This is a genomic window from Streptomyces sp. NPDC001604, from assembly GCF_042893475.1.
Taxonomy (GTDB): Bacteria; Actinomycetota; Actinomycetes; order Streptomycetales; family Streptomycetaceae; genus Streptomyces.
Genome location: NZ_JBIAUY010000021.1, coordinates 115,071 through 170,964 on the forward strand (window position 1 = coordinate 115,071; position 55,894 = coordinate 170,964).

Here is a 55,894-nt window from a genome sequence, read left to right on the forward strand (position 1 = left end):
TGGTGCCCCGTCATCGCATGCCGGACGGTGATTGGTATCCCTGGCGTGCGTTGAGCGAGCGTCAGAAGCGGTGCGCCGTGGGCATCAAGCCATCGATGCCGCGCGAGGCACAGGCCCGGCCAGACGCCGGGCAAGCCATTGGGACCCGTCGCTCACGGCTCGTGTGCCGTGAGCGACGGGCCTGTTCAGCCGAGGGTGGCCGCGGCCTTCGCCGTCCGGGCCTCGGCCGACAGCAGCGGCGCGAGGAAGTCGCGGATGGCGTCCTGGATCTCGGCGGCGCGCGGAATCGCACCGGAGAGCACGAACGTGGTGTGGATCAGACCGTCGAGGCGCCGGCAGACGGTGGGTACACCGGCTTCCGTCAGCGCTCGCGCGTAGTCCTCCCCCTCGTCGCGCAGCGGATCGATCTCCATGGTGATCACCAGTGCGGGCGGCAGGTTCGACAGGTCCCGCGCCCGTGCTGGAGCAGCCCACGGGGAGGTCACGTTGGCAGGGTCGCCGAGATACCAGGCCGCCATGCGGGCGCCCAGCTCAGTGGAGATGATCGGGCCGCGCGCGAAGGTCTTGCGGGACTCGGTGTCGGCGGTGAAATCGGCGGGCGGAGTGACGAGGACCTGGGCGGCAAGGCGCGGTCCGCCCTCGTCCCGGGCGCGGAGCGCGGCCACTGCGGCCAGGTTCGCACCGGCGCTCTCGCCACCGACGGCGATCCGCTCCGGGTCGCCGCCGTACTCGGCGATGTTCTCCGCCGCCCAGCGCAGCGCCGCCATCGTGTCGTCGACCGCCGCCGGGAACGGGTGCTCGGGGGCGAGCCGGTAGTCCGGGGACACGACGAGAGCGCCGAGGCGCCGGGCGAGGGACGCGCAGGGCTCGTCGTACGCATCGAGACTGCCCGCGATCCAGCCGCCGCCATGGAGGAAGACGACCACGGGCAGCGGGCCCTCGACCGGCGGCCGGTACAGGCGCACCGTCCGCTCACCACCGTCCGTCGGGTACTGGGTGTCGGTGATGCCGACATCCTCGGGAACCGGCAGCTGCAGGTGCTTGAAGGTCTCGATGGCGCCTCGGATCTCCTCCAGGGAGGACTCCTCGAGCGGCTTGGCGCCCATGTTCATCTGGCCGGCGAGGAGGAAGACCGCCGCACCGTCGATTTTGATCGTGTTCGGCAGGGCTCGCTCGTCCCCGTCGAGCGAGAAGCCGGCGTACTCGGTCGCCTGGACCTCGGCGCAGATGGCGCGGTACATCGGCGCGCCGGTGAACAGGGAGATCGGCCTCCGCGGCTTGCCCGGAATGTTGTCGCCCATGTACCAGGTGACCGCCTTGGGGAACAGGGTCGCCTCGGCGACCTCCAGGACCAGGTCGTTGTACCGGTCCTCGGCCGCAGCCGTCACCTCGGCCGTCCGGTGCCCGTGCGCGTCCGTATAGGCGATGAGGTCGGCGATGAAGTCGACACTGTCCTCGATGGCGGTCGGGTTGTTGAAGAGGGCCGCCGCGCTCTGCGGACCGTTGACGTGGAACAGGTTCGGGAAGCCGTGGTTGGCCATTCCGACGTACGCGCGCTGCCCGTCCGCCCAGTGGTCGGTCAGTTTCAGGCCGTCGCGGCCCACCACGCCCATCCGCATCAGGGCGCCCGCGCCCACGTCAAAGCCCGTGGCGAGCACGATCACGTCGAACTCGTACTCCTCGGCCGTGGTGGCGATGCCCTTCTCGGTGATCCGCTCGATCGCGGTCGTCCGGGCGTCGACGAGACGCACGTGCGGCAAGTTGAACGTCTCGAAGTAGTTCGTCTCGAACGTGGCGCGCTTGGCACCGTACGGGTGCCCCTTCGGAGTCAGCAGTTCCGCGGTCTTCGGGTCCTTGACCCGCTCCCGGATCCGGTCCCGGATGTAGTCCGCCGCCGTCTCGTTGGCGGCCGGATTGAAGGTCAGGTCGAAGTAGGTGGACGCGAGCATCCGGAAGCCGCCGCCGTTGTAGTACGTGTCGTACGTCTTACGGCGTTCCTCGGGGCTGTCTGCCATCGCGGAGCGCGTGGCGCGCGGGAACGCGGCGCCTGCCAGGCTGTTGCGCGACTCCTCCCGCAGCCTCGGGTAGTCGGCGACGACCTGCTCGAACTCCTCATCGGTGAGCGGACGGTTCCCAAGGGGACAGGCGAAGTTCGCGGTCCGCTGGAACACGGTCAGTTCGGCGACCTGCGGGGCGATCGTCTGGATGACCTGGATACCGGTCGAGCCGGTGCCGATCACGGCGACACGCTTGCCCGCCAGATCGACGCCGTCGGCCGGCCACCGGCTGGTGTGGACGACCGTGCCTCGGAACGTCTCCTGGCCCGGGAAGTCGTTCGGCTTGTTCACCGAGAAGGCGCCGGCCGCGTTGATGAAGAACCGCGCGATGGTGACGCCGCCGTCGTCCGTACCGACAACCCAGCGCTGAGCGGCTTCGTCCCAGACCGCAGACGTGACGCGCGTGCTGAACCGGTAGCTGCGGCGCAGGTCGAACCGGTCGGCCACATGCTCCAGGTAGGCCAGGATCTCCGGCTGCGCGGCGTACCGCTCTTTCCAGCGCCACTCACGCTGCAGGTCCTCGTCGAAGGAGAAGGAGTAGAAGATGCTCTCGAAGTCGCAGCGCGCGCCGGGGTACCGGTTCCAGTGCCAGACGCCGCCCGGTCCCGAGGCCGCCTCGAAGGACTGAACCGACAGGCCCTGCTGGTTGCGGAGGCGGTGGGTGGCGTAGAGGCCGGAGAAGCCGGCACCCACGACGACTGCGTCGACATGTGTTTCGGTCATGTACCGACTCTGAGTTCGGCACGTTGCGAGGGCTACGGGTAGGGATACCTGATGGCATACCTGATCCCCTACCTGTCTTCTGCCGGGTCGGTCGGCTTCGGCGACCCGGTTCAGATGCGAAACCGCTGGTGAATGGGGTGAACAGCCGGATTCGCGAGACTTCGGCGATCTTCTGCAACTGATTGCATAACATCCTCCGGGGTCATACAACTGCTCACATGTCGCAGCACGACGCAGCGGCAGGAGCCCTGCCGATGTCCCGCTGCCGGGTGCCAAGATGACCACAGAGGCTGAGGCGGAGCAGCACGCGCTCGTCACCGAGACGGTGCACCGCGAGGGTGGCCGGATCGCGATGCAGATCCTGCACACCGGCCGATATGCCCATCACCCCGACCTGGTCGCCCCAGCGCCCGCCAGGCGCCGATCAACAATTATGTGCCGCAGGCGCTCACCGATGATGAGATCGAGGAGACGATCGAGGCGTTCGTCCTGGCGGCTGCGCTCACCGGGGCAGCCGGCTATGACGGCGTCGAGATCATGGGATCCGAGGGCTACCTGATCAACGAGTTCATCGCCCCGGCGCCCAACCACCGCACCGACCGTTGGGGCGGCAGCTACGAGAACCGGGTTCGCTTCCCCCTGGAGATCGTCCGCCGCGTACGCGAACGTGTCAGCCCCGACTTCATCCTCATCTATCGCCTGTCCATGCTCGATCTCGTCCCCGACGGCAGCACCCTGGACGAGGTGGTCACGCTCGCCAAGGCGGTCGAGGCGGCCGGCGCCACGATCATCAATACCGGGATCGGCTGGCACGAGGCACGCGTCCCCACCATCGCGACCTCAGTACCCCGCGGCGCGTACTCGTGGATCACCGAGCGCCTGAAGGGATCCGTTTTTGTCCCCCTGGTGCCCAGCAACCGCATCAACACCCGGAGATCGCGGCGGAGTTGCTGGCGGAAGGCCGAGCAGACATGGTCTCGATGGCCCTTCCGTTCCTCGCCGACCCCCACTTCGTCGCCAAGGCACGCGCCGGACGCCCAGACACGATCAACACCTGCATCGGCTGCAACCAGGCCTGCCTGGACCACAGCTTCAGCGGAAAGATCACCTCCTGTCTGGTCAACCCGCGAGCTTGCCGCGAGACAGAGCTGGTGCTGTCCCCGACGCGCCGCCGCAAGCGCCTGGCCGTGGTCGGGGCAGGTCCGGCCGGGCCGGCGGTGTCGGTCACGGCCGCCCAACGCGGCCACGACGTCACGTTGTTCGACGCCGACGACAAGATCGGCGGCCAGCTCAACATCGCCCGGCGGATCCCGGCCAAGCGGCCGTCTGGCCCTGACCGACCGCTATTACCTGGAGTGCATGAACTACCAGTCCCGACACGGCGCCGAGCCCACCCCCGAACGACTCTCCACCCACCTCGCCGCCCAGGGACTCCTCGGACGCGGCGGCAATCCCATCAGCCCCTCAAACCTGCGCCGACACTTCCTCTTCGACCGGGCGGCGGTCGCCGCGGCCGTCTCGTTTGGACCGTGGCGAAGGGGAGCACCGTCGATGACCAACCCGCGACGTGGCCTTCGTGCCCACCCGCACGGTGAGCCGATGCCTGCCTCCGCAACGCGGCGGCTTTGTCACATGTCACAGCAGGTTCCGCCGGAATTCAGCGGTGGGTGAGCAGCCGTCTTCAGCCGTCCACGACCGATCTGGGGACACACATGCGGCGTTAAAGCAAATTGAGTAAGCCGAGCCAAACGCATATCCGCATTCCCCCAGGTCATCCATATTCCCCTCCCGTAGGTGATGATCAAGCCAAGTAAGTCAAGACTTACTTTTGAATAATTTCGACCGCATAGTGGTGGCTCGAGCCGAGAGGAGCCCCCTGTTGTCGCAGGTCAACGACCTCGCTGTGCGTCAGGTCGAATTGGAACGAGCTCATGTGTCCGCCTTGTACGAACTGCTCGCCGAGCGGCTCTCCGAGGCGCGGGCGCGCCGGGCGGATGTACTCACGGCTCCGGCCGAGAGTGCCGGTGAGGTATATGAGCGAGAGGTCGCCGCTGCACGTCTGGCCAAGGAGATCGGTCGGCTTGAGGGCGCCGAGAATGGGCTGGTTTTTGGCCGCATTGACTGGACGGACGGCACCGCTCTGCGTATCGGCCGGATCGGACTGCAGACGGAGGCCGACGACCTGCCCCTGCTCGTGGACTGGCGTGCGACCGCGGCGCGGCCTTTCTACGAGGCGACGCCGGTTCACCCGATGAACCTGCGGCGGCGTCGGCATCTGCGCCTGGAGGATCGCACGGTGGTCGCAGTGAGCGACGAACTGCTGGACGACTCCGCCCCGACTGCCGAAGACGTAGTGGGCGACGGCCCGTTGACCGACGCTCTTTCGGCACGGCGTACGGGCCGGATGCAAGCGGCAGTCGCGACGCTGCAGGCCGAGCAGGACGAGATCGTTCGCTCCGCGCACCGCGGGGTGACGGTGGTACAAGGCGGGCCCGGCACGGGGAAGACGGTGGTCGCCCTGCACCGGGCAGCGTATGTCCTGTACGCGTTCCCGCGCGCCGCGGAGCAGGGTGTTCTGGTGGTCGGGCCGAACTCGCGGTTTCTCGACTACATCTCCCAGGTCCTGCCCTCGCTCGGCGAGAACGACGTCGTCCTGGCGACCTGCCAGGAACTGGCCGGAGTGTTCCCGGACGCGGTGGAGCCGTTCGATGCGGCGCGTATCAAGGGCAGCTCCGTCCTCGCCGACGCTCTGGCCTCTCTGCTGCGCGTCCACCAGGCTCCGGACGGCGACTTCGCTGTGCGGGTCGGAGAGGATGTGGTTCACCTCTCGGGCGAGAGAGTCGCCGTGGCACGCGACGCCGCCGTGGCGACCGGGCTGGGGCACAACCCCGCACGCCAGGTGTTCAAGGAGCTCCTGGTCGACGCCGTCACCGATGCGCTGGAACGCAATATGGGCGACCTCCTGGAGCAGATCGATGCCGAGGTCGCCCAGCTGACGGGCAGGAACCTCGACCGGTTCACAGCGGCCGACCTGCGCCACGGCCACGACGGCGCGCCCGCCCCGGGACCGGCCGACGAGTTCGACGCGGACGCCGTCCGGGCCGATCTCCTCGACGACGCCGCCGTCGACCGAGCAGTGGAGGCGCTGTGGCCGCGGCTGGTACCCGGCGACCTCGTGAGGGCTCTCCTGACGGACCCTGCCTCTCTCGCCGAGCATCTGCCCCGGCTGACCGCGGACGAGCGGTCAGGTCTGCTGCGCAGTCCGGACGCCCCGTGGACGGATGCCGACGTACCACTGCTGGACGAGGCGGCGAGCCTGATCGACGGGCCGCCGGAGCGGACGTATGGGCACGTCGTCGTCGACGAGGCACAGGAGTTGACCGCCATGCAGTGGCGGATGATCGTGCGCCGCTGCCCGGCACGGGCGATGACGCTCGTGGGCGACTTCGCCCAGGCCGGCCCGGTCGCGACAGCACGCGATTGGAAGGAGGCATTGAGTCCGCATGTCGGCCTGCGGTTCAACCTCCACAACCTGACCGTCAGTTACCGCACCACCCAGGAAGTCCTGGACAGTGTGCGCGACCTGCTCGCGCGGATCGCTCCGGACCAGACGCCGACACGGTCGCTGCGACGTGGTGAGGCTCCGCGCACCCTGACCGCACCTTTGGACGGGCTGGTCGCCACCGTCGCCCAGGAGATTCGTGCCCAGCACACCGCCCACCCGGGAGAACTGGTCGGGGTGATCTGCGCGGACACGAGGGTGGACGAACTGACGGCCGCGGGCATCGCGCAGCTCGCACGCGTCGTGCCGGCGTCCCAAGCGCGCGGTCTGGAGTTCGACGGGGTCGTCGTCATGAGCCCCGCGGAGATCATCACAGCCCGCCCCGGCGGGGAAAGGGACCTGTACGTAGCCCTGACCCGGGCCACCAAGAGGCTCTGCACGATCACCGCCCAGCCCGCCTGACGTATCACCGTCCGCTTCCTATCGCGCATGCGCCACAGACATGCGCAGGCACCGTAAGCATCAAGACAGAGAAGGTGGCATGGCAAAGGACTACGACGCCCCACGCAATGACGGCGTCATCGACAACCTCGAGGAGCTCAACGCCCGGAGCACACCCACATCCGCTCCCGCCATCGACATCGATGAGTTCGAGGCCGCCGAGGGCCTCGAACTGCCCGGCGCCGACCTCTCCAGCGAGCAACTGGCCATCCCGGTACTTCCGCCGCTGGACGACGAATTCGTCTGTACGGCCTGCTTCCTCGTGTACCACCGCAGCCAACTTGCCAGCGGAAACAGCACTCTCCGCATCTGCCGTGACTGCGACCACACCTGACATCACGCCGACTACGACAATGCCCCACGACCCGTCCCGGCATCGCCATGTGCTCCTGCCGGCACCGGCCGTGATCCCTTCGCAGTGGACCACGGCGTAGGTGAGGACGAGCGGCGCGCTACCGGTGAGAGACCTCTCTCGAGCCGGAGCGCGGTTCCCACTGTCCGCCCCATCGCTGTGAACAAGCTGGCAGCAAGAGCCCCCAGCATCGCGGTAACCGCCATGGGCGTGACCACGGGCGCCCGTGACGGGGTGATCTGGTCGCGTCCGCTGCGGGCGGGATTGGCGGCGACGGCGATCAGTTCGGTGCGGATGGTGGCGCCGCGGGCCTTCGCGTGGCGAGCCGAGGCCAGTGCACCCAGTGCTCGGGTGAGCGTGTGGGCGGTGACCGCGAGCAAGACCTGCTCAACGACGGCGTGGCCGCGGTGGTCGGACTCGGCGCGGAGGAGTGGGAACGGGCTGTCGATGAACAGCGCGTGATACCGGTAGGTGGCGAACAGCTCGCCCTGGCCCTGCGCGGCGGCCTTGCGTTTGAGCCGCTTCGCCCGCCGCACGCTCATGCTGCCTTCGGTGCGGTGTGCGGCCTTGGAGTCGAACGCGGTGTAGGGCACTTCGGCGATCTCGGGTCGGAAATCCAGGTGTCGGTGGGATCGTCGTAGGTGGCGTTGGCGTAGTTGATCGCGGTCCATGCGTCGTCAGCGATGCCGGTGATCGCCTGTTCGGCCTTGGGACCCATCCGCACGGTGACCGAGAAGTACTCCCCGTTGCGGCGGCACGCGGCCAGCGGCGTGGACACAGTGGCGGCCAGCACACGTTCAGCCTGCGCAGCAGCGGCTTCGACGCGATCTTGCCGTGCCCGAACGCCGCGCGCTGCTTCGTGCCGCCCAACACCCGCCGTTGCAACGAGTCGACATCGATATACGCCCGGCGCGGCCGCGCCGGGCAGCAGGGGCGCCGCTCCGCCAGCTCGGCCAGCACCCGGCGATGCACCGCGACGAGCTGGCGCACGTTGCCGTGAACCAACGCCCGGAGAACGGCCAGGCGGTCGCTCACACCTCCGTTGGATGCGCAGCTATCCCCAACTGCTGCATCATGCTGCTTGATCGCGGATGTGCTGTATCAGGTTGCTGTTTACCTCTCAGGGTCAGGTAGTCAGGGACGGCATGACCACCGAGTCCAGATAGTGGAGCAGGAACGCCCGGTCCGGTGGCCGGTTGGCCACCAGTGGCCGGGCCACCAAGGCACCGATCAATACGTACGGCACGTACTGCAGTGCCGGGCAGTCCGCTCGTACCTCACCCCGAGCCACCGCTCGCCGGAGGATCGCCGCGAGGCCGGCGGGGTCGGGGTCGACGATCAGGTTCTGCAGGGCCCGCATGAGGTCGGGGTGGGTGTGGACGGCGTGCATCAGGCCGCGGACCAGGGCGGCTTCTCTGCGGAGCTGCTCGTCGTCCAGCTGTTCGATCACCGCGCGCAGGTCGCCTTCGAGGGAACCTGTGTCGATGTCGCCGACGACCTTGCCCTTGGTCCGGCGCAGTGCCTCGGCGACCAGTTCCGGCTTGCCCGACCACTGGCGGTAGAGCGTGGCCTTGCTGCAATGGGTGCGGATCGCCACCGCGTCCATGGTCAGGGCCTCGTAACCGACCTCGCGGAGGAGGTCGAGGACGGCGGCGAAGAGCTCCTCCTCGCGTTCCGGGGCGATGCGGCTGCGGCGCGTGCGTGGCGTGGTGGCCTGGTCCGTCGCTGTCATCCGAGGCACCTCGTTCGAGCTTCGAGCGAAACGGTTTCGCACGTGTTCACGGTAACCTAGGCTGCGGTGAATACGAAACCGTTTCGGTCGCATAATAGGGGCACGGGTCCTGAGCCGTGGGTCGTCTCGGGATGAGGGGAGAGCCAGTCATGGCAGCCATCGCGTCGCCGGTCCCGGCCGAACCCGGCCCCGCCAAACCGGGCCGCCCCCGCGACACCACCGCCGACGACCGCATCCTCCGCGCCGTCGTCGACGAACTCTCCGACCATGGTGTCGCTGGCTTCCGGATCAACAACGTCGCCGCCCGCGCCAAGGTCGCCAAGCGCACCCTCTACAGCCGTTGGACCGAGCGGGACGAGCTCATCATCGCGGGGCTCAACACCCTCGCCCTCGACCTCGTCCCGCCCCGCACCGGCAGTCTCGTCGGTGACCTCAACGCCCTCTACGACGACATCGCCGACGCCCTCGACAGCCCACGCTGGCTCATCGCCGCCCGCTGCTCCTTCGAGCTGCCCGACCATCCCGAGCTGTACGCGAGATTCCAGCGCGACTGCATCGACAAGCCCCTCGCCGTCGTCGAGGACGTCCTCCGGGACGCGCAACTCCGCGGTGAACTGCGCGCCGGCATCGACCGTTCCGTGGCCGCCGAGACCTTCACCGGTTCCATCGCGGGGTACAGCTCGCACATTGCCCGGCTCCGCGGGGTCAGTGCGTACGGTGTCCGCGAGCAGTTCCTCGACATGTTCCTGCACGGGCTGTGCGCCCACGACCCCCGCGAATGAGCTTCCGGACCACCGCGGAGGCCGAACTTGACCCCCCACCCCGACAGCCACGCGCCGGACGTGTCACGCCACTCCTCCATCAGGTCGAGCTGGGGAGGTGTTCCGTGAGGAGCCCTGCTCCGTCCACCGACGGACTCGATGCAAGCACCTCCGAGGTCCTCGCCGAGATCGCGGAGAAGGCCGCCGCAGGAAGCGACTCAAAGCCCGCCCTTCCAGGTCGGTCAGGAACTTCTCGCCGTCGCGCATCACTCCGGCGAGCACCCGTACGGTGGTCTCGCCGCGGCTCCGGAGCCCACCTCGATGACGCCCTGCCGTCCGGCAGTACGGCGTCGGCCGTGGTGTTCGGAGGGACGACGGCCTCCACGGTGGGTTCACGCCCGGATAGCGCCCAGGACACCTCGGCGGTGCCGTACGGCGTGCACAGACGTGCTCCGGCCTGGGTGACACCGCCACCCGGAGGGGGACCGATCCGCAGGCGGCGGTATCCGAGCGTGGCGGAAGCCAGGCCGGCCGCCGTACGGTGACGCGGCCCCGCACGCACTTCAGCGGGCGAGCAGCCCGCGGAGAACCACCCTTTCCACAGCTGCGACGAGTTCCGTCACATGGGAGGCGTCAGCGCGGAGTCGGTCCGCGCGCCAGGAGAGGCCGAGAACGCCGTTCATGGCAGCCCACAGAGCGGTGGCGGTGGTGACGGGGTCGAGGTCGGCGGCGAGCGAGCCGTCGGCCACCCCGTCGGCCAGGGCGGCGGCGAGTTTGGCGTTCTGCTCGTCGACGAGCGCGGCGACCCGTTCCAGGGCCGCGGGTTCGTCCGGCGGCTCGGCCAGCAGGCGGAACTGGTGCGGGCGCTCGGCGGCGAAGCGGACGTACGCGGCCGAGGCGGCCCTGATGCGTTCCACGGGGGTGCCCGGGGCAGCGTAGGCGTCGTCCATGTAGGTCCGGTTGTCCTCGAGTGCCCGCTCGGCAACCGCGATGAGAACGGCCGCGCGGCCGCCTACCCGGTTGTACACCGTCTGCACGGCGACATCCGCGCGTTCGGCGATGCCTTCCAAGGTGACCGCCTCGGGGCCTCCGGAGGCCAGCAGTTCCTCGGCGGCGTCGACGATGGCCGCACGGGTTGCGGCGGCCCGACGTGTCGTGCGTGTGACCTTGGTTGTCATGGTCTTCGCTACTTTACGAGGTGCCCGAACGGCCGACCCCTGGGCCGCTTCCTTCAGCCTGGAATTCAGCGGGAACCGGCCTGGTGGCGCTCATGCGCCGCCGGGTCGTGCCAGCCTGACGCCGAGGCGAGGCCGAGGGCGCGTTGGACCGTCTGAGGGCGGAAGCCGACACGTTCGAGTACCGGCCGGAACAGACCGGGAGCGTTCGCGGTCAGGGTGAGGGACCGGGGGACGACGACGCGGTCAGCGCGGCGCTCGATGCCGCGGACGATGCCGGCGATGACCTTCTCCAGCAGCACCATCTTCCAAATCCCCTTGGAGTTGCCGCTCCAGAGGGCGTGCCCGGCCGGGTCCGCGGTCACGTCGTCCATCATCGGAGTGCGGAAGAACGTGGGGTGGGCGCTGCCGACACCGACCCCCAGGTGGCGAACCTCCAGGCGAAGGCTGTCGCACATCGCCCACACGCCGGCCTTGCTCGCGGTGTAGGAGACCTGGAGCGGCGAGTGCACGAAGGCGGCCATGGAGGAGATCGCGAGGAGATAGCCGCGTTCGGCCTCGACGTGGGGCAGAGCCGCCCGGAAGGTGCGCCAGACGCCGTTGAGGTTGATGTCGATCACCCGCTCGTAGGCGGCAGGGTCAATCGTCGCCAGGGGGGCTATGGTGTCGATGCCCGCGCCGGCGACGGCGACATCAAGGCGCCCGAAGTGCGCGGCGGCCTCGTCCATGGCCGCCTGCAGTCCGGCGAGATCACGGACGTCCACGGCCCAGCCCCGGGCGACTGTGTCGCCCCCCAGTTTCTCCGCCTGGGCCTGGGCCGCCTCGGCGTCGAGGTCGAGCAGTGCGAGGTTGGCACCCCGTTCGCGCAGGGCGTTGGCCAGGGCGATGCCGAGGCCGCCGGTGGAACCGGTGAGGGCTACGGTGCGCCCCGCCAGGTCGTAACGGGTCATGACGGCCTACCTCGGTGAGTTGGTCTGCGGGGACTTGCCTGCGGGGTCGGCGGATTCCTCGAGTCGGCGCAGGAGTCGGCGCAGTTCGGGGTGACGTTCGGCGATGAGATCGGTGACGGGGTTGAGGACGCCGCGCAGGGCCGAAAACGGTACCCATCTGCGGGGGACCATGACACGGGCCGACCGGTTCTCGATGCCGCGGACGACGGCGTCCGCGACGCGCGTGGGGGCGATGGCCTTGCCGAGCAGGGACGGGAAGGCGATCTCACGCATGCGGGTGGTGATGTCGTGGCTTCCGAATGCTGCTCCAGCGATGGGCGTGTGGACCCAGCCGGGGTAGAGCACCCCGGCGCTGGCGCCGTGGATGCCGAGTTCGGCGCGCAGGGCGCGGCCGAACTGCTCGACGCCGGCCTTCGACATGGCGTAGGGGGCGTTGGTCATGCCGTTGAAGTAGGCGTACACCGAAGCGGTGACCAGGACGTGCCCGCGCGCCGCGATAACGTGCGGCAGTGCGGCGCGAACGGTGCGCCAGACGCCCAGCAGGTCCACTTCGACGACGCGCTCGAACATGGCCGGGTCGATGGTGGCGATCGTCGCCGGCGGATCGGCCGCGATCCCCGCGTTGGCGAAGACGACATCCAGGCCGCCGAACCGGTCGACCGTACGGCCCACCGCGTCGGCCAGTGCGGCGCGATCGGTGACATCCACCGACAGCGCCAGTGTCCGGTCGCCGCCGAGCTCGCGGGCGAGGGCCGATGTGGCGTCGATGCCCCGGTCGGCGAGGACCACGTTGGCTCCGCGCGAGTGCAGCGTGCGGGCGGTGGCCGTACCGATGCCTCCGGCGGCGCCGGTGATGAAGACGGTCTTCCCCGCAATCGGGTAGGTGGGCATCTCGTACCTCTTTCAGAGTGTCGTGGGTCCCGGGGCTTCACCAGGTGCGGAGCCGATGGGGACGTGCCGCGCCAGGAAGGCGAGCTGGTCCGTGACAACGCGTTCGAAGGGCTCGCCGAGGTAGATGTCGAAGTGGCCGTCGGGGTAGAGGCGGATCTCGCCGCGCGGCGCCCTGCGGGCATGGCGCAGGGTCGGCCGCGCGGGGGCCACGCTGTCGTGCTCGCATACGCAGAACAGCACCGGGCATGCGATCTTCGCGGTCCGGCGGCCCGGCCGGTAGCGAAGGATGTCCAGGGCGAACCGCGCCGCAACCTGGTTGGAGAAGAGCGCGTCGTCGGGCACGAGGGCCAGGTAGCCGGGCTCGGCGTCCGCAGCGGTCATCAACGCGGCGGATCCGGGCGGCCCCGCCGTCGCGACCATGACGGGAGGGCGCCCAAGGCGGGCGCCGACCACGTCACGGACCGCGCGGGCCATCACCTTCACCGAGGTGTCCGGGCGCATCGCCAGGGCAGAGGCGACACCGTCGGTGAACAGGCCCTGGGCGATGACGGCGGCGACGGCCGGGTCCTGGGCGGCTGTCGCCAGGACATGGCCGCCGCCGAAAGAGGTGCCCCACAGCACCACGCGCCGGGGATCGGTCTCCGGCCGGGAGCGCGCGTACGCCACGGCGGCCCGCCAGTCCTGGAGCTGTCGTCTGATGCTCAGGAGCTGTCGCGGCTGACCGCCGCTGGCCCCGAAGTGCCGGTAGTCGAACACCAGGCACGCGTAGCCGGCAGCGGCGAAACGCTCGGCGTAGGCGTCCAGCCGCATCTCGCGGACCCCACCGAGACCGTGTGCCATGACCACCACGGGACGCCGACCCCCGCCCTCGGGCAGGTACAGCCAGGCGTGACACTCGTCCGGCCCCGAAGGAAACGTCACATTCAATCGGTCGGTCATCGGACCTCCGTAACAACCGCTCACCTTGTTGGGATCGCGAAAAGTTGGAACCACTTCCAACATTAGAAGTTAATCCAACATTTCGGGGCTGTAAAGCAAATCGACGGCAACGAACCCGTCACGTCTCCACTGGGCTCTGGAGCCACGCTCTGCCCTTCGCGGAGGATGTGCCGGCCTGTGGGGCGATCACCGATCGAGGGCGCGGAGTACTGCACGCGGGCCGCGCCCCTCATGGCAGGTGTGTTGTTGCCCCCTGCGCCTTCAGCGGTTCTTTGGGCGCGGCTTCCCGTCGAAGGAAACCGTGATCCTCGACATCTGGGAGCAGACGAACGCCCGTCTCATGGAGCTGATCGAGACCGTGGGCAACCTGAGGCCGAGGTGCCGCCGATGCCGAGGCCGTCGTGACCCGGTGTCGCGTATACGGGGGGCCTCTTCCCCGCCCCGGCTCCGGTGATCGAGCAGCCCGAGACCCTCATGGCGACCGTCAACCTCCACACGGTCGTCCGGGAGGACCATCTCGCGGACACACTGCGTGTGCGGTACCCGGAACTCGATGAGATGGACGCCAAGGTGTGGAGTTCCGCCCCCTTACGGCCTCCGTTACACGGAAGCCGCCCAGGACGTCTTCGACCGGCTTTCCGCACTGACGTCAAGGAGCTCGTCGCATCGCACCACAGCAGGCTCCCGTCACCCCGGCGGCATCGCCTGGCGCCTCGGCTCCGGGCTCAGCCCTCTGCCCAGTGGCGGTCGAGGGGCTCGTTCAAAATCTGCAGGGCGTGCTCGCGCAGCCGAGCCAGATCCTCCGCCGTGCCCTGAGGAAGAGCCGCCCAGTGGTGATGGGCCGCGCGCAGGGCCGTGCCGACGGCGCCGACGGCGAGGAAGGGGCGCAGGTCGATGTCCGGGTCGACACCCTCGCGCTCGGCGAGCTTGCGCGCGAGACGGTCCTCGATCGAAAGGGCACGCTGGTAGTGGGCGGCCAGCAGCGGCGGGGAATACTCCAGCAGCCACACGATGCGCGTCCACAGCTCCCCAGTGCTGTCGTCCGCCTGCATCAGCTGCTCTACGACGGTACGGGCCGCATTGGCCAACGCGGTGACCGGCGGCTCCTCGGCCGGGCGTGCCTCCAGGGCGGGAAAGATAGCCTCGTCCACCTCGGTGATCAGGGCCAGGGCGACCTCGTCCTTGGTGGCGAAGTAGCGGAAGAAGGTGCGGGGAGCGACCTCGGCGGCTTCGGCGATCTCGGCGACGGTGGTCTCGTCGTAACCGCGTTCCACGAACAGGGTCACGGCGGTCGAGATGATCGCATACCGGGTGCGCATCTTCTTGCGCTCCCGCAGACCGGGCTTCGCCGCAGTCGTCATATCGTCCTGCCTCCGCTCTTTCCGCGGGAAGTCTGCCACAGGTCACAAGGAGAGGCCGGGGCCCGCCGTCCCCACGAGGGCCCCGGCCGGACGGGGAGCGCCAGAAGAAGACCCGCCCGGCGCCGCTCAGACCGGGCGGTGCGCTCCCCGCGTCTAGGGGCGGGCCGCTAAACCCGCCTGGCAGGACGTCAGATGTGCACTGCCGTGCCTTCGACCTTGCGGCCCTGCTTGGTCAGCAGACCGATCGCAGCGCCCACGAGGGCGACGACGCCGGCGACGACGAACGCGAGACTCATGCCGTCCATGAAGGCGTGGTGCGTGATGTCCGTGATGACCTCGGCGACGGGCGCCGGGGTCTTGGGGGCGACCGGGGCGACGCCGACGGAGACCGCCTCCTTGGCCTGGGCGAGCTGCTCGCCGCGGAGCGGGGGCAGGTGGGCGTCCGACCAGCGTTCGGTGAAGACGTCGTTGACCTTGGCGGTCATCACCGCGCCCAGGACCGCGGTGCCGAGGGTTCCGCCGACCTGCATGGCGGTGGACTGCAGACCGCCGGCCACACCGGCCAGCTCGACCTCGGCGTGGCCGACGATGACCTCGGTGGCGCCGACCATGATCGGGGCCAGGCCGAGGCCCAGCATGCCGAACCACACCAGGGTGTCGTTGGCGCCCGAACCGGTGTCGAGGCCGCCGAGACCGAACAGGGCTCCGGCCGTCACGAGCATGCCGACGACGATCGGCGGCCGTGGACCGAACCGGTTGATGAGCACACCGGCCAGCGGTGAGCCGACAACCATCAGGCCCGTCAGGGGGAGCATCCGCACGCCGGCGTCGACGGCGCTCATGCCGTGCACGTTCTGCAGGTAGAAGGTCATGTAGAACATGGCGCCGAACAGGCAGAACGCCAGCATGACTATCAGTACGGTGCCCGCCGACAAGGGCAGGGAGCGGAACAGGCGCAGCGGCAGAAGCGGCTCCTTCGTGCGGCTCTCACGCAGCACGAACAGCAGGCCCACGACCAGGGTGGCGCCAAAGAAGCCAAGGGTCTTCGCGTCGCCCCACCCGTAGTCGGGGGCCTTGATCAGGGCCCACACCAGCAGGAACAGGGCACCGGACAGCAGCACGATCCCAGGGACGTCGAAGGACTTGGAGTCCTGGTCTCGCTCGGTGTCCTTCAGGAACAGCAGACCCATAGCGACGGCGACGATGCCGACAGGCACGTTGATGTAGAAGCAGGACTCCCAGTTGACGTGCTCGACCAGCAGACCGCCGACGATCGGGCCGGCCGCGGTGGACGCGGCGACCACCGCGCCCCAGATGCCGATCGCGGAGTTCAGCTTCTCGGGCGGGAACGTGGCGCGGACGATGCCGAGCGCGGTCGGCTGGAGCATCGCGCCGAACAAACCCTGCACCACGCGCAGGCCGATCATGACCTTGATGTCAGTGGTCAGGCCGATGCCGACGGAGGAGGCGACAAAGCCGACCGCGCCCATCAGGAAGATCCTCGTGTGGCCGAAGCGGTCGCCGAGCTTGCCGACGGTGATCAGGCTGACCGCGAGGGCCAGCAGGTAGGCGTTGGTCACCCACTGGATGTCGGACAGTGAGGCGTCCAGGTCCTTCTGGATGGCCGGGCTGGCGATGGCGACGATCGTCCCGTCCAGCGCGACGAGCATCACGCCGAGCGCGACGGCCAGCAGCGACAGCCACGGATGGCCGCGCAGTCGGCGAATGCCCGGGGCGGCTGGGGCCGGCTTCTGGACGGAAGCCTCGGCAAGGGTGGGCTTGCTCACGGTGAGGGGTCTCCTGAACTCACGGTTCGATCGGATGAGCTCAGCTTATGGCACTAAGTGCCATGTGGCATTCGAGTGCCAAGTTAATTCGGAGTGACATATGGCATGTGATGCCGTCAGGGTGGGAGGCTCGGCGGCTGCACAGCGAGGTCGGCGAGCAGCTCCGCGGCCCGGCAGCGGCATACCCAGCTCCCGTGCGTCTGCCTCATCGATGGCGCCGACGCACAGGACTACGGCGGTCCGGTCATCGATGCGGGCCCTCGTGAAGCGTGGACGGCGCAGACGTCCGCCGCGAAGCTCTCGGCACACCACTCCTACCTGCGGAAACGCGGTTCTGAGGCGTGCCGTCCGAACAAGATCCCACGCATGCGAACCCCATCCCGGCGCCGTTCAGCGCCCTCAGCCGGGCCGAGCCCCGCCCCCTCCTGGCCGCTGCGCCTCGTACGCGAGCGGCGGTGGGTCGACCCCTGGCGGCCTTGAGCGGACGTCCCGGGGCGTCGGCTGGCTGCAACGAGGTCGGCCGCTATCGACCCCGCGGTCGGCTTTCACGCGCATGAGTCCGGCGGGACGCCATGGCCCCGACGTACGCGAGGGGCAGACGCAGGGCCCACACCAGCTGCGGGATGTCGAACTTGGCGTCGTGGGTGAGGACAAGCCTGGTGAGCGGCTCTTGGTGCCGTTTTTCCAGGGCCTTCGACGGCGGGCACGGGGCCGGGTCTCCCACTGCGGCCAACCCGTTGGCCGCTCCACGATCGTCTCGATCAACGACCACTGAGCATGTGAGAGCACCTGACACTTGCGGCACGAAACTGCAGGCCAAGCACGGCAACGTGCTTGGCATCGTCGACCAGTCGGCCGCGATCGGGGCCTTCCGCTGGCCGTCGCCCACCATGGACTGCCAGGTCGCCTATCTGCAGTGCCTGACGATACGGCGGATCGCCGACCTCTATCCCGGCGAGGCCAACACCGGCGCCGGTCCACCCACTTCTGGAACAGCACGACGCAGAGCCCCGGAGCCACCGAGAACCTGGTGGCCCAACATGCCGTGGCACCGCAGTACGGGAGCATCCAGCGCGGCACGACGGTCGCCTTCGCCAGCCCCGCGGGCAACACGACCACGCACGGCGCCGGCTTCGTCGGCATCCGCAGCGCTTTCGGGGAGTACCAACTGGCCTTGCCACGATGGCCTGTTGGGCGGGGCGAACTTCTACGACCACGGGCCCGTGCGGCCGGGGATCGTACGCATGGCGGGCCGTACGGGCGGCGGGCTGCCGTCGGCTTGGGCCTTCAGCGACGAGTGGTGCAACCTTCGTCCCCGCCCCGTCGAAGGTGCGTGTCCTGGCCGAGTTCGACGGGAGCACCCTCGCCCAGGGTGTGGCAGGCAACTACCACCACCCCGGGCACGGGTCGGGCCATCCGGTCACCTGGTGCCCAGTCCTACGACGGAGGCCGCGCCTGGCTCACCCGGCAGCGGCAGGCTGCGGGGCGGGGGCGGGGGCCGGCGTGTGCGTGAGGTCGTAGGCGCTCTCCGCGTGCAGGTGGACGTCGACGCCCTCCCGCTCCGCCTCGGGGCGGACCCGCAGGCCCATCGTCTTGTCGAGCGCCTTGGCGATGAGCCAGGTGATGGCGAAGGAGTAGGCGAGTACGGCGAAGGCGCCGACGGCCTGCTTGCCGAGGAGGGAGAGACCGCCACCGTACAGGAGGCCGTCGACGCCGTTGGGGGCGTCCGACGTGGCGAGGACGCCGACCAGGAGGGTGCCGGTGACGCCTCCGACGAGGTGGATGCCGACGACGTCGAGGGAGTCGTCGTAGCCGAACTTGTACTTGAGGCCGACGGCGAGGGCGCACACTCCGCCGCCGATGGCGCCGAGGACGAGCGCGCCGACCGGGGAGACTGCGCCGCAGGACGGGGTGATGGCGACGAGTCCGGCGATCGCGCCGGACGCGGCGCCGAGGCTGGTGGGGTGGCCGTCGCGGAGTTTCTCGACGAGGAGCCAGCCGAGCATCGCGGAGCAGGTGGCGGTGAAGGTGTTCAGCACGACGACCGAGGCGGCGTTCGAGGACGTCAGGGCGGAGCCGCCGTTGAAGCCGAACCAGCCGAACCAGAGCAGGCCCGCGCCGAGCATCACCAGGGGGAGGTTGTGGGGCCGTTCCTGGGCGCCCTCCTTGCGCCAGCCGATGCGCTTGCCGAGGACGAGGATCACGGCGAGGGCGGCGGCGCCGGAGTTGATGTGGACGGCCGTGCCGCCGGCGAAGTCGATGGCGCCGAGCTTGTTGACGATCCAGCCGCCGGTCACGTTCTTGCCGTCGAAGGCGAACACCCAGTGCGCGACCGGCAGATAGACGAGGGTGACCCAGATACCGGTGAAGGCCATCCAGGCGCCGAACTTGATGCGGTCCGAGATGGCGCCGCAGATCAGGGCGGCGGTGAGAGCCGCGAACAGGGCCTGGAAGGCGACGAAGACGGAGAGCGGGATGACGGCCTTCGGGTCGTCCTTCATGACGCCGCCGAGGCCGAAGTACTCGGTGACGTCCCCGAGGATCCCGGCGCCGCCGATCGAGTCGCCGAAGGAGGCCGAGTAGCCGTAGACGACCCAGATGCAGCCGACGAGGGCCACGGCCCCGAAGGTCATCATGATCATGTTGAGGACGCTCTTGGCGGCAACCATGCCGCCGTAGAAGAGCGCGAGGCCGGGCACCATCAGACAGACCAGTGCCGTGCTCGCGAGCATCCAAGCGGTACTTCCGGTGTCCATGCGCACACTCCGCGGAGAGGTCCAGCTACAGGAGACTTCGTTTCACCGCAGTAGACCGAAGGTGCGTTACAGGACACGCTCATGGCCGATTAAAGCCGGGTTTCAGTGCTGCGGGCTGTCCCCGAAGGCCGTCACCGTCAGGAAGCGGATCGGCAACTCCACCAGCCGCTCCGGGCCGTGCGGGGCCTCGCCGTCGAACTGGAGGGCGTCGCCGGGGCGCAGCGTGTAGCGGGACTTGCCGTGCCCGTAGACCATCTCGCCCTCCAGCATGTAGAGGAGCTCGGTGCCGGCGTGCTGGAAGAGCGGGAAGACCTCGCTCTGTTCGGTGAGCGTGACCAGCAGGGCGTCCATCCGCTTGTGCGCGCCGCGCAGCGAGCCGAGCTGGGCGTACTCGTGGCCGACCTTGGTGCCGCGCCGGACGATCCGGGCGCCGTGCCCGGCGGGGACGAAGACGGCCTCGCGTTCGTCGTCCATGCCGCGGAAAAGGGCGGTGACCGGGACGTCGAGACCGCGCGCGAGCCGGGAGAGGGTGGTGAGGCTGCACGCGGTCTGGGCGTTCTCGATCTTCGACAGCATGGCCTTGGAGATGCCGACCCGCTGTGCCATCTCGCCGACCGACAGCCCGGCCGCCTGCCGGTACTCGCGGGCCCGGACCGCGATGATGCGCTCCAGGGCCTTGTCGTCGAGGTCCGCCGCGGGTTCCGGTTGATCGGTCACCGCCGCATCCTACGCGGTGGGCTTCAGGCGGAAGCGGTCGTGGGGCTCGGCACGGCCGGTGGCGAGATCGGCGGCCATCGCGCCGATGAGCGGGGTGAACTTGGCGCCCTGGCCGGAGCACGGGGAGACGATGACCAGCGGGCCGTGCCGGTCGAGGACGAAGTCGTCCTTCGGGGCGGTGGTGTACAGACAGGTCGCCTCCGCGACCGGATCGGGGTCGAGGCCGGGCAGCCGGTCGCGGACGAAGTCGCTCACGCGGGTGCGCGATGACGGGTCGACGACACCCGTGCGGGTACTGGCGGTGGTGCGGGTGCCCCGGTCGTGCTCGGCGACCTTCACGGCGGGCAGCGGGCCGCCGTCGCCGCCCGACGGCAGACCGTACGTCTGCATCATGTCGTCCTTGAAGACCAGCGTCGGCCACACCACCGAGGGGTCGCGCTGACGGAAGTGGAAGACCTGCTGCTGGGTCACCTTCAACAGCGGCAGCGGGACCGGCAGTCCAAGCTCGGGCAGCCAGGCTCCGGCGGCGATCACCACGGTGTCGGCGGTCAGTTCACGGCCGTCGTCCATGCGCAGGAGCACCTTCCCCCCCACCTCGAAGCCGGTCACCCGCACCCCGATCCACGCGTCCGCCCCGTGCTCGATGGCCCTGCGCAGACACGCCGCGACCGTCTCGTCGGCGTCGATCACCCCGGCGCCCGGGTGGTGGAGGACCGGTCCGTCGAAGCGGACGTACGGCCAGCGCTCCGACGCGTCCTCGGCGGAGAGGACTTCGTGCGCCACTCCGGCCTCGCCGAGCACCCGTCCCAGGCCCTTCGGGTCACGTCCCGCCCCGAAGTCGAGTCCACCGGTCATGCGCAGCAAGGGAGTCGAGCTGTCGCGCTCCAGCTCGCGCCACTCCTCGTATGCCTGCCCGGTCAAGTCCACGTAGAGCTTCTCGCCGTAGGCCCGTCGGAAGATCCGCGAGCTGCCGTGCGAACTCCCCCGCTTGTGGCCGATGTCGTACGCCTCGATCAGCGTGACCTCGTGGCCGCGGCGGGCCAGTTGCCAGGCGGTGGCCGCACCCATCAGACCGGCACCCACGACTGCGATCACAGGCCCTCCCCGGGGATCCAGTTCGTGCCCGCGAGCGGGACACGGGCCATGGCGGCGGACTCGATCGTCAGCGCCACCAGGTCCTCGGGCTCAAGATTCAGCAGGTGCCCCTTGCCGCAGGCGCGGGCGAGGGTCTGCGCCTCCATGGTCATCACCCGCAGGAAGTTGGCGAGCCGGCGACCGGCGTCGACGGGGTCGAGGCGGGCGGCGAGTTCCTCGTCCTGGGTGGAGATGCCGGCCGGGTCGCGGCCATCCTGGTAGTCGTCGAAGTAACCTGCGGCGGAGCCGAGTTCGCGGTACTCGGCGTCGTACTTCGGGTGGTTGTCCCCGAGCGCGATCAGTGCCGCCGTGCCAATGGCGACCGCGTCCGCGCCGAGCGCGAGGGCCTTGGCCATGTCGGCGCCGCCCCGGATGCCGCCGGAAACGATCAGCTGGACTTCGCGGTGCACGCCCAACTCCTGCAAGGCGCGCACGGCTTGGGGCAGCGCGGCGAGGGTGGGGATGCCGACGTGCTCGATGAAGACGTCCTGGGTGGCGGCCGTGCCGCCCTGCATACCGTCGACGACCACGACGTCCGCGCCCGCATGCACGGCGAGCTTCACGTCGTAGTACGTCCGGGTCGCGCCGACCTTCACATAGATCGGCTTCTCCCAGTCGGTGATCTCGCGCAGCTCCAGGATCTTGATGGCGAGGTCGTCGGGGCCCGTCCAGTCGGGGTGGCGGCAGGCGCTGCGCTGGTCGACACCGACAGGCAACGTCCGCATCCCCGCGACCCGTTCGGTGATCTTCTGGCCAAGCAGCATGCCCCCGCCGCCGGGCTTGGCGCCCTGGCCGAGGACGACCTCGATGGCGTCGGCCGCCCGCAGGTCGTCGGGGTTCATGCCGTAGCGCGACGGCAGATACTGATAGACGAGGTGCTTGGAGTGGCCGCGTTCCTCGGGCGTCATACCGCCGTCACCGGTGGTCGTGGACGTGCCCACCTCGCTGGCCCCGCGCCCGAGGGCCTCCTTGGCCTGGGCGGACAGAGCACCGAAGCTCATGCCGGCGATGGTGACGGGGGTCGCGAGCCGCAGAGGGTTCTTGGCGTGCCGGGTACCGAGCACGACGTCTGTGTCACAGCGCTCGCGGTAACCCTCCAGCGGATACCGGGACATGGAGGCGCCGAGCAGCAACAGATCATCGAAGTGCGGAAGCCTCCGCTTCGCGCCCCAGCCACGGATGTCGTAGATGCCGGTCTCGGCGGCGCGCTGGATGGCATGAATGGTGGCGCGGTCGAAGGTCGCCGACTCACGCAGACCGTGGGATGCGGTGTCCATGGTTGTTCGAACTCCCTCAGAACGACTAGTACGACGCCGTGTTGTCGACCTTGAAGTGGTACAGCTCGCGGGCCGAACCGTAACGGCGGAAGTCCGCCGGGTCCTCGTCCCGCTCAGCCGCTTTCAGCAGTTCGGCGAGTTCCGCTAGGTGTTCGGGACGCATCTCCTTCTCTACGCAGTCGGCACCGAGAGACTTGACCGTGCCGCGGACGTAGAGGCGTGCCTCGTACAACGAGTCGCCGAGGGCGTCGCCCGCGTCGCCGCAGACCACCAACCGCCCGGCCTGCCCCATGAACGCGCTCATGTGGCCGACGTTGCCGCCGACGACGATGTCCACGCCCTTCATGGAGATGCCGCAGCGGGCGGAGGCGTCTCCGTCGATCACCAGGAGGCCGCCGTGGGCGGTGGCCCCGGCCGACTGGGACGCGTTGCCGCGCACGCGCACCGTGCCGGACATCATGTTCTCGGCGACTCCGGTGCCCGCGTTGCCGTGGACGGTCACCGTGGCGCGCTGGTTCATGCCGGCGCAGTAGTAGCCGACGTGCCCCTCGATGTCGACGGCGAGATCGTCCCGGATGCCGCAGGCCACAGCGTGCGCGCCGCGCGGGTTGAGGACACGCCAGGACGTGACCTCGGGGTCGTGCAGGGCCTGGTTGAGCTCCCGTACCGGGGTCTCGGCCAGGTCGATCAGCGTCGCCATACGTACACCTCTTCCGGCTCGGGTTCGAAGATGCGGGCGTTCTCGATGCCGGGGAGGACGTCCAGCGCCCGGTACTCGGAGGCCATCGCCACCCACGCGTCGGTCTCGGCGATCAGGGCCGGCTTGCACGCGATGGCGTCGCGGACGACCGCGAAGGAGTCGCCGGTGGACACCAGCAGCGTGTAGAAACCGTCGAACCGCTCGCACAGCAGCCGCAGCGCCTTCTCCAGGTCGGCGCCCTGTGCCAACTGATGGGCGACGAAGCGGGCGCCGACCTCGGAGTCGTTCTCGCTGACGAACTCAACGCCCTGGGCGCGCAGTTCACGGCGGATGGTGGCGTGGTTGGCGAAGGAGCCGTTGTGCACCAGGCACTGTCCGGGACCGACGGAGAAGGGGTGGGCGCCTTCGGGCGTCACGGCCGACTCGGTGGCCATGCGCGTGTGCCCCACCCCCTGCCAGCCGGTGACGAACGCGAGCCCGAAGGACTGCGCCAACTCCACCGGATTTCCAGTGCCCTTGAGCACAGCCATATCCATACCGGACCCGATGACGGTGGCGTGCGGCAGCGCATCGGCCACCGTGGCGAGCACGTCCGTGTCCGCGTGCACGACCGTCGTCGCGTCGGCCTGGACGGCGACAGCACCCGGCAGCGCGGCCTCCGCCTCGGCGGGGGTGACCCCGAGCAGGGAGACGACCTCGCGTCCCGGCGGGGACAACCGCGGGTCGCCGTAGACCGCGACACCCGCCGAGTCGGGGCCACGCTCGACGACCTGACCCAGCATGGCGGCCAGCAGCTCGCCCAGCCGGGGTTCGAGTGAGGGCTCCCGAAGATGGAGCCCCACGATTCCGCACATCTCAAGTCCCTTCGGAATGCGGCCGGAAGACGGAGGCGGTCAGAAGGCGGTCAGATAACGGTCGAGCTCCCAGGGGCCGACCGTGGCGTGCCAGTCGAAGAACTCCTCGCGCTTGAGGTCGGCGAAGTACCGGCTCACCCCGGTCCCGGCCGCGTCCAGGGCGCCGCTGATCACCTCGTCGGCCTGGAGAGCCTCGACGGCGTGCAGCAGGGTGGGCGGGAGTTCAGGGCCCTTGCCCGCCGCGCCCGGTTCGCCCGGGTCGAGGCCGCGCTCGATGCCGTCGAGACCGGCGGCGAGGGCGGCGGCAGCGGCGAGGTAAGGGTTGGCGGCGCCGTCTCCGCCGCGCAGCTCGATGCGGTTGCCGTCGGGGACGCGGACGAAGTGGGTGCGGTCGTTGCCGCCGTAACTCGCAACGCGTGGCGACCAGGTGGCGCCAGAGCGGGTGGAGACCGCGCCGGTGCGCTTGTAGGAGTTGACCGTCGGTGCGATGACGGCCTGCAGCGCCCGCGCGTGCTCGACGATGCCCGCGACGAAGGAGTAGGCGAGCGGGGACAGGCCGAGTCCGCGCTCGTCGGTGGTGGCGGGGAACGTGGGTTCCTCGCCCCGCCACAGCGACATGTGCAGGTGCATGCCCGTGCCGGTGCGGTCGGTGAACGGCTTCGGCATGAACGTGGCAGTCATGCCCCGCTGTTCGGCCAGCACCGACACCAGATACCGCATGGTGATGACCCGATCGGCCGTGGTGAGGGCGTCGGCGTGTTTGAAGTTCTGCTCGAACTGGCCGTTGCCGTCCTCGTGGTCATTGGCGTAGTTGCCCCAGCCGAGGGAGTTCATGGCGCTGGAGACGGAGGTGAGGTGGTCGTACATACGGGTCAGCCCGCGGGCGTCGTAACAGGGTTGGGCGGCGTTGTCCTTGGCGTCGGCGACGCTGAGTACGCCGTGCTCGTCCCGGTTGACGAGGAAGTACTCGACCTCGGCACCGACGGACATCGACAGTCCCTGCTCCGCGGCCCGCTCCAGCAGCCTGCGCAGGATGACGCGCGGGGCGTAGGGCCAGGGTTCGCCCTCCACGTACGGGTCGCAGTGGACGAGGGCGAGGCCGGGCTTGACGAAGGGGACGGGCGTGTACGAGCGGGCGTCGGGCCGGGCGATGACGTCGGGGTCGCTGGGCTGCTGGCCGAGCGCACCGGCCGCGTACCCGGCGAACCCGACGCCCTCGTCGCGGAGTTCCTCGACGGCCTGGGCCGGGACGAGCTTGGCGCACGGCTTGCCGGTCAGGTCGACGAAGACCGCTAGAACGAACTCGGTGTTGTCGGCATGAACCAGCTCCGCGAGATCGGGATCGGTCCGCACGGGTTCCTCCCTGCCCAGTAGAAGATGTTTCCTGTAGTGAACCGCTGTTGCATACGAGTAGACGGTGTCGGTATTACAGGACGATTTCCGCTGGGCAAGGTCTCCGTTAGCCGACGCACTCGGCCGCAGCGCACGGGCCAACCGCGTACCGGGTGCGGGAGCGGCCTGCTGGTGATGATGTGGCGCAGCAGTTCGGGACTCCAGCCGCTCTCCAGCATCACGGTCACCACCCGACCCTGGTCAGTCAGCGCCTTGCCGTCAGCAGGAACTCGGGGCGGCTGTTTGCGATGTCGAGCAGCAGGCGGATCCCGGGATGCAGCTCGTCGGCAGCCGGTGCGAGCGGCGGGTCAGCCGACGTCGGCTCATCTACTGGTGGAAAACCCGGCTCCGGATGCGACCTGCACGACTGCACATCCGGCTGGTCGGTGATGACGTACACGACCCCGCCGAGGGTGCCGTCGTCTTGGCGGGTGCGTACTCGCACCACAAAGCCGTGGTGTTCAAGCTCTTTGAGGCCGCTCTTGACCGCCCCCTCGCCGTCGCGGCTGTGGCGTGCCAGGTCGGCGACGGTGATGCGCCAGCCGTCGCGGTGCGTGCTGATCAGCCCGAACAGTCCCTTCGCCTCCACGTCAGCCGGGGGTCGCGGAAGAGACGGCCAGGCTGGTCAGGAGCAGCAACCTGCCGGCCGGACGCAGCGCTACCGCGGGGGGGGCACCGCACAGGGCGAGGCAGGAATCGCCACCAGCAGCGCCGGCACCGACGACGAGGCTGTCCTCGTTCCGTTCGCGCAGCAGCCCAGGATGGCTCACCGCCCTCACCGCGACGTACTACATAGAGCGCCACCGCCTTCCAGCACCGGACGCGCCAGGACGCACCACTGGAGGGCTCGCTTCCGCTGCAAGTTTAGGAGCGGTTCGGTGTTTTCGCTGGTCAGCAGTCCTCTTCAGGCGTCGTCGGCTCATCCGCCCAGGTAGCGCAGCACCGCCGGCACCCGCCGGTTCGCGTCCGGCGAGACCGCGAGGCTCAGCACGACCCACGGACGAGCCGCCCCCGTACAGGCTCCCGCATGAGCCCAATGTCCCGTCCGCCCGCCGGCTAGGCGACGGACGGCGTCCCGTGCGCGTGGAACGACTCGATGGTCTTCAGGCCCCAGGCCTGCCCCTTCTTGCGCTCGTCCTCGGTCCAGGTGATCAGCGGCCAGTCGGGCGCGAGGACGAGGCGGGTGAGAAGGCACAACTCGATGCGGTTGCCGCCCGGCTCGTAGACATTCAGGAAGTCTTCGGCCGGGTGAGGTTCACCAGGCCCATGGCCCGGTCGATTGTGATCTCGATGACCACGCGCTCCGGATCCGGAGCCGGAGTCCGCCCGTAACGGTCGGCGTAGCGGGTCACGGCGTCGTCCACCGCTTCCGCGTCTGTCAGCACTTCGGCCGTGCCTTCCAAGGTGGCCCAGCGGCCACCGTCGACCTGGCAGACGGCCACGCGGGCTTCGCCGGGGCGGGACGCCTGGATGTTGGCGACCTTCTTACTTGATTTGCGTGTGATAACCCGGGCGACTCCGTTGTTCGCGTCGAGCGTCACGCCCACGGGCACTACATGTGGACTTCCGTCGGGGCGAAGCGTGGTCAGCGTGCACAAGTGGTACTCGCTCCAGAACGCTGAGTGTTCAGGGGTCTGGCTGAATATCTCGCTAGGCATACCCAGGAGCGTAACGCGGAGTGATGTACAGATTCGCGCAGAAGTGACCCCTTACACACACCTGCCTGAGCCTGAGGTGGCGTCATATTGCACCGATAGATGCTCAATATGCAGATTGAGATCCCTCTAGGTATCTCGAAAAGATAACGGAAGTGCTCGTCGTGAGGCGCGGCGGTGGTCAATATGAACGCAAGTGAATCAGCAGCTCACGACCATGATCAAAAGATGAAATTGTCGGTTTGTGGGGTTTTGTTGAGGGCGGCCACCTCCCGTCGTCTGCCATCTGGGATGTAGCAATCCGGCCTTGATCTCATCTGAACTTCACGTAGGGTCCGAGATTGTTCTTGCAAGGGCTTCCTATCGGTGGCTTAGCTGTTCGCGTTAGCGATCCAGTGAGTCCGCAGAAGCCCTCGCGTGTTCCTCGCGGCTCGATCTCTGAGGCAGGCGTGCGTCCTTCGGCGCTGGTCTCGGCGCCGACGCCACCCCCATATGCGGTCCGAGGGCCAGAACATCGTTGACCCGTGGTGGCTGGCGCCTGGCCCCGAGCAAGGGCCCCGATCGGCCGGTACGAAGGGATTGCTCAAATGTCTGCGGAAGAGAGTCGTCGCTCTTCGCAACCTACGGTGCCTGCCCGGGAGAGGGTGGCACGCCGGAGGCTCGGGCGCTGGCGGATGGCTGAGAGGCGGACCGTGGAGCGCGACCTCCACCGTCGGCTGCGGCAGGAACTGCGCACGCTCGGCATCCACCCACCTCTGGACGTGGAGGAACTGGTCAAGGCGCTCAGCGAGAGGCGCGGGCGCCCGATCGTCCTGCGACCTTTCCCGCTGGGGAAGCCGGGGCCCTCCGGGTTGTGGATCGATACGCCGCAGATGGACGTCATCCTCTACCAGCAGGAGACGACCCGGCTCCACCAGCGACAGATCATCCTCCACGAGATCCTCCACATCCTTGTCGCCGAGTGGGAGGAGGACCAGGCCAAGGCGCCGGAGGAGTCACCTGACGACTTCGTTGAGGGCTGGGCGTCCCTCATCCCAGTGCTCGACCCCAAGCTGATCCGACGGGTCGCCCGCCGCTGCTCGTACGAAGACCGGGAGGAGTGCTCGGTCGAACTCGCGGCCACGATCATCCTGGAGTGGTCATCGGTGCTCGATGAACTGCCCCCGCTGTCGGAAGACCCTGAGGTACGTCGGGTCCAGTCCGCTCTGGGCGACCGGCGAGGGTGGCTGTAGTCCGTGAGCGAGACCCTCCTGCTGATCATCGCGGCCGCGGTCATCTGGCGGCTCTATCTGTGGTCGCGCGCCCCGCACGACGCTCCGACCCGGTCGGTCGCCTTGTCGCTGCTGTGCGCGGGTCTGTCCTATCCCGTGGCCATGCCCGGGGGAGCAACCGGCATCGACACCGTGGCCGGGCACGGCGCGGCAAAGCTGGCGCAGAACGTCCTGCTGCTGGGGACGGTCTACTTCCTGATGTGCTTCTACCTGTACTCGGCCGACGGGCAGGCAGCACGCCGTCGCGCCCGGTGGGAGGCCCTGGTCGTGTCGGTGGTCGCGACGGCGATCATGCTGGCGGCGGTGAGCGTGCCGCACGAGGCCCTCGCCGGCTCGTTCAGCACGGCGGACATGACGATCCCGCAGGTCGCCTTCTTCTACGCCGGCGCCGGCCTGTATCTGATGTACGCCCTCGGTGCTGCCGGACGGTGGTCCGCCCGCTATGCCCGCATGTCAGGTCGCCCCCACGCGACGGGGCTGTGGATGACCGCGATCGGCCTCGGCGCGATGGCGGTGGCCTGCGCCGTCCGTGCGGTCTTCGTCGCCGTGCGATGGACCGGCGGCGCCGTTCCGGACCGGCTCATGAACAGTGTTGCGGCCGGGCTGGTGGTGTCGAGTCTGCTCTTCGTCACAGGCGTCACCTATTCGGGGGTCCGTGCCAGGATCACGGCGATGCGCCTGTGGTTGCGCCGACGGCGGGATCACCGTCGGCTGACGCCGCTGTGGCAACTGCTGATCGAGGTCTACCCGGGGAACGAACTGCGTCCGGCCTCCAGCGGGCTGTGGGACCGGTGGCGGGCGCATGGCGTGCACCGCCGTTACCACCGGCGGATAGTGGAATGCCGGGACGGCCTGGTCGACATCAGCCCGTATCTGGTGGACGAGGACGATGACGCCGACCTGCTCCGCCTGGAGCCGGCGGAACTGGCGAGCCGGCTGCGGCGTGCCGCAGTCACGATCCGGCAGGGCTCTCCTGCCCCGGGACAGGCAGTGCCGCTCGCGGTGCCGAAGGAGGACGACCGGGACGCGGACGTACGACAGCTGATCGCGGTGTCGGAAGCGCTCCGGCTGACCGCATGACTGTGGAAGAACGAGGGAGAAGTAACGAGATGCTGATCACCGCCAGCCGGGTCCTGACCGGCTCCGGGACATACCTGGAGGACGGCGCGGTCCTCGTCGAGGGCGACACGATCGCCGCAGTCGGACCGCGCGCACAACTCGTTGACCGTGTCGGCGCGGACGTGAAGCACCTGGCGTTTCCCAACGCGACGGTCGTGCCCGGACTGATCGACGCCCACGTGCATCTCGTATTTGACGGCGGCAGTGACCCAGTGGCCACCCTCGCCGAGTCGAGCGACGAGACACTGCTGGAGGACATGCGCCGACGCGCGGAGCAGCTCCTGCGCAGCGGGGTCACGACGGTCCGGGACCTGGGAGACCGAAATGGCCTGGCGCTTCGCCTGGCCGAGGAGGTCTGCAAGGGAGGCACGTCCGGCCCCCGCATCGTGTCTGCGGGTACACCGGCCACCCCTCCAGGAGGGCACTGCCACTTCCTGGGAGGCGAGGTCTCCGGCGTGGACCAGGTCCGAGATCTCGTACGACGCAACCTGGCGGCAGGCGCTGGCGTGATCAAGGCCATGGTGACCGGAGGCGGTCTGACCAAGGACGGGCCGAAGAGCTGGGAGAGCCAGTTCACCCCGGAAGAGCTGCGGGCCTTGGTGGACGAGGCCCACAAGGTCGGTGTGCCGGTGGCCGCGCACGCGCACGGTGCGGACGGCATCGCCGCGGCCGTGGAAGCGGGTGTGGACACGATCGAGCACTGCACGTGGATGACGGGCGACGGCTTCGACCTCCGGCAGGACGTCCTGAAGAGAATCGTCGACGACGGCATCGCAGTCTGCCCGGCTGTGAGCCCTCACTGGCAGATGCTCCCTCGCTTCTTTGGCGAGGAGCGGGCGGCGGCCATGTTCGATCTGGTCCGGCAGATGGCGGAAGCCGGCGCCAGGCTCATCGCCGGAACCGACGCGGGTGTCCAACGCGCGGGGTTCGACGGGCTGGTGCCGGCCCTGTCGTTCTACGCGCACCTGGGCCTGCCGAGCAGCAAGATCATTGACATGGCGACTGCTGACGCGGCCGACGCGCTGGGCCTGGGTGAGACGACAGGCCGGATCGCCCCGGGATTCCGAGCAGACCTGTTGGTGATCGAAGGGGATCCGCTCGAAAACCTCGACGCGCTACGAGCGATTCGCGCCGTTGTCGCTGGCGGCCAGCACCACGAACCGTAGAGAACCGACCCAGCGCAGTTGACCCGCATGCTGTCCGAAGCCTTCGCTCTCGGGCTTCGGACAGGCGCTACTCGTCTGCGTCGGGCTCTCGTTCTTCCAACTCCGTGACCAGGTTGTTGACGAACTCCATGACGTTCGTCGGCAGACCCTGAGAGCCCATCCCGCGCCCCTTCACTCGGCCCACGGTCCCCTTCCTCGATGCGGACAGGAGCTGGAGGCCCTCGTAGACCTGGCGGGCCACGGCGTCATCCGGCTGGAAGTACATCGGCGATACACCGAGGAATTCAGCCAGGCCCTCAAGGACGACAGGCGATGCGGTCTCAACGGCGCCGGTACGCAGATCCAGAACTCCTGCCGCGGAGATGACCCGTGCCCCGGCGTGCGTGTTGACCGCGTCGGCGATCTCCTCGTCCGTCGGCGGGCCCTGGTCTCCGGGATACGAGCGCTCCAGGAGCAGGGTGATCCTCTCCGCCAACGTGCCGGGAGGGCCCATGGAGGCCGGAGCAGTCCCGGTGGCCTCCGATTCGGCCTCGGCCTGACCACCCTGTGCCTTGGCGATCGACCGGTCCTCGGCTCGCCGCAACTCCTCCTCCCTCACTCCGTAGGCCTGGGCCAGGGCCGGGACGTACTTGTCCTTGAGCCGCCGTTCACCACGTTCGGCTCCTGCAACGGGGCCCGCGCTTTTGGTCCCGATCAACTTGGCTGTCTCGTACTGGTAGTAGCCGGCGTCACAGCGCAGATCGGTCAGGTCCGGGAGTCCCGTGCGAGGGAAGAGATCGTCCAGATTCCGCTTGAGCGCCTTCGCCAGGGCGGGCAGCTTCTCCGGGTCGGGAGTCGCCAACCCGGTCTCCCAGCCGGCGACTGTCGAGTCCGCGACGCCGACTGCCGTCGCCACGTCGGCCTGAGCGACCTCGGCAGCGCGCCGCACGGCACGTACACGACCTCTGTCGAAGTAGCGGGCGGGCATCGGACCTCATTTTTCTGCAAACCGAAGGAACCTCGGTGCGTTGACTTTTTATGTGAGTGGAGATAGCTTCAGCTTAGCGAAAAGCGGGGAGCGTCGCACGCTCGTCCGGTCTTCGTTTCCGATCTCCAGCGGCGCTGATGCCGAGGAGGTCGACCCGCAAGGGTTCCACGCGTCGTGTGCGCACGGGGCGCTTCCAAGACGTAATCGGCGCCGGAGAGGTCGCATTCCTCGAACGCCAGGCGGTCTGTGTTCCGGCTATTCCGCGGGGGCGCTGAGATCACATCACGGCTGCTCCGTGTCCGTGCGCGGAACTTGCGGAGTGGCTGGCACGTGAGGAGTTTCGTATGCCCCTGCTTCAAACGACGGCCTGCTGTATGGCCGTTAGGGCCAGGCGTGCGATTGATGCAGCGGCTCTGGCCCGCATTGACGTGCCGTTAGCGGCACCTGAGCGGGAATTCATGAGCCGCACGTCGGCTGGGAATTAGTTCGCCTGCGCAGGGGTGCTCGGGGCTGACGAGCCATGGGCCCGGAAGCATAGTTCAGTGACGCTGCCGTCAGCGCTGCCGCCAAGCACCTGCACCTCAACACCATGCAACGCCTTCGTAGCCGCTGGGCGGAACGCTGCCGGCGAGAGGCGGAGACGCATCGCCTCAGCGATGTATGTCGAGTTGGCGTCGGATCGGCTCATACCCTGCAATCCGTTGGAGTGTTTGCAGCGGTGTGCATATGTTGCTGGTCCGTCGGCGAAACCGCCGAACCGGAGCCCACTCAAGGGAGGAAATGAGAGCCACGCTAGACGTCAAGTCCGTGATTTTCAGCGGGAGATGAGACCGGCGCCCAGAAGTTAGCAGCTTCCGGGCGCCAGGACCGCCACCCCTGAGGGCGCGGATTCATAACCGGGGCGGGTCGGCTGACCTTTTCGACGAGAACGGCCAACCCACCCCACCTACGAGTAAGGAATTGTGGCATGCCCGAGTCCTGGGCCGGAAGGGCGCTCGACGTCCAGCCCGCCAAGACCGTCGACCCCACTGCCGGTACCCGCCAACACCGTCTGGCCGTTCTCCTCGCGGACATGGTGCCCGGCGCGCATACCGTCCGCGTCTCGCAGCATCAGCCCTGCCAGACCTGGCCTAGCCCCTACACCCGCGCGTACGACGAGCAGGGGAACCTCATACCCCTCAACCGGGCCCAGCGCGTGACCGCACGCTGGGTGATCCGTGCCTACCCTGAGGCGGACTGGGACGAGGCGCACGACCTCGACCTGACCACGGGGACCCTGCGACCTGCGGTCGAGGCACGTCCCGCCAGGGGCGGAGGCCGCTGACCGTGGCACGAATCCGCACGATCAAGCCGGAGGCCTTCGCCTCGGAGTCCCTCGCCGAGGTCTCCATCGCTGCCGAGCGAACCTTCTTCGGCCTCCTCACCCAGGCCGACGACCACGGTCGTTTCCGCGACCAACCCGCTGTTCTCGCCGGGCTGCTGTGGTCCCTGCGCCCGGAGCACGGCCCCGTGGAGGTCGAGGACGACCTGACCCAACTCGCCGCCGCCCACCTGATCTGCCGGTACGAGGGCGACGACGGCAAGCGGTACCTGCACATCGTCACCTGGCGCCAGCACCAGAGGGTCAACCGACCGAGCGGCGTCCGCTTCCCCGCCTGCCCGACCCACGAGGTCGAGCAGCGCGATGAGGACGCGCCGCAGACTCACGGAGCAGTCACTGAGGCCTCAGTGAAGGCTCACGGAGCGCTCAGCGAGCCCTCGCGCAGTCCGCATGAGACCTCCGTGAACCGTGAAAAGCCAGGCCAAGGCGCCTTCAGTGAGCCCTCACGGAGCCCTCACGGAGGACTCAGTGAGCCCTCGCCGAGCCCTCACGGTCCGGATCTAGGACCTAGGAACTTGGATCTAGGAACTACTTCTCCTTCGGGGAGCGCAGGCGCCCCCGCACCGGAGACCGTCTCAACTCAGCAGCTCATTGCCGAGTACGCGGCTGCCTGCACCCACCGCCCGCCCAGCGGCGTACTCGGTCACCTCGGACGGGAGACCGCCAAACTCCTCGCGGAGGGCATCGCCCCCGACCACATCCGGGCCGGACTTGCCCGTCACCGGGCGAAGGGACTGCACCCGAGCACCCTGCCGAGCCTGGTCCACGAGGCCATGAACGCCATCCCCGCCGGTTTGGTGCGGACGGAATCCCGGCCTAACGTGCCCGGTCACCGGGCCTGGGCCAACCCCACCGACCCTGCCGCCGCCTACGCCGAGGAGCTGTGATGCGCGACCGCGACGCCCAGCCCATCGGCGGCATCGCCCGCCGCCTGGCGGGCATCCTCACCGCCCGGGGCATCGACCCAGCCGTCCAACTCACCGACCCCTTCGAGCCGATCCCCGCCCTTCAGGCGGCACAGGCGCGCATCCCGGCCCGCTACCAGGCCGCCGTCGCCGACCACCCGGCGGTCGCCGCCTGGGTCCGCGCGATCGCCGAGGCCGGCCGCCCCGGACCCGAGGGGGCTCCAGGCATCGCGCAGGGCCGCTCGCTGTTGATCGTCGGCACCACGGGCACCGGCAAGACGCACCAGGCGTACGGTGCGATCCGCTCGCTGCTCATCGCCGGAGTCCGGCTGCGCTGGAAGGCGACCACGGCCGCCGACCTTTACGCCGAACTGCGACCCCGCCCCGGCCACGACGGCGAGCGGGAGCTGATGGACCTCGCCCGCTGCCCGCTGCTGATCATCGACGACCTCGGCGCGGCCAAGAACAGCGAGTGGACCGAGGAGATCACGATGCGGCTGGTCAACCGCCGCTACAACGAGATGCTCCCGACGCTCATCACCACCAACCTCGGCATGGCCGACCTGCGTCAGCACATCGGCGACCGGGTCGCCTCCCGGCTGACCGAGATGAGCGACAAGGTCATCCTCGACGGCCCCGACCGCAGACGAGCCCTCGCAGCCCAGCGGCGCCGCATCCCCGCCGCCTGATCCCCGCCGCGACCGGCTGCCACCGCTTCCGCCTCCTTCACGCACCGCCCCCTGGGACGCGCCTGCCCAAAACGCGCCCGGGGCGACCGGAGACCCCCACATGCACAGCACCGAGAACCAGACCCCGCGCACCCTCGGCGACCTCACCTGGCACGACAGTGCCGCCTGCCGCTCGACGACCCACCACCAGGTCGACCCGGACATCTTCTTCCCCGAGCCGGACGAGATGGACCGCATCCGCGCCGCCAAGGCCCTGTGCACGCAGTGCCCCGTCCGCGCCACCTGCCTGGACGCCGCCCTCGAAAACGGTGACCGCGACGGCATCCGGGGCGGCATGACCGAAGAGGAACGCGACCCCCTGCACCGCAACCTCCACCGCCGCTTCGACTACGCCCGCGTGAACGAGGTGCTCGCTGGCCGCGACATCCACCTCACCCAGGCCGAGCGCGACGCCGTCGTCATAGCCGCCTATCACGCCGAGGTGCCGGCCGAGCGACTCGCCTGGCTGCTCAAGGTCACCGAGGAGCACGCCGAGAAGCTCTACCGACGCACCCGCCGGAAGATCCGCAACCGCGCCGTCGACCAGAAGAAGAAGGCCAACAAGGGGAAGAAGAAGCCCAAGGCCAGCTCCGCCAAGGAGCTCAAGACACCCGCAGCCGAGACCCCCGCGCGCGGCGACCTCGGGACTGCCGCGTGAGCCACAGTGCACCAACACCGGCCCAGATCACCGGATGGGACCGAGCCGCGATCGTCGCGCTTGGCGGCGCGGGGTGCGCGCTCTCGTACGACGCCCTGCAGCAGATGGCCACCGCCATACACGTCCGCGGACCCCTCACGTTCCTCTTCCCCCTGGTGATCGACGGCTTCATCGCCTACGGAGTACGCGCCCTCCTGGTCCTGCGCACCGCCTCCTTCGCAGCCCGTCTGTACGTGTGGACGCTCTTCGGCACCGCGACGGCCGCCAGCATCTGGGCCAACGCCCTGCACGCCGTACGCCTCAACCAGCAGCACCCCGGAGGCGGCGGACTGCGGCTCGGCGACGTCACCGTCGGCGCCCTGTCCACCCTCGCCCCGCTCGCCCTGGCCGGAGCCGTCCACCTGTACATCCTCATCGCCCGCCGGGTCACAGAGGCCGGTCACCACGGACACCCGGACACCTTCACCGTCCGCACTGACCGGATCGCCGCTGACCGGCCGGAGACCGCGCTCGCGGCGGACGGTCACCGGCCGGTTCCGGCCGCCTCTGGCCACTCGGCCACGCTCGTCCGGTCGGAGAACGGCCGTCCGGCGGTCACCTCCGGTCCGAACGTGCCGCGAACGGCTGACCGGGAGGAGCCGTCCGGACACCCGGCGAGGGCTCCGGAGGCGGAGCTGGCGAACGGCGGAGAGGCCGATGACCTGGGCAGACAGTCGGTCAGTAGACCTGCCCCGGTCACCCGCCTGCGGCTTGCCGCCCCCTCGGTCACCGAGCCGGAGATCGGCCCGGACACCGCCTCGGAGAGCTCGGACAACGGCGGCTCGGACACCGCAGAGGCGGCGGACACCCTCCTGCCGATCGCCCGCCAGGCGGTCGCCGACGCGGGCAAGGTCACCCGCGGGGTTGTCGCCGATGCCATCCGCGGACAGGGCAAAACGCTGGCCAATGACCGGCTGACCGCCCTGATGCAACAACTCCGCGCCGAGACCGGCCAAAAGTCGGCCACCAAGACCGGCTGACCGACCTGCCCGGACAAGCGGGCGGCCAACGGCCACAGCCGGGCCGCCCGCCCACACCCCACCAGCCCCCCTCCACGCACCGGAGACACCACGATGCGCACCACCCCGGCCACCCCCGCCGAAGCCGACGCCTGGATCACCGTGCTCCTGCGATACGGCCACCTGCACCGCGCCGAACCCGGCCCGGACGGCACCTGGACCGTCCAACGAACGCCCGTCAGCACGCCCCGCACCCTGCACCATCCGGTCCTCGCGCTCGACTTCGTCACCGAGGTCCTCCGCGACATGCGCCGTACGAAGGCCCAGACGCCCCGATGACTCGCTCCGCATCGCCCGAAACAACCTCTGACCTGCAGCAAGGTGACTGCCCGGCACGAAGCCGAGCAAGCTGTACCTTCCGAAACTCCTCCGCGGCCACGGGCCGCGGAGGAGTTTCGGAAGGGCTTACCCCCGCCCCGGGAGCGACGGGGGAGGCCCGGCACCAGGGGGTGCCGGACTCGGAGGCTGCGACCGAGGGCGGATCGCAGCCAGGAGGGGAACCGACCCCGCCCGCCGCACCGCGTACGCGCCCTCGCCTGCGCCAGCGTGTGCACCGTGACCAAGTCCGCAGCGTCCGTCTGACCTCCGACGAACTCGCGCTGGTGAAGCGCGCGGCCGAAGCTGTCGGTCTGAAGACCGCCGGGTTCCTCGCTGACGCGGCGATCGCGGTCGCCCAGGCTCAAGGAGGTCCCCAGCCTTGGCTGTTGGACCAGCGCGGCCGGGTCGAAGAGCTGATGGCCGCCAGCGCCCAGCTCGCCCGTGTCGGCGGCAACCTCAACCAGGTGGCACGCATCCTCAACTCCGGAGGTCAAGTGGAGTACGTGGACGCCGCGGTCGCCCGTGTCCTGCGGGCCGCGGACCGGGTCGAGACCGCCGCGACCGAGATCGCGCGGCGCTGACGGTGGTCCCCGACATCTCCACCGGCAGCCGCACGTACGGGCTCCTCAACTACCTCTACGGCCCCGGCCGCCGTGAAGAACACACCGATCCGCACCTCGTCGCAGCCTGGATGCCCGAACTCGCCCCCGACCCCGGGCGCGACCCGTCCGCCACGCTCAAGCAACTCACCGACCGACTCGACCTCCCCGTCCTCGCCCTCCCGAAGGACCGGCGCCCGGTCCGGCACGTCTGGCACTGCCCCGTCCGCACCGCCCCCGGCGACCGCCACCTCACCGACGCCGAATGGGCCGAGGTCGCCCGCCGCATCGTCCACGCCACCGGAATCGCCGAATACGGCGACGACAACGCCTGCCGGTGGATCGCCGTACGCCATGCCGATGACCACATTCACCTCGTCGCCACCCTCAAGCGCGAAGACGGACGCAGCCCCCGCCGTCACGAGGACGGCATCCGCGCCCAGGCCGAATGCCGCAAGATCGAGAAGGAGTTCGGCCTGCAGATCCTCAACGGCGGCGACCGCACCGCCGCCCAGCGCCCCACCAGCGCCGAACGCTCCAAAGCCGAACGAACCGGCCGTACCGAGACACCCCGCGAGACCCTGCGGGAGAGCGTCCGCCACGCCCTGGCCGGAGCAGCCAGCGAGGAGGAGTTCTTCCGCCGCCTCGCCGAGGCCGGCCTGCGGGTCGAACAGCGCATCGCCCCGTCCGGCGACACCCTCGGATACAAGGTCGCCCTCCCCGGGGACCGCAACCGCGACGGTGAACCGGTCTGGTTCTCCGGCTCGAAACTCGCCCCGGACCTCTCCCTGCCCAGGATCCGCCAGCGCCTCGACTCCGGACTACCCGACGACGAACCCCTTACCGGCCATGCCGGTGAACGAGCACCTGGCCCGGCACGCGCCCGACGCCAGGCAGCCCCGGTCGCCGAACGGGCGGCAGTGATCCTCTACGGGAACGACGACGAGGACTCCGCCGCCCAACTGGCCGGCGTCGGCGAACTCCTCGACGCACTCGCCCAGACCGCCCCGGTCTCAACCCGCAAGGAACTCGCCGAGGCCGCTCGGGCCTTCGAACGCGCCACCCGCTCCCACATCCGCGCCGAGCACGCCGACAACCGAGCCATCCGCTCCGCCGCCCGCGGCATCATGCGCGCCGGCAACGCCCTCGGCAAAGGCGAAGACGGCGGCACCACCGCGATGCTCCTGGCCACGATGGTCCTCATCACGATCGCCGCCGTGCGCTGGCACTCCGCCCGCGGCCACGCTCAGCAAGCAGTCGCCGCCCAACGCGCCGCACAACACCTGCGCAATGCCTACCGATCAGCCGCCGCATCCCCCATGAACGCGATGCGCGAGCACGGCCGTCGTCTCCCCGAACCCGTACGAGAGCGGTACGCCGGCACCCTCGAAACCGCCCTGCCCGAGCAGGCCGAGTCCGTCCGCCGCGAACCCGGCTGGGACGCCCTCGCCGCCACCCTGGACCAGGCCGAGCGCGCCGGACACGACCCCGATGCCCTGCTCCAGCAAGCCATCGAATGGCGCGAACTGGACACCGCGGACAGCGTCACCGACGTCCTCGTCTGGCGACTGCGACGCATCGGCAACCTCCCCGCCACCATGGACCTGCCCCGTGCCCGTAGGAACGGGAGGGCAGCGCAATCACACTCCCACCCGACCCCGCCACAGGCGCCCGAGACGACCGCTGAGACCCGCCATGTCGCCCCTCGCTCCCGAGGACCGAGGCGCTGAGCAGCACAAAAAGATGGATACCGACCGCCAGGGCCTGTTAGGGCTGGTTGATTATGGAGAAGGAGACAATGCAGATCCTCACCGAAGGCCTCCCCCCTCAGAGAACCGTCGCGCCGGAGACGGCCCTCGGCGACGACCCTCTGCTGCGGCTCCAGCAGGAGATGCAGCTCGGCGACGGCGACATCGGTCTCCGTGCCACCACCCACCCCGAGGAAATCGTCATCACCGGGATCCTCGTGATGTGCCGGCAGTGCGGCGCCCGGCGCGACTGGATGGTGATCTGCGACCGCAACGAGATCAGCATCCGCTGCCGCTGCGCACACCAGTGGGTCGAGCGCGAACTGACCGGTGCGGACTACGAGGCGATGATCGACGTCGGAGGCCAGGACTACCCGAGCCTGGAGGCTGCGGCCCAGGCAGCGGGCTACAACGGCACGCTCTCCGGCGTCTATCTGACCGAGCCCAGGCCCGAATAGGGCCTGCGACCAAGCGCCGTAGACGCTGCCTGGTGACGCATGCGCTCGGACTCATAAGGTGACCTGAGAGCCGCAGGTCTCGCCTCTGATCGCACCTCAGGTAAGCCCGGCCGTAAGCAGATGAGGCGATGGATGCTGGACTAACCGCGCTGCTAGGCGCGGCCGTAGGATCAGACGCCACTCTCGGCTCCGCGATGGTTACCGGGCGCGCGGCGGCCCGCTTGCAGTTCGGCCAGTGGCGTCGGGAGCACGGCTGAGACGCCTACGCGAACCAACTGGGCGCGCTGCACGACCGTGATGTCGCCGTAGAGCGGGATTCAACGCCGAGTGGGTACCGCGTGTCGCACTGACGGGAGGCCCCGCCGACAGTCATGGGCCGGCCGACGTCCGGAGGGGAGGCGCGGTGGACGTGTCCGTGGGGACCCGCCTCTCGCGGGATGTGACCAGCATCACACGATCGACGGTCAGGTTTATTGTCCCTCCAGGGGGTGCGCCGCCGCCGATAGATGAAGGCGTCTCTACGCATCGGGTGGAAAGTGCACCCCATGTCTGGCAAGAATGCTCCTCAAGAACCACCTCGGCCGCGTCAAAACCGTACTCACCGGCGGGATGGCGTGCCGACCCGCACAGAGTCGGCACCGGCTCCGCGGACGCTCTGTTCATCCAACCTCAACGTGCTCGCACGCCTGGCAGAAGGACTCGCCGATCTCGCTGCCGCCAGAACCACACTCGTCGATCTCTCGGACGAGCAGGTTGTCGAGTGCGCCGAAGACCTGCTGCTCGAGATGCTTTCGACCGCGTTCCCTGGTGCGGATGCATTGAAGGCGGTGAAAAGCCTGGCCTTCGTGAAGGTGCAGGTCGGGATCTACGCCGTACGTGTTCATGGCATTGTGGCGGTCCGCCCCTTCAAGGACTGGCCAAGTCTGCGGTCGGCGGCAGCATCACATCTCAAGCAGATCACCTTGGAGGTCGAGTTCGTCGCCGGGATGCGCGTGGCGTCAGATGGCCGGGCCCATGGGGACGTTTCGGTAGCCGGCGTCCACTTCGACGCCATTACGGCGCTGAAAGCTCGTGAGGCGGCGATTCAGGGGAAGGCCGAGCCTGTAGCCAAGCTTGCTTCGCTCGTGCTGGGCCTGCACCGTTCGGAGCGATGGAATGAGGCGGTGTCCACCGCCCTGCTGGGAAGCTGGACAGAGCCGCTGCTGAACGACTCAGGCAGCAGCCGTTCGGCCATGGATCGTCTCGAAACAGAAGCCCGGATCATTCACAAGCAGCTCGCTCCCTTATGGCGGCGTGAAACGGGAGACTCCCGTCTTCTGCTGCTTGACACACCCACGGGGAAGGACAGGACCCTCTACGACCTGGTGGCCGGCGGCTTGAGCTGGGAGGACGCCTCACCTTACGACGGGCCTGATGACGCCCGGCTTGGCGCCTTGCTACGCGCCCTGCAGCCCGAGGAACGCGTCGTGATGCTGGCCCGCGCCTGTCCAGGGGTGGCTTCCTGGGAAGAGGCCGCTCTCCTCGCGGGCGCCGCTGATCCGGTCGCCATGGGGAAGCGGGTAGGTCGCAAGATCAACCGTCTCAGAGCCCGCCACAAGGCCCGCGCTGCGGCGGCAGTTCGGCAACAGCTGGCCCGGGTGGCACGCGGCTCGGCCAGTCCGGCGGGTGACCCTGAGTCGGGAGGGCGAGGTGAATAACGACCGGCAGATCGGCGTGCGTACGGCCGTCCTGCTCCTGGCAGGCGCGATCACCGTCATTGTGGCTGACCGAAACCCTGAGCTGGGCATGGCCATAGGGATCGGTGTCGCAGTGGTCACCCTGCTGGACCTTCTGATGGAGTAGCCAGGAAACCCCGGCAACCGGCTCGGAAGGCTTATCCGAGCAGCTGTGTGGCGAGCAGCCGGACACGGCAAAACCCGGGCGGCGCCGAGGGAGGTGGGCGGTCAAGACTCGTCCGGCGAAATCACTCGCCGCTCACCCCCGCTCGACCAGGCCGAGCGGCGCCGCACACGACGGTCGTTTGATCCTTAGGGCAGCCCTTAGTCGCGCTCATGGACGCACCGGCGGTTTGCATTAAGGCACTCGGCTGTCTGGGACAGGACTGCGATGTCCCAACGCCACGAGCGCTGCCCCAATCTTGGGGCAGTGCTTTGAAGGTCGCGGCGAACGGAATGGATCGTCAGCGGGTCGCCAGGTGGTTGGCGAGGTGCAGCGCGTCGGTGGCGATGGACAGCGCGGTGTGAAGGCCAATGACCTCGTGAAGGGTGGGGTGTACGACGGCGGTCCAGTCGCCGTGGAGGTTCGGCCACCTGGCGAGGAGTACCTCCGCCGTGGCCAGACGGAGGTGAGCGGTCACATCCATTCCGTCCCCGAGACTGGGCTCCCAGCTGAGAAGGACGGAGCCAGGATGGAGACGCTCGGTCTTCAGGTCGGTCATCCACACCGCGTGAATCGGTTGAGCGGGATGAGACGGTACGCGGCGGAGGAGTGCGCCGCGCACCGACCTTGGCATGGGGTGACGGATCAGGTCCCTGAGGAGCAGGTGTTGGGAGGAGCTGGAGGAGTTGAGCGGCGACGCAGCGGGCCGTGTACGCGGGTGGCACGTCATACGTCGGCCCAGTCCAGCTGGTTGCGCACGGCGGGCGGCAGCACGCCCTCCTGGCCGTTTTCAGAGATGTAGACGGCTCCGTTCGATCCAGTGATCTCCACGACGCGGCCGATGAGGTGGGAGTAAGGCCAGTCCGGATTGATGGCGAGGTAGACGGGCAGGTCGGGGTCGAAGGTCTGGAGCTGATGAACCAGTTGGCCAATGGTGATCTTGTGGGTCAAGGCGGTCTCCTGGGCGATGAGCGCGGAGTGGGTGTCACACGCAGGTGCAGTAGCGGGTGGGGAAGATGATCAGTGCGGCGAGGAACCCGGCGACGACCTGTGTCGGGGTATCCGGACCTAAGGTCTGGCGCCAGCCTGTGGTGTCGTCCTTGTCCGTGACGTGGATGTGCCACAGCTCACCGCGTGCTGTCGCCCGGCTTTCAGGGAGAAAGCCCACGTACACGCGTCCGTCGGGGCTGGAGCAGTGGACGTTGCAGTCCAGTTCGGTGACGACGTCCCATCCCTGGTCCTTGAGAAGATCGGTCACGGGTCGGGCGCAGTGGCATTCGAGAAGCCACTCACGCTTGGCGAGGGCGGGCGGAGGAAGTTCTGCAAGAGGCCTGGACGTGGTTGTGGCGGTGAGCGTCACGAACAGAGAACCCTTCGTTGACCTGCGGTTTTTCCGGGCTCCCGTACGTTGACATGGTCTTGGGCTGTGTCTCCAGTCGTTGCCCGCGGTGTGCCTCTGCCGTGGGCGAACTGGCCGCGGATACAGCGGCTGGTGTCCGTCCAATGCGGAATGAAACGGCCGTCCTCTCAGCTGGTGCGGGAGCGGTCGTTTGAGCGGCCTGGTGGAGAGAAGGGGAGGAGCGGGCTTGAGTAGCGAGGAGATTCGCGCGCATGACGAGGCTGTCGACGACGTCGAGGCGGCGTCGGTGGGGCGGTCCCGGATGGCTGATGGACGGCGGATCGAACTGAGCATGGGGGAGCTGGCGCGACTGGTGGACGCCGAGGCCGACGGTTCCCTTTGAGAGCCAATGCCGGCCCCGTCTCTGCGCTCGGCTGATCCCTTGGCGACTTGAACGGCGTGACCCTTGACTACATGGACACCCCGGGGAGATCGTCCCGCAGCACTGCGCGTTCCTCGTGTCCGAGGAGGACTTCGATACGATCTTCGCCCGCATCCGGGGCGCCGGCCTGACCTACTGGGAGGATCCGCGCCACAGCCGACCCGGCCAGATCAACCACAACGACGGCGGCTGGGGCGCGTACTTCGACGACCTCGACGGCCACAACCTGGAGATCCTCACGAGGCCCTACGGCAGCGGAGGTTGAATGGAGGTCTCTTTGGTCGCTGTGTTTTGACTCCCTTTTTTCCCTCGATTCCCTGTGATCCCCGCCCTTCCCTCAGGGTGACAAAGGGAAGATCTGCTACCGGATATCTGTCGGGGAAGGGGTTAATTTTCCGGACGAGTACTAGCCAGCTCGCGCTTTGCTCCGGGATAGTATGATGCGGCTGTCGGCAGGGCGGCTGTGGTCGTGTGACTGATGGCCTGCCGTTCGCAGGCGGGGGCTGCGCATCGTGATCACGTATCAAGATTTCGAAATTCTTATCGAACCCACCAAGGTCGACAAGTATCGGGCTCGGGTGAGATCTCCCGTCGGTGAGTACGAATCCGAGAAGGACTTCAAACTGCCGTCCGGACTGGAGCTGGAGAATTTTCTGCTCAGAATAGGTCGGCCTAGGATGGGGGCAACGCGTGGTCCGGGAAATCCCGAGCTGGCGCCGCTGAAGGATTTCGGAACCCGGCTCTATGAGGCCCTGTTCCAGGGGCGCCTGAAATTCGCTTTGGACACCAGTCTCCGCATGGTCGACCACACCGGTGAGGGTCTGCGCCTCCTGCTCCGGCTCGGCTCGTCGGCGAAGATCGCCGAGCTTCCCTGGGAATTCCTCTACGACTCGGAACACAGCCGGTTCTTCGCCCACTCGGTGCGGACTCCCCTGGTGCGCTATCTGGAACTGGACAACCGTCCGCAGCCGGTCACCGTCCGGGCTCCGCTGCGCGTGCTGGTCATGATCTCGAGCCCGGCGGAGCTGCCGAAGCTGGATGTGGAGCAGGAGTGGCGGCACATCAACGGTGCCCTCGCGGGCCTGCGGGCCGACGGGCAGGTCAGTGTCGAACGACTGGAGCGCGGGACGCTGGTCGACCTGCAGCAGTTTCTGCGCCGGTCCAAGCCGCACGTGTTCCATTTCATCGGGCATGGCGCCTATCTTCGGGACTGGCAGGACGGTGTTCTGTTCCTGGAGGACCGGCAGGGGCGGAAGCGCGAAGTCAGCGGAGGGGAGATCGGCGGACTGCTCTCCGACAACGGCGTAAGGCTGGCGGTGCTCAGTGCCTGCGAAGGAGGCAGGGGCGACGAGAGCGATCCGTTCGCCGGAACGGCGCAGAGTCTCATCCAGCGGGGTCTGCCTGCAGTCGTGGCCATGCAGTTCGCCATCACCGACATCGCTGCCATCGAATTCGCCCGAGAGTTCTATGAGTCGATAGCTGACGGGTACCCGCTGGATGCGGCGGTGTATGAAGGGCGCCGCGCGATTCTCAGCGAGGTGAGCAATTTCGAGTGGGCTACTCCGGTTCTCTTCTCACGCGCACCCGACGGCCGGATCTTCGACGTGATGAAGAAGCAGGCCTCCGCCGAAGCCCCGAAAATCCGGGAAGAGCCGCGTCATGCGGACACAGAAACCGGGCAGGCCGCGAAGGGCGGCGAGACCGACCCGGCTCCTGGCGGGGTGACGGAGATCCGGGCCGGTGGTGAACCCAAGCCGACCGACCCGAACGGCTTGACCGGACTGATCGCCCGGGCGGCCGCGCACCGTGAAGGCGGCCAGTACGAGGAGGCCCTGCGCGATCTCGACCAGGCACTCGAACTGGCGCCGGACCATGTGGAGGCTCTCGTCGACCGAGGCGCCGTCAGAGCGGAGTGCGGTCACGGAGACGAGGCTCTTCGGGACCTCGACCGAGCCCTTGTACTGGAACCGGACCACACCGGTGCGCTCCTCGAACGAGGCGCCGCGTACTGGGAACGCGGGCAGTACCGCCTGGCGCTGAGAGATCTCGACCGGCTGCTGAGGCTGGAGCCGCACAACGCCTCTGCCCTGCACGGAAGGGGAGCCACCCATCGGGAGCTGGAGCATTACGACGAGGCCCTGCGCGATCTGGACCAGGCACTGCGGCTCCAACCGGACGACGCGTCCACGCTGACGGACCGGGGCATGACGCACTGGAATGCAGGGCGACCGGACATGGCGCTCCGCGACCTCGACCTCGCACTGCGTCTGAAGCCCGACGACGTGATGGCTCTGGTCGTCCGGGGAACGGCCTATCGGGATCTCCAGCGCTACGACGAAGCACTCCGAGACCTTTCCCACCTGTTGAGGGTGGAGCCTGACAACGCCATCGCTCTGCACGCCAGGGGAGCCGTCTGGCGGGAGTTGGGGCGCTACGAGGAGGCACTGCGGGATCTCGACCGGGCGCTGGAGCTGGTACCCGACAACGCGCAGGCGCTGCTCACCCGAGGCTCCACCTACCAGGACATCGGCCGCAACACCGCCGCCGTGGAGGACTTCAACCGCGCCCTCGCCCTCGATCCCGATCTCACGCCCATGCTGCCCGTCGCCAGCCCACCAGTCACCAGCCCGTCCGTCACGAGCGCGCCCGTCGCGATGCCGGACCGGTCAGGCGGCGAGGGGAGGCCCGACTGGGGAGAGGCGTATGAGATCGAGTACGACGACCTGTCCGCACGGCCTGTCCAGGGAGACGCGTACTGGTCGTCGTCGCGTTACGGCGAGGCACTGCGGGATCTCAATCAGGTGGCCGAGCAGCAGGCGAACGAGGCGGTACTGCTGCGCGACCGTGCCGCCTCCTATCTGGAGCTCGGGCACTACGTGGAGGCTGTGAACGACCTCGACCGCTCGCTGGAGCTGGATCCGGACCACGCGATCGCGCTTGCGTTCCGCGGACTTGCGTACAAGGCGCTCGGCGAGTACGCGCAGGCTCTGCTCGACTTCGACCGGTCGCTCGGGCTCGATCCCACCACGGACTGGGTGCAGCGAGAGCGGGCCGCCCTGCTGAGAGGTTTCGATTCGTGATGGCGTCAGGGGGAATGGCGATATGCCACTGGTAGGGGCAGGACGCGTCTGGCCGGGGAGCTCCGATTACTACGACGTTATGCTGCGCGCGTACGTCACGTACAGCATCTATGTCCTTCCGGACCGGTCCACAGTCGACTTCGACGTCCGCGTGTACGACGAGAACGGCCTCCTCGTCGCCTGGGACACGGCACCGGACAGTGACGCCTTCTGCACGATCACCCCGAGATGGGCGGGCCCGTTCCGGATCTTCGTCGATTCGGCACGCGGCATGGCCAACTACACGATCTCGATCCGTCCCTGACGAGCCGTCAGGCTGGTTCCGAGGGGATCCGGCCCAGTTCGCGCAGTGCTCGCGCCGACGGCGTGCCCGGGTCCGCCGTGATCAGGACCACCTCCTGGTCGTCCTCGGGGACGAGGAGGACATCGCAGTTGAGGTGGAGCGGGCCGTGGGAGGGGTGGTCGACGGTCTTGGTTCGGTGGCCGGGTGCGTGCACGGGGCGGAGCTCCCACAGCTGCCGGAACTCCGCGCTGCGGGTGTGCAGTTCGGCCAGCTGGGCGGCGAGGGAGGGGTCGTGCGGATAGCGATCGGCGGCCCGGCGCAGGCGTGCCACCACGATGTGCCCGAACTCCTCGGCACTGGAGCCCTCGTACATCCGCCCCGCGCCGAGGAAGCGGCGCCGGGCCAGGTTCGTCGTCCCATGCCCGAGGTCGCCGCCGAGCAGCTCCTGGGCGAGCGCGTTCCAGGCGACGACTCCGTACGCCGCGTCGGTGACGATCGCGGCGGTCTCCGGCAGCCGTTCCAGCATGCGGGCCACGTTCGGGCGGGCCCGGCGCACGGGACCAGTGCCGGGCGGCGGCGCGGCCGAGCCCGCGAGCCGGAAGAGGCGGTCGCGCTCGGCGGGGCTGAGCCGCAGCGTCCCGGCCAGCCCGTCCAGGATCCGGGCGGACGGTCTCGGTCCGCGCGCCTGTTCGAGGCGTAAGACGTAGTCGACCGACATATGGGCCAGCTCGGCCAGTTCCTCGCGCCGCAGGCCCGGCTGCGGCGGGGCGTCCCGTCCGGCAGCCCCATGTCGTCGGGCCGCAGCCCCGCGCGGCGGTCCCGCAGGAAACGGGCCAGCTCCTGCCTCGCCATGCCGCTTCCTCCTTCGGCTTCACCGGTTCTGAGATCCTGAGGCCATCGGGTTGCAGCCGTCCGGCTGCCTGGTACAGGTTGTCCCTGGCAGCAGTGCGCCGGCCGGAGGACCGTGGCCGTCATGAACGATCGCACAGCACTCGTCACCGGTGCCAACAAGGGAATCGGCCGTCATATTGCCGCTCGGCTCGCCGGGCTCGGCTTTCTCGTGCACGTGGGCAGTTGCCTGAGGGTAGGTGTTGGCACGGTGGGACTCCCGGACTGGGAAGGCTAACGCTGCCGTCGGGAACCGACGTGTGCGGCGAGCGTGGTGGGCGCGGTCGGGGGCGGAGGTGTGTGCATCGCCCGGGCGTGGGCGCTGCGGGCCAGCGCCGCCTCGGCCCGTGGATCGGGCTTGGCTGTGTCCGCGCGGGTCACCGAGACCAGTGGGCGGTGGCGGTCGGGAATGTTGTCCAGGGCGCGCGGCACGGGGGTGGGGCCCGTGAACACGGCGGTGGAGGCCGCGATGAGGTGCTGCGGGGTGTACCGGCTGAAGAAGGCCTGCCAGCTCGGCGTGTACACGGGGTCGAGGCCGGCGGACATGCGCCACGTCGACTTCTCGGGCGTGAGCAGTTCGTCGTACTCGTGCAGCCAGCCGACGCGCATCTGGTACGCGGCGTGGCCGTCGGGCGAGACCATACGGAACGGCCGCGAGCCGTGTGCTGGCTCCCACCGGTGCCGCGCGGCCAGGGACGCGGGGCTGGTGCTGGTGTAGTGCCGGCCACCACCGAGGTAGTCGGCGAAGTTGTTGTGCAGTCCGTCGACGAGGGTCTTGGTGAACGTGGCCACGATCTCGTTCGGCGTGTTCCGGTCGAACGTGGTGATCCAGTCGGGGACGCCGAGCGGGTCCTCGGCGTAGGAGATGGTCCACCCACCGTAGAAGCTCTCCACGGTGTTGGCGACGCGCACGCGCTGGCACGGGCTGGTGTAGTAGGTGTCGGTGCCGAAGGCGACGGTCTTGGTCCAACTAGGTGCACGATCAAGGGTGTTGAAGATGCTGTGCCTGTCGCCGGGACCGGCGAGGTAGCCGGGGCTGATCAGGACATCCGAATTCGGGTCGAGGGCGAAGGGATCTGGGCTGGGCATGAGAGGGCCTTCGAGAGGTGGGGAACGGGCGCCTGAGCCGCCCGTGTGCTGACACCTGGGCGCGGTCGCGTGTCGGAATCTGACTGCGGACACTTGAGTCACCTGGCCCGGGACGGGTGAGAGAGCGCAGTGACGTACGCAGGGACACGCGGCTGAGGGGCGGAGACGTGTGAGAAGAGTTCGGAGGAAGCCGCAGGACTGCGGCGTACGGCCGCGCTCGCCCGTACGGCCTGCTGAGCTATCGCGCCGTACTGGTCCGGTGGAGTTGCCGCTGGGTGTGCCTTGCGGGCGAACTCCGCGAGTTCGGCGTACACCGGCGTGAGTCCGCGGGCCGCAGACGTCAGGGTGTACTCAGAGCCGCGGCCGGAGAAGGGGCTGGTCCGGGTGATGAGCTGGTCGGTCTGGAGCTGCGTGATGCGGTAGTGGAAGGAGCCGGTGGCCAGTGCGGCTTCGTCTCGCAGTGCACCGTTGGGAAGGGGGCCGTACTGCGCGAGAGCATGGAGGAGAGGGATTGTGCCTTTCCCGCGCAGCCGGCCGAGTGCGTCCTCTACGCGCTCAGCCTCCGCGAGCGACGACGTGTCGTCAGCGAGGTGGGTACGGTGCCAGGCCGAGAGCGCACGGTGGACGTCGTGAGTGCCGCGGCCGACCGGTGTGAGGTCGTATACCCCGACCTGAGGCCGGTCCAGGAGGTTGCTGGTCTGCATGCGGCGCACGATCTGGGCCATGGCGTGGACACCGACCCATGGCAGCGCGGAGTTGATGTCGGCCAGGCGCATGGGGCCGCGTTGCTGGATGGTCTGCAGGGCCCAGGTGGTCCAACGCGGTGAGAGGCGGCCGACGGCCTGGTCGACGAGTGCGGTGTGACGGGTGGGCGTGGTGGAGAGGTCGGGCACGGTGGGGTTCTCCGGAGGGTGGTTGAGTGCCGTCAGCGGGACCGTGTGGCGCGGTTCGTGGCGGTGGTCGTTGCCGCAGGCTGCTGGGTAGTGGCGACCGGCTGCCCGCCGCGGTGCTGAGGAGAGCGGGCCCTGGCGGCTTGGGCTCGCCGGTCGTGTGGGGACGTGGCGGTGGCCGCCCGTTCGCGCTCCAGCCGCAGGGCTGCGGTGCGGTATGCGGCCTGGTCCTGACGCTCGCCGACCGCGAGGAGGTAGATCTCCCGTTTGTGCTGGGAGGAGGCGGGAGCGTCCCGGTACTGGATGACCAGCCGCCAGCGGGTTTCCGGGTCTACGTAGACCTTGTGGCAGCCCGCCAGTTCGCGCTGGAGGGCGGCGCCGCGTTCGTTGCCGTGGACCAGGTGCTGTAGTTCGAGCAGGGCCAGGTCGCGGATGTTCTCCGGGACGGCGCGCAGGTCGGCGAGGGCCTCGGGATGGGCGGCGAAGGCGTACCGTGCGCGGCTCATGGCGCGTGTCCACGGGAGTGCGTCGGGGCAGGTCCGGTCGCTGAACGCGGTGGTGATACGGGTGCCGGAGCTATGGCGAGGCCGTTGCCCGTGACCGTGGAGCGAGCGCGGGCGGCTGCCGCCCTGCGGCCGACGGAACCCGGTGGGGCGGGTGCCAGGGGGAGCGGCGACTCCCGCTCCATGATCCATGTGTCGGCCTCTTCGGCGCTGGTGAAGGCGCCCTCCCGCACGGTGTAGGAGCGCATGTCCTTGGTCGTCTCTTCGAGGAAGAGGCGATACGGCGCATCCGCGGAGTCGGGATGGCTGTCGTAGACGAGCGTGCGGACCTCGACGCCGACGTCGAAGGAGCATGGGTTGTCGGTGTAGTGGTCGAGGACCTCGTACCGGTTGCCGGAGTTGGCCCGGAGCAGGTCCTCAAGATGTGCCGTGAGTCCGTCGGCAGGGCGGGGCCCGTGGGGGTGGGATCCCCTGACGACTTCCTGCGGGAAGCCCTGACGGATCAGCCAGTTCTGCGCCAGCGGAACGACCGGGTGACGCTCGGAGGCGAAGTCGAACGTGCGCTGCTGGACGTCGCGGGTGATGTGCAGCGTGACGTACTCCGCCATCCCCGGGATGTCCCAGATCGCGGACCGGTCGTGCAGCAGCAGGTAGCTGTTGCGGCCGTCGGCGCTGTGGTGCTCGGTGAGGGGGACGAACAGGTCGTCCGAGAGCGTGACGGAGGAGAAGTCGTCCTCGATCTGCTCGGTGGCGGCTTGGAAGCCGTCGAGCCGGTAGTCCGGCGCAGGGGGTTCGTAGGTGTCGGCCATCTCAGGCTCCGGCGGGCTCGGGCGAGGCCAGCAGCCGGTGGTGGGGTCGGGCCGCACTGGTGGTGCAGGCGCCGAACGGGCCATCTGGGGTGCGTAGTTGGAGTAGTGCCGGGTCGAGGTGGTCGCGGTGCCAGGTGGAGGGGCCGGTGAGGCCGGCCTGGACGTCGGTGAGTTGCTGCCAGGCGAGCCAGAGGGCGTGCAGCCGGGCCACGGCCTCGGGGTGCTCCTGCCACTGCTGGCACCACGGGCGGCCGGTGGTGATCTCTCGTCCGTAGACCGGCAGGAGCAGGTTGTGCACCCAGTTGGTCAGCGCGGCCAGTTCCACGGCGTACGCCTGGGCGCCGAGCGCCAGGATGAAGACTGAGGCTGGCGCGTCCTCCTTGGTGCCGTTGGTGTTGCCTCCGGTCGGGCCGGAGGCGGATGCAGGGTTTTCAGGGCGCTCGGGATCGGCTGGTTCGCCGTCCTGTGGGGCGGGCTGGTCGTCGGTGAGCCGGGCGAGCGTCTCGCCCTGCCTGCGGCTCTCGGCGACGAGCCGGGCGACCGTGGCGACGAGGTCATCGAGGTCGTGGTCCGGTATGCGCACCGGTTCGCTCTCGTGGGCGGGTTCGGACATGGCTACCCCTGGTGCAGGTTCTGGTGGGTGGGGTGACGAGGTTCCGGAGAAACGGGGGTTTGGCCCGGCCGGGAAAGTGGGTGTAGAAGGCCCAGGTCAGCGCGGCGCGCGATGGCGGCACACGGTCCCGGGCGGGGCCAGGATCTGCAGGGCGCGGGCGGCCTGCTGGGGCACAACTCCGTTGCCCAGAACGGTCAGTTGGGCGGGGCGCCCCAGCCCCGGCGTGCCCGTCACCCAGCCGGGCGCAAGGCCTTGCATCCACTCCACGAACCGCGGGCTGAGGCGGCCGGCGTCGTCGGTCGGCCGAGGCGCGGGACGGGTGGCCTGCTCCCAGCGGGTGATCGCGGCGGCATACGGCCCCCAGATCTCGGCCCGTCCCCCGTGGCCGACGGACGCTCGGACAGCGGCAGCGACTGCGTGAGCGGAGTCCTGCTCGACGTGCTTTTCCGCTGTCCGGCCGTGCGTGTGGACGTGGCATCCGGGGCGGTGCGCAGGCGTGCCGCCGAGGGCAGGGTCAAGTCCCCGTTGCCGTGGCGCTGGTTGGGTGAGCCCTTGGTGCCGTCCGAGGCCTTCGGGGTGGGCAGGAGCCACTCGATCTCGTCCGCCAGGTTCGGGCCGTGGCCGCCCTGCTTGCGTTTCGCCGGGTGCTGGCTGCCCCCGTTGGATCCCAGGTTGCTGGTCGGCGTCTTGAGCAGCGGTGATCCGTCCGGAGGGCCAGGCGACGAGGAAGATCCGCTCGCGGCGGTGTGGGGCTCCGACGTCAGCGGCGCGAAGCACGCACCAGCGCGCATCGAACCCGAGGTCGGCCAGGGAGCCGAGTACGGCACCGAGTGCGCGCACAGCAGGCTGGCCTGCGGTGTCTCCCAGACACCACGGGCAGAGTTCCACGTCGCCAGGGGAACCGGCGGGCGAGGTGAGGAGCCCCCGGACATTCTCGATCACCACCAGGCAGACATCTCACGTGTCCAGGAAGTCAAGCCGCGATCGCCAGCGAGGAGGTGAAGGCGTGATCTTCGCTGAAGAGCTGCCGGGTTTTGAGGCAGTGGTGGAGCTGGCCGAGCATGCGGTTGAGCAGGTGGCGCTGGGCTTGGGCGTGCCAGTCTCCGTGGTCGCGCCGTCGCCGGTAGTGGGCCTTGGCTCCGGGAGAGGCGTTGGGTGCGGCGAAGGCCCAGAGGAAGCCGGCATTGATGAGCCGGTTGTTCTTGACGAACCGGCGGCCGACGTAGTGCTTCTTGCCGGAGGCCCGGGTGATCGGGGCGGAGCCGGCGTAGGCCTTGAGTGCGCGGGCGTCGGCGAACCGGGTGCGGTCGTCGCCGATCTCGGCGAGGACTCGGGCGGCGAGTTGGACGCCCAGTCCGGGGAAGCTCAGCAAGATCTCCGCGTCGGGGTGCTCGTGAAAGCGGCTTTCGACGGCCTCGGCGAGTTGGTCGGCGGCGGCGCATGCGGCATCCAACTGCCGCAGGAGAGCCAGGAGTTGGATGCCCATGGCGTCCTCGACGGCCGACGCCTGGCGGCCGTGCTCGGTCCGCAGGACGGCCCGAAGCCGCTCGGCTTCGGCATCGATGCCGCGTTGCCGCCCGGAGCGTTTGAGGGCGGCCCGCAGCTGGGCCAGGGTCAGTCGTGCTCCCGTGCCGGGGGTCGGTGCGGCGGTCAGGATGGCGCGGGCGTCGGGGCGGGTCAGGCCGTACTGCTTGGTCTGGAAGGCCTCCAGGGCGGCCGGGTAGTACTCGCGCAGCAGCGAGCGGACCTGGTTGGCCAGCTGCTGGCGGCTCCAGACGGCGTCCTGCTGGGCGCGGGCGAGGACCGCGATCGCTTGGGCGAGTTCGCTGTCGGCGGGCAGCGGCCGGTGCATGGCCATGTCGGTTCGCAGGATGTTGGCGAGCACGAGGGCGTCGCCGGGGTCGGACTTCTTGCGGGAAACTGCGTGCCGGTCGCGGTAGCGGGCGGCGGCCAGAGGGTTGACGGCGAAGATCTGCCGCTTGCCGGTCCGCAGGGCGGCGACCAGCAGGCCGCGGCCCGTCTCGATCGCGACCGGTATGGGCTCCTGCGGCGTGTCGCCGTGCTCGGCGAGTACGTCGAGCAGGATCCGGTAGCCGACCGCGTCGTCGGTGATGCGGCGCTTGGCGAGCAGAGTGCCCGTGTCGTCGACCAGGGCGACATCGTGGTGGTGCTCGGCCCAGTCGATGCCGCAGAAGATCTTCAAGTCGTTCTCCTCGGAGCTGTTGTTTGCGCAGGTGGCAGGCCTGTGCGGGCCACGCGGCGACCTAATCCCAGGACTCGTCGGTCCGCCATCTCACTAGCCGTTCGCGGCACCAGCGCACCGCGCGGGTCCCGGTCTTGGCCAGAGCTCGAAGGGCTCGCGGAGTTCGAGGGGGTCACCGTGCGGCGGGCTCACACCACGACGATCAACGTCTGGTACCCGTCGGCGGGTTTCGCGGTGGCCCGAAGACGCCGAGCGCCACCACTCTGCCTGAAGGCCTCGAGGACCAGGGGTTTGAGCAGGCATCCGCTCGGAGCCCACGTGACCACCGCGAAATCCACCGCGGCGACGGTGCCGCTCTGTCAGAAGGCCTCACCGGCCAGGAGAAGCCCAGGCATCCGCCACCAGACAGTCCGGACCGCCCGCCACGGGGTGAACCGGAACTGCTTACTCAAGGATTAGGGGTTGAGGGCTTCGATGGCACGGACGACGTGCAACCACAGGCCGGACCGGGTGCCGTCAGCCAGTCCGGCGCGACGGCCGGCGACCGAGACGTCTTTGACAGGGGAACCCCGCCGTCAGGACGCACACCTCCGGGACGTCGGCCCAGTTCACGGCCGTGATGTCGCCGAGGTTCGGCACGGCCGGCCAGTGCCGGGACAGGGTCCGGGCCGCTCCCGGATCGATCTCGGCATGCCAGGCGATCGTTCCGCCGAGGACCGCCTGGATGCCGAGATCCAGACCGCCGTACCCGGAACACAGGCTCCCGATCGACGGCTGGGGCGGCGCGGTCGGGAAGTCAGCGCGCATGTCGGGACACCGGCATGTAGGCGAGACGGGTTGGCGCGGTTGCGGGGAGCGTCGCGGGGACGCGGTAGATCGAGTTCGTTGGGCGTGCCGAGCGGCTCAGCGCGGCGAGGACACGAGGTGGAGTGCCGTCGATCCGGTCGGCAGCACGCCGCAGCGTGACGAAGGTTTCCTGCAACGAGTCCACGGTGAGGTCCAGCCGGTCCTGCGCGACGTCGAACGCGGACTGGCGGGCGTCGAGCAGATTCGCTGAGCGTGGTGCTTCTGCGTGCCTGCGCAGGAATCCGAGCTGTTCGTAGGCTTCGGTGTAGTTGTTCACGGCGCGTCCCGCCGGGGCGGACGCGCTGGTGTAGGCGTCGATGACCGGGCCGAAGTCAAGTCCCGGATCGTTGTCGGTGGCGCGGAAGAGGACCGCGTCGGACAGGTCCTTCACGAGTCCCGTCAGTGCGCCGAGATGATGGGATGCGGTGGCAAGGTCGGGCAGGGAGCTGTGTGTGTATGACTGGACCACTTCAGTCCGGAGCTGCTCGAACTCCCGAGCCAGCGCGTACAGTTCGTCCTTCTCCAGGCCCGCTCGTCCGGTGTGGTCGGTCATGACGGACTCCGATGGTTGTGCCGGTCGGGAAGCGCGGTGCACGAGGCCGCGACCGGCGCCGAGGGGGCCGGGGCAGATGTAGGGCGGCTGCGGGCTCGGGCCGCCTCGATGCGGGCGGCAGGCGGCGACGCACCCGGCCGACTGGTCGGCCGCCGCGGCTCGGGATCGGCTTCGTGCGTGCGGTGCAAGCGGCGGCGTACGTCGTCCAGCGGACCGAGAGCGTGCAGGGCGTAGCCGATCAGCCGGCCTGGGGCCAGGGCTTCGTCGTCGGCGAGTGCGCGTACCTGCCGAGCGACGGCGGCGGCCGTGCGGACGAGCGAGGCCTGGACGACCTGCTGGCCGAAGTGCTCGGCCACCCCGGAGAAGGACAGCGGGTCGCAGATGCGCAGGACGCGTTCGGCGTCGAGGGTCCCATCGGACAGCGCACCACGGCGCTGGGTCTCCCACAGCGCGGTCAGCTGGTCGATGGGCTCGCCCCGGTGGTGCAGGGCGCCCAGAGCGCGGTAGATCTGCTGATGGCCGATGTCCGCGAAGTCCCCCGGACGCAGCCAGTCGACGACGTCGAGGAGCTGCTCGGGCCGGGCGCTGATGCAGCCGAGGAGGAACTCCTCGTCGGCGAGGACCTGTTCGTCGACGACTTGCGGCTGCTGGGCGGGCGACGTGATCGGCTCCGGGGGTGGTATCGGGCGCGGCTCGGTTCCCCACCGGTGAGCAAGATCGGCGAGCACCTCGGACAGGATCTGGGCGTGGTGGACCGTCTCCTCGACTCCACCGCGGACGGCGTCGGCACGCGCGGCCTGGTGGAGGCGGATGGCGTGCTGGGTGACGCTGCGGTGGATGGCGCCTTCCAGGACCATCCGCCCGTAGACGGGCGCATGGGTGGGGC

General features: G+C 69.1%; 54 protein-coding genes and 8 pseudogenes (1 of these 62 running past the window's edge). 24 read left to right on the forward strand and 38 right to left on the reverse strand.

Annotated elements, in window-relative coordinates; genetic code table 11:
• Positions 1 to 185: 185 nt before the first annotated feature.
• Entirely contained in the window at positions 186 to 2,780 is a 2,595-nt protein-coding gene (locus ACFY1E_RS39800) for an alpha/beta hydrolase fold domain-containing protein (protein WP_389085353.1), read from the reverse strand.
• A gap of 265 nt (positions 2,781 to 3,045) precedes the next feature.
• Here ACFY1E_RS39800 and ACFY1E_RS39805 point away from each other — a divergent pair.
• The 3 genes and pseudogenes from ACFY1E_RS39805 to ACFY1E_RS39815 form a co-directional block, all read left to right on the forward strand.
• Positions 3,046 to 4,102 (forward strand): annotated as a pseudogene (locus ACFY1E_RS39805) (NAD(P)-binding protein); the annotation flags it as partial.
• Between the two features lie 611 nt (positions 4,103 to 4,713).
• Positions 4,714 to 6,744 carry a HelD family protein gene (locus tag ACFY1E_RS39810; protein WP_389085355.1) on the forward strand — a complete coding sequence of 677 codons (2,031 nt, stop codon included), beginning with the start codon at positions 4,714 to 4,716 and terminating at the stop codon, positions 6,742 to 6,744.
• Positions 6,745 to 6,823: 79 nt separating this feature from the next.
• On the forward strand, positions 6,824 to 7,117 hold the full coding sequence (locus ACFY1E_RS39815; RefSeq protein WP_389085358.1) for a DUF4193 domain-containing protein: 294 nt from the start codon (positions 6,824 to 6,826) through the stop codon (positions 7,115 to 7,117).
• A gap of 11 nt (positions 7,118 to 7,128) precedes the next feature.
• Here ACFY1E_RS39815 and ACFY1E_RS39820 read toward each other — a convergent pair whose 3' ends face one another.
• The 3 genes from ACFY1E_RS39820 to ACFY1E_RS39830 form a co-directional block, all read right to left on the reverse strand.
• Positions 7,129 to 7,728 carry a hypothetical protein gene (locus ACFY1E_RS39820; protein WP_389085360.1) on the reverse strand — a complete coding sequence of 200 codons (600 nt, stop codon included), beginning with the start codon at positions 7,726 to 7,728 and terminating at the stop codon, positions 7,129 to 7,131.
• Complete coding sequence (locus ACFY1E_RS39825) at positions 7,674 to 7,928, reverse strand: hypothetical protein (RefSeq protein ID WP_389085362.1); 255 nt, start codon at positions 7,926 to 7,928, stop codon at positions 7,674 to 7,676. The genes ACFY1E_RS39820 and ACFY1E_RS39825 overlap by 55 nt, the downstream gene beginning before the upstream one ends.
• 333 nt (positions 7,929 to 8,261) lie before the next feature.
• On the reverse strand, positions 8,262 to 8,867 hold the full coding sequence (locus ACFY1E_RS39830) for a TetR/AcrR family transcriptional regulator (RefSeq protein ID WP_389085364.1): 606 nt from the start codon (positions 8,865 to 8,867) through the stop codon (positions 8,262 to 8,264).
• A 149-nt stretch (positions 8,868 to 9,016) separates the two neighbouring features.
• On the opposite strand from ACFY1E_RS39830, the gene ACFY1E_RS39835 reads away from it, so the two are divergent.
• Positions 9,017 to 9,649: a TetR-like C-terminal domain-containing protein gene (locus ACFY1E_RS39835; RefSeq protein WP_389085367.1), complete on the forward strand. Its 633-nt coding sequence runs from the start codon at positions 9,017 to 9,019 to the stop codon at positions 9,647 to 9,649.
• Positions 9,650 to 9,728: 79 nt separating this feature from the next.
• On the opposite strand, the gene ACFY1E_RS39840 is transcribed toward ACFY1E_RS39835, so the two are convergent.
• The 8 genes and pseudogenes from ACFY1E_RS39840 to ACFY1E_RS39875 form a co-directional block, all read right to left on the reverse strand.
• Positions 9,729 to 10,190, reverse strand: coding sequence for an alpha-L-rhamnosidase C-terminal domain-containing protein (locus ACFY1E_RS39840; protein ID WP_389085369.1), 462 nt, complete (start codon positions 10,188 to 10,190; stop codon positions 9,729 to 9,731).
• Between the two features lies 1 nt (position 10,191).
• Positions 10,192 to 10,806, reverse strand: a complete 615-nt coding sequence (locus ACFY1E_RS39845) for a TetR/AcrR family transcriptional regulator (RefSeq protein WP_389085372.1) — start codon at positions 10,804 to 10,806, stop codon at positions 10,192 to 10,194.
• A gap of 65 nt (positions 10,807 to 10,871) precedes the next feature.
• Positions 10,872 to 11,753, reverse strand: a complete 882-nt coding sequence (locus ACFY1E_RS39850) for an SDR family NAD(P)-dependent oxidoreductase (RefSeq protein ID WP_389085374.1) — start codon at positions 11,751 to 11,753, stop codon at positions 10,872 to 10,874.
• Between the two features lie 6 nt (positions 11,754 to 11,759).
• Entirely contained in the window at positions 11,760 to 12,644 is an 885-nt protein-coding gene (locus tag ACFY1E_RS39855; RefSeq protein WP_389085376.1) for a short-chain dehydrogenase/reductase, read from the reverse strand.
• 12 nt (positions 12,645 to 12,656) lie between these two features.
• Positions 12,657 to 13,583 (reverse strand): alpha/beta hydrolase, encoded by a 927-nt coding sequence (locus ACFY1E_RS39860; RefSeq protein ID WP_389085378.1) that lies wholly within the window; start codon positions 13,581 to 13,583, stop codon positions 12,657 to 12,659.
• Between the two features lie 725 nt (positions 13,584 to 14,308).
• Positions 14,309 to 14,944, reverse strand: coding sequence for a TetR/AcrR family transcriptional regulator (locus tag ACFY1E_RS39865; RefSeq protein ID WP_389085381.1), 636 nt, complete (start codon positions 14,942 to 14,944; stop codon positions 14,309 to 14,311).
• 188 nt (positions 14,945 to 15,132) lie between these two features.
• The gene (locus tag ACFY1E_RS39870) at positions 15,133 to 16,731 is read right to left on the reverse strand and encodes an MFS transporter (RefSeq protein ID WP_389085383.1); all 1,599 of its coding nucleotides are present in this window, start codon (positions 16,729 to 16,731) and stop codon (positions 15,133 to 15,135) included.
• Between the two features lie 553 nt (positions 16,732 to 17,284).
• Positions 17,285 to 17,431: pseudogene (locus tag ACFY1E_RS39875) on the reverse strand (XdhC/CoxI family protein); the annotation flags it as partial.
• Between the two features lie 106 nt (positions 17,432 to 17,537).
• Between ACFY1E_RS39875 and ACFY1E_RS39880 the strand changes: the two are divergent.
• Positions 17,538 to 17,705, forward strand: a pseudogene (locus ACFY1E_RS39880) (IS110 family transposase); the annotation flags it as partial.
• Positions 17,706 to 18,191: 486 nt separating this feature from the next.
• Here ACFY1E_RS39880 and ACFY1E_RS39885 read toward each other — a convergent pair.
• From ACFY1E_RS39885 to ACFY1E_RS39930, 10 genes and pseudogenes are all read right to left on the reverse strand, one after another.
• The gene (locus ACFY1E_RS39885) at positions 18,192 to 19,487 is read right to left on the reverse strand and encodes an ammonium transporter (protein ID WP_389085385.1); all 1,296 of its coding nucleotides are present in this window, start codon (positions 19,485 to 19,487) and stop codon (positions 18,192 to 18,194) included.
• A gap of 102 nt (positions 19,488 to 19,589) precedes the next feature.
• Positions 19,590 to 20,204 carry an XRE family transcriptional regulator gene (locus ACFY1E_RS39890; RefSeq protein ID WP_059190389.1) on the reverse strand — a complete coding sequence of 205 codons (615 nt, stop codon included), beginning with the start codon at positions 20,202 to 20,204 and terminating at the stop codon, positions 19,590 to 19,592.
• A gap of 9 nt (positions 20,205 to 20,213) precedes the next feature.
• Complete coding sequence (locus ACFY1E_RS39895) at positions 20,214 to 21,299, reverse strand: FAD-dependent oxidoreductase (protein ID WP_389085387.1); 1,086 nt, start codon at positions 21,297 to 21,299, stop codon at positions 20,214 to 20,216.
• Positions 21,296 to 22,615, reverse strand: coding sequence for an FMN-binding glutamate synthase family protein (locus ACFY1E_RS39900; protein WP_389085390.1), 1,320 nt, complete (start codon positions 22,613 to 22,615; stop codon positions 21,296 to 21,298). The genes ACFY1E_RS39895 and ACFY1E_RS39900 overlap by 4 nt, the downstream gene beginning before the upstream one ends.
• A 25-nt stretch (positions 22,616 to 22,640) precedes the next feature.
• The gene (locus ACFY1E_RS39905) at positions 22,641 to 23,315 is read right to left on the reverse strand and encodes a glutamate synthase (RefSeq protein ID WP_389085392.1); all 675 of its coding nucleotides are present in this window, start codon (positions 23,313 to 23,315) and stop codon (positions 22,641 to 22,643) included.
• Positions 23,303 to 24,157 carry a glutamine amidotransferase gene (locus ACFY1E_RS39910; RefSeq protein ID WP_389085394.1) on the reverse strand — a complete coding sequence of 285 codons (855 nt, stop codon included), beginning with the start codon at positions 24,155 to 24,157 and terminating at the stop codon, positions 23,303 to 23,305. Before ACFY1E_RS39910 ends, ACFY1E_RS39905 begins: the two co-directional genes overlap by 13 nt.
• A gap of 51 nt (positions 24,158 to 24,208) precedes the next feature.
• Positions 24,209 to 25,522: a type III glutamate--ammonia ligase gene (gene glnT, locus ACFY1E_RS39915; protein ID WP_389085396.1), complete on the reverse strand. Its 1,314-nt coding sequence runs from the start codon at positions 25,520 to 25,522 to the stop codon at positions 24,209 to 24,211.
• Positions 25,523 to 25,766: 244 nt separating this feature from the next.
• The gene (locus ACFY1E_RS39920; RefSeq protein ID WP_389085398.1) at positions 25,767 to 26,150 is read right to left on the reverse strand and encodes a hypothetical protein; all 384 of its coding nucleotides are present in this window, start codon (positions 26,148 to 26,150) and stop codon (positions 25,767 to 25,769) included.
• Between the two features lie 467 nt (positions 26,151 to 26,617).
• Positions 26,618 to 26,797: pseudogene (locus ACFY1E_RS39925) on the reverse strand (catechol 2,3-dioxygenase); the annotation flags it as partial.
• Entirely contained in the window at positions 26,791 to 27,219 is a 429-nt protein-coding gene (locus ACFY1E_RS39930) for a pyridoxamine 5'-phosphate oxidase family protein (protein WP_389085401.1), read from the reverse strand. The pseudogene ACFY1E_RS39925 and the gene ACFY1E_RS39930, both read right to left, overlap by 7 nt.
• A 671-nt stretch (positions 27,220 to 27,890) precedes the next feature.
• Here ACFY1E_RS39930 and ACFY1E_RS39935 point away from each other — a divergent pair.
• From ACFY1E_RS39935 to ACFY1E_RS39945, 3 genes are read left to right on the forward strand one after another with little or no spacing between them, the layout of a single operon-like run.
• Complete coding sequence (locus ACFY1E_RS39935; protein ID WP_389085403.1) at positions 27,891 to 28,448, forward strand: hypothetical protein; 558 nt, start codon at positions 27,891 to 27,893, stop codon at positions 28,446 to 28,448.
• A gap of 3 nt (positions 28,449 to 28,451) precedes the next feature.
• On the forward strand, positions 28,452 to 29,567 hold the full coding sequence (locus ACFY1E_RS39940) for an MAB_1171c family putative transporter (RefSeq protein WP_389085406.1): 1,116 nt from the start codon (positions 28,452 to 28,454) through the stop codon (positions 29,565 to 29,567).
• Between the two features lie 29 nt (positions 29,568 to 29,596).
• Positions 29,597 to 30,772: an amidohydrolase family protein gene (locus ACFY1E_RS39945; protein ID WP_389085409.1), complete on the forward strand. Its 1,176-nt coding sequence runs from the start codon at positions 29,597 to 29,599 to the stop codon at positions 30,770 to 30,772.
• 67 nt (positions 30,773 to 30,839) lie between these two features.
• Here ACFY1E_RS39945 and ACFY1E_RS39950 read toward each other — a convergent pair whose 3' ends face one another.
• Positions 30,840 to 31,739, reverse strand: a complete 900-nt coding sequence (locus tag ACFY1E_RS39950; RefSeq protein ID WP_389085411.1) for a helix-turn-helix transcriptional regulator — start codon at positions 31,737 to 31,739, stop codon at positions 30,840 to 30,842.
• A gap of 967 nt (positions 31,740 to 32,706) precedes the next feature.
• On the opposite strand from ACFY1E_RS39950, the gene ACFY1E_RS39955 reads away from it, so the two are divergent.
• From ACFY1E_RS39955 to ACFY1E_RS40005, 11 genes are all read left to right on the forward strand, one after another.
• Positions 32,707 to 33,063, forward strand: a complete 357-nt coding sequence (locus tag ACFY1E_RS39955; protein WP_389085414.1) for a hypothetical protein — start codon at positions 32,707 to 32,709, stop codon at positions 33,061 to 33,063.
• 2 nt (positions 33,064 to 33,065) lie between these two features.
• Positions 33,066 to 34,007 (forward strand): hypothetical protein, encoded by a 942-nt coding sequence (locus ACFY1E_RS39960; protein ID WP_389085416.1) that lies wholly within the window; start codon positions 33,066 to 33,068, stop codon positions 34,005 to 34,007.
• The gene (locus ACFY1E_RS39965; protein ID WP_389085419.1) at positions 34,007 to 34,714 is read left to right on the forward strand and encodes an ATP-binding protein; all 708 of its coding nucleotides are present in this window, start codon (positions 34,007 to 34,009) and stop codon (positions 34,712 to 34,714) included. The genes ACFY1E_RS39960 and ACFY1E_RS39965 overlap by 1 nt, the downstream gene beginning before the upstream one ends.
• 100 nt (positions 34,715 to 34,814) lie before the next feature.
• Complete coding sequence (locus ACFY1E_RS39970; protein ID WP_389085421.1) at positions 34,815 to 35,411, forward strand: WhiB family transcriptional regulator; 597 nt, start codon at positions 34,815 to 34,817, stop codon at positions 35,409 to 35,411.
• Complete coding sequence (locus ACFY1E_RS39975) at positions 35,408 to 36,430, forward strand: DUF2637 domain-containing protein (protein ID WP_389085423.1); 1,023 nt, start codon at positions 35,408 to 35,410, stop codon at positions 36,428 to 36,430. Before ACFY1E_RS39970 ends, ACFY1E_RS39975 begins: the two co-directional genes overlap by 4 nt.
• A gap of 93 nt (positions 36,431 to 36,523) precedes the next feature.
• A complete protein-coding gene (locus tag ACFY1E_RS39980; RefSeq protein WP_389085425.1) occupies positions 36,524 to 36,748 on the forward strand; it encodes a hypothetical protein in 225 nt (74 codons plus the stop codon).
• Between the two features lie 269 nt (positions 36,749 to 37,017).
• Entirely contained in the window at positions 37,018 to 37,368 is a 351-nt protein-coding gene (locus ACFY1E_RS39985) for a plasmid mobilization protein (RefSeq protein WP_389085428.1), read from the forward strand.
• 2 nt (positions 37,369 to 37,370) lie between these two features.
• Positions 37,371 to 39,116 carry a relaxase/mobilization nuclease domain-containing protein gene (locus ACFY1E_RS39990; RefSeq protein ID WP_389085430.1) on the forward strand — a complete coding sequence of 582 codons (1,746 nt, stop codon included), beginning with the start codon at positions 37,371 to 37,373 and terminating at the stop codon, positions 39,114 to 39,116.
• A 68-nt stretch (positions 39,117 to 39,184) separates the two neighbouring features.
• On the forward strand, positions 39,185 to 39,592 hold the full coding sequence (locus ACFY1E_RS39995; RefSeq protein ID WP_389085433.1) for a hypothetical protein: 408 nt from the start codon (positions 39,185 to 39,187) through the stop codon (positions 39,590 to 39,592).
• Between the two features lie 674 nt (positions 39,593 to 40,266).
• Positions 40,267 to 41,289 carry a hypothetical protein gene (locus tag ACFY1E_RS40000; protein ID WP_389085435.1) on the forward strand — a complete coding sequence of 341 codons (1,023 nt, stop codon included), beginning with the start codon at positions 40,267 to 40,269 and terminating at the stop codon, positions 41,287 to 41,289.
• Entirely contained in the window at positions 41,282 to 41,434 is a 153-nt protein-coding gene (locus ACFY1E_RS40005; RefSeq protein ID WP_389085438.1) for a hypothetical protein, read from the forward strand. The genes ACFY1E_RS40000 and ACFY1E_RS40005 overlap by 8 nt, the downstream gene beginning before the upstream one ends.
• Before the next feature lie 337 nt (positions 41,435 to 41,771).
• Here the strand turns inward: ACFY1E_RS40005 and ACFY1E_RS40010 are convergent, their stop codons facing one another.
• From ACFY1E_RS40010 to ACFY1E_RS40020, 3 genes are all read right to left on the reverse strand, one after another.
• A complete protein-coding gene (locus tag ACFY1E_RS40010) occupies positions 41,772 to 41,948 on the reverse strand; it encodes a hypothetical protein (RefSeq protein WP_389085440.1) in 177 nt (58 codons plus the stop codon).
• Positions 41,949 to 42,196: 248 nt separating this feature from the next.
• Positions 42,197 to 42,421: a hypothetical protein gene (locus tag ACFY1E_RS40015; protein WP_389085442.1), complete on the reverse strand. Its 225-nt coding sequence runs from the start codon at positions 42,419 to 42,421 to the stop codon at positions 42,197 to 42,199.
• 34 nt (positions 42,422 to 42,455) lie between these two features.
• Entirely contained in the window at positions 42,456 to 42,728 is a 273-nt protein-coding gene (locus ACFY1E_RS40020) for a DUF317 domain-containing protein (protein ID WP_389085445.1), read from the reverse strand.
• A gap of 328 nt (positions 42,729 to 43,056) precedes the next feature.
• Here ACFY1E_RS40020 and ACFY1E_RS40025 point away from each other — a divergent pair, with 328 nt between their 5' ends.
• The 4 genes and pseudogenes from ACFY1E_RS40025 (at position 43,057) to ACFY1E_RS40040 (ending at position 46,635) form a co-directional block, all read left to right on the forward strand.
• On the forward strand, positions 43,057 to 43,212 hold the full coding sequence (locus tag ACFY1E_RS40025) for a hypothetical protein (RefSeq protein WP_389085447.1): 156 nt from the start codon (positions 43,057 to 43,059) through the stop codon (positions 43,210 to 43,212).
• Between the two features lie 50 nt (positions 43,213 to 43,262).
• Positions 43,263 to 43,516 (forward strand): annotated as a pseudogene (locus tag ACFY1E_RS40030) (VOC family protein); the annotation flags it as partial.
• Between the two features lie 412 nt (positions 43,517 to 43,928).
• Positions 43,929 to 46,331, forward strand: coding sequence for a tetratricopeptide repeat protein (locus tag ACFY1E_RS40035; protein ID WP_389085450.1), 2,403 nt, complete (start codon positions 43,929 to 43,931; stop codon positions 46,329 to 46,331).
• Between the two features lie 79 nt (positions 46,332 to 46,410).
• Positions 46,411 to 46,635 (forward strand): hypothetical protein, encoded by a 225-nt coding sequence (locus ACFY1E_RS40040; protein WP_389085452.1) that lies wholly within the window; start codon positions 46,411 to 46,413, stop codon positions 46,633 to 46,635.
• A gap of 7 nt (positions 46,636 to 46,642) precedes the next feature.
• Here the strand turns inward: ACFY1E_RS40040 and ACFY1E_RS40045 are convergent.
• Positions 46,643 to 47,466: pseudogene (locus ACFY1E_RS40045) on the reverse strand (helix-turn-helix transcriptional regulator).
• 121 nt (positions 47,467 to 47,587) lie between these two features.
• On the opposite strand from ACFY1E_RS40045, the pseudogene ACFY1E_RS40050 reads away from it, so the two are divergent.
• A pseudogene (locus ACFY1E_RS40050) lies at positions 47,588 to 47,689 on the forward strand (short-chain dehydrogenase); the annotation flags it as partial.
• 47 nt (positions 47,690 to 47,736) lie between these two features.
• On the opposite strand, the gene ACFY1E_RS40055 reads toward ACFY1E_RS40050, so the two are convergent.
• The 11 genes and pseudogenes from ACFY1E_RS40055 to ACFY1E_RS40105 all read right to left on the reverse strand — a co-directional run.
• Complete coding sequence (locus ACFY1E_RS40055; protein ID WP_389085455.1) at positions 47,737 to 48,591, reverse strand: DUF317 domain-containing protein; 855 nt, start codon at positions 48,589 to 48,591, stop codon at positions 47,737 to 47,739.
• Positions 48,592 to 48,689: 98 nt separating this feature from the next.
• On the reverse strand, positions 48,690 to 49,484 hold the full coding sequence (locus ACFY1E_RS40060; RefSeq protein WP_389085457.1) for a winged helix-turn-helix transcriptional regulator: 795 nt from the start codon (positions 49,482 to 49,484) through the stop codon (positions 48,690 to 48,692).
• Positions 49,485 to 49,516: 32 nt separating this feature from the next.
• Positions 49,517 to 49,987 carry a type II toxin-antitoxin system RelE/ParE family toxin gene (locus ACFY1E_RS40065; protein WP_389085459.1) on the reverse strand — a complete coding sequence of 157 codons (471 nt, stop codon included), beginning with the start codon at positions 49,985 to 49,987 and terminating at the stop codon, positions 49,517 to 49,519.
• A complete protein-coding gene (locus tag ACFY1E_RS40070) occupies positions 49,984 to 50,793 on the reverse strand; it encodes a hypothetical protein (RefSeq protein WP_389085462.1) in 810 nt (269 codons plus the stop codon). Before ACFY1E_RS40070 ends, ACFY1E_RS40065 begins: the two co-directional genes overlap by 4 nt.
• Before the next feature lies 1 nt (position 50,794).
• Positions 50,795 to 51,406 (reverse strand): DUF4913 domain-containing protein, encoded by a 612-nt coding sequence (locus ACFY1E_RS40075; protein WP_389085464.1) that lies wholly within the window; start codon positions 51,404 to 51,406, stop codon positions 50,795 to 50,797.
• 96 nt (positions 51,407 to 51,502) lie between these two features.
• Positions 51,503 to 51,673 carry a hypothetical protein gene (locus tag ACFY1E_RS40080; RefSeq protein WP_389085528.1) on the reverse strand — a complete coding sequence of 57 codons (171 nt, stop codon included), beginning with the start codon at positions 51,671 to 51,673 and terminating at the stop codon, positions 51,503 to 51,505.
• 495 nt (positions 51,674 to 52,168) lie between these two features.
• Positions 52,169 to 52,351: pseudogene (locus tag ACFY1E_RS40085) on the reverse strand (C-5 cytosine-specific DNA methylase); the annotation flags it as partial.
• Between the two features lie 28 nt (positions 52,352 to 52,379).
• Complete coding sequence (locus ACFY1E_RS40090; RefSeq protein ID WP_389085467.1) at positions 52,380 to 53,609, reverse strand: IS110 family transposase; 1,230 nt, start codon at positions 53,607 to 53,609, stop codon at positions 52,380 to 52,382.
• A 516-nt stretch (positions 53,610 to 54,125) separates the two neighbouring features.
• Positions 54,126 to 54,416, reverse strand: a complete 291-nt coding sequence (locus ACFY1E_RS40095; RefSeq protein ID WP_389085469.1) for a DNA cytosine methyltransferase — start codon at positions 54,414 to 54,416, stop codon at positions 54,126 to 54,128.
• Positions 54,406 to 55,008: a hypothetical protein gene (locus ACFY1E_RS40100; RefSeq protein ID WP_389085471.1), complete on the reverse strand. Its 603-nt coding sequence runs from the start codon at positions 55,006 to 55,008 to the stop codon at positions 54,406 to 54,408. The genes ACFY1E_RS40095 and ACFY1E_RS40100 overlap by 11 nt, the downstream gene beginning before the upstream one ends.
• On the reverse strand, positions 55,005 to 55,894 hold the 3' portion of the coding sequence (locus ACFY1E_RS40105) for a DnaB-like helicase N-terminal domain-containing protein (RefSeq protein ID WP_389085473.1). Its footprint extends 292 nt past the window's final position; 890 of the gene's 1,182 nt are visible here — the last part of the coding sequence; its start codon lies beyond the right edge, outside the window — the gene reads right to left on this strand; its stop codon occupies positions 55,005 to 55,007. Before ACFY1E_RS40105 ends, ACFY1E_RS40100 begins: the two co-directional genes overlap by 4 nt.

Excerpts from the sequence above, each read along its gene's own strand:
- ACFY1E_RS39800 (WP_389085353.1), bottom strand. The coding sequence starts at position 2,780 with ATGACCGAAACACATGTCGACGCAGTCGTCGTGGGTGCCGGCTTCTCC.
- ACFY1E_RS39815 (WP_389085358.1), top strand. The coding sequence starts at position 6,824 with ATGGCAAAGGACTACGACGCCCCACGCAATGACGGCGTCATCGACAAC.
- ACFY1E_RS39830 (WP_389085364.1), bottom strand. The coding sequence starts at position 8,867 with ATGACAGCGACGGACCAGGCCACCACGCCACGCACGCGCCGCAGCCGC.
- ACFY1E_RS39835 (WP_389085367.1), top strand. The coding sequence starts at position 9,017 with ATGGCAGCCATCGCGTCGCCGGTCCCGGCCGAACCCGGCCCCGCCAAA.
- ACFY1E_RS39845 (WP_389085372.1), bottom strand. The coding sequence starts at position 10,806 with ATGACAACCAAGGTCACACGCACGACACGTCGGGCCGCCGCAACCCGT.
- ACFY1E_RS39850 (WP_389085374.1), bottom strand. The coding sequence starts at position 11,753 with ATGACCCGTTACGACCTGGCGGGGCGCACCGTAGCCCTCACCGGTTCC.
- ACFY1E_RS39855 (WP_389085376.1), bottom strand. The coding sequence starts at position 12,644 with ATGCCCACCTACCCGATTGCGGGGAAGACCGTCTTCATCACCGGCGCC.
- ACFY1E_RS39860 (WP_389085378.1), bottom strand. The coding sequence starts at position 13,583 with ATGACCGACCGATTGAATGTGACGTTTCCTTCGGGGCCGGACGAGTGT.
- ACFY1E_RS39865 (WP_389085381.1), bottom strand. The coding sequence starts at position 14,944 with ATGACGACTGCGGCGAAGCCCGGTCTGCGGGAGCGCAAGAAGATGCGC.
- ACFY1E_RS39885 (WP_389085385.1), bottom strand. The coding sequence starts at position 19,487 with ATGGACACCGGAAGTACCGCTTGGATGCTCGCGAGCACGGCACTGGTC.
- ACFY1E_RS39900 (WP_389085390.1), bottom strand. The coding sequence starts at position 22,615 with ATGGACACCGCATCCCACGGTCTGCGTGAGTCGGCGACCTTCGACCGC.
- ACFY1E_RS39905 (WP_389085392.1), bottom strand. The coding sequence starts at position 23,315 with ATGGCGACGCTGATCGACCTGGCCGAGACCCCGGTACGGGAGCTCAAC.
- ACFY1E_RS39930 (WP_389085401.1), bottom strand. The coding sequence starts at position 27,219 with ATGCCTAGCGAGATATTCAGCCAGACCCCTGAACACTCAGCGTTCTGG.
- ACFY1E_RS39935 (WP_389085403.1), top strand. The coding sequence starts at position 27,891 with ATGGCTGAGAGGCGGACCGTGGAGCGCGACCTCCACCGTCGGCTGCGG.
- ACFY1E_RS39945 (WP_389085409.1), top strand. The coding sequence starts at position 29,597 with ATGCTGATCACCGCCAGCCGGGTCCTGACCGGCTCCGGGACATACCTG.
- ACFY1E_RS39950 (WP_389085411.1), bottom strand. The coding sequence starts at position 31,739 with ATGCCCGCCCGCTACTTCGACAGAGGTCGTGTACGTGCCGTGCGGCGC.
- ACFY1E_RS39955 (WP_389085414.1), top strand. The coding sequence starts at position 32,707 with ATGCCCGAGTCCTGGGCCGGAAGGGCGCTCGACGTCCAGCCCGCCAAG.
- ACFY1E_RS39965 (WP_389085419.1), top strand. The coding sequence starts at position 34,007 with ATGCGCGACCGCGACGCCCAGCCCATCGGCGGCATCGCCCGCCGCCTG.
- ACFY1E_RS39970 (WP_389085421.1), top strand. The coding sequence starts at position 34,815 with ATGCACAGCACCGAGAACCAGACCCCGCGCACCCTCGGCGACCTCACC.
- ACFY1E_RS39980 (WP_389085425.1), top strand. The coding sequence starts at position 36,524 with ATGCGCACCACCCCGGCCACCCCCGCCGAAGCCGACGCCTGGATCACC.
- ACFY1E_RS39995 (WP_389085433.1), top strand. The coding sequence starts at position 39,185 with ATGCAGATCCTCACCGAAGGCCTCCCCCCTCAGAGAACCGTCGCGCCG.
- ACFY1E_RS40035 (WP_389085450.1), top strand. The coding sequence starts at position 43,929 with ATGGGGGCAACGCGTGGTCCGGGAAATCCCGAGCTGGCGCCGCTGAAG.
- ACFY1E_RS40040 (WP_389085452.1), top strand. The coding sequence starts at position 46,411 with ATGCTGCGCGCGTACGTCACGTACAGCATCTATGTCCTTCCGGACCGG.
- ACFY1E_RS40055 (WP_389085455.1), bottom strand. The coding sequence starts at position 48,591 with ATGCCCAGCCCAGATCCCTTCGCCCTCGACCCGAATTCGGATGTCCTG.
- ACFY1E_RS40065 (WP_389085459.1), bottom strand. The coding sequence starts at position 49,987 with ATGAGCCGCGCACGGTACGCCTTCGCCGCCCATCCCGAGGCCCTCGCC.
- ACFY1E_RS40070 (WP_389085462.1), bottom strand. The coding sequence starts at position 50,793 with ATGGCCGACACCTACGAACCCCCTGCGCCGGACTACCGGCTCGACGGC.
- ACFY1E_RS40075 (WP_389085464.1), bottom strand. The coding sequence starts at position 51,406 with ATGTCCGAACCCGCCCACGAGAGCGAACCGGTGCGCATACCGGACCAC.
- ACFY1E_RS40095 (WP_389085469.1), bottom strand. The coding sequence starts at position 54,416 with ATGCGCGCTGACTTCCCGACCGCGCCGCCCCAGCCGTCGATCGGGAGC.
- ACFY1E_RS40100 (WP_389085471.1), bottom strand. The coding sequence starts at position 55,008 with ATGACCGACCACACCGGACGAGCGGGCCTGGAGAAGGACGAACTGTAC.